General features: G+C 57.1%; 53 protein-coding genes and 1 tRNA gene. 33 read left to right on the forward strand and 21 right to left on the reverse strand.

Annotation, left to right across the window (positions count from 1 at the left end):
- The 3 genes from ACR0B7_RS15575 to ACR0B7_RS15585 all read right to left on the reverse strand — a co-directional run.
- Positions 1–486, reverse strand: a 486-nt coding sequence (locus ACR0B7_RS15575) for an Arm DNA-binding domain-containing protein (protein WP_480681949.1), incomplete at its 3' end; no start/stop codon positions are given.
- A gap of 159 nt (positions 487–645) precedes the next feature.
- Positions 646–1,503, reverse strand: a complete 858-nt coding sequence (locus ACR0B7_RS15580) for a methyltransferase domain-containing protein (RefSeq protein ID WP_170485309.1) — start codon at positions 1,501–1,503, stop codon at positions 646–648.
- A 23-nt stretch (positions 1,504–1,526) separates the two neighbouring features.
- Positions 1,527–3,572, reverse strand: coding sequence for an ASKHA domain-containing protein (locus ACR0B7_RS15585; protein ID WP_170485311.1), 2,046 nt, complete (start codon positions 3,570–3,572; stop codon positions 1,527–1,529).
- A 217-nt stretch (positions 3,573–3,789) separates the two neighbouring features.
- Here ACR0B7_RS15585 and guaB point away from each other — a divergent pair, with 217 nt between their 5' ends.
- The 3 genes from guaB to ACR0B7_RS15600 all read left to right on the forward strand — a co-directional run bounded on the left by guaB (position 3,790) and on the right by ACR0B7_RS15600 (position 8,876).
- Positions 3,790–5,238 (forward strand): IMP dehydrogenase, encoded by a 1,449-nt coding sequence (gene guaB, locus ACR0B7_RS15590; protein WP_170389262.1) that lies wholly within the window; start codon positions 3,790–3,792, stop codon positions 5,236–5,238.
- A gap of 85 nt (positions 5,239–5,323) precedes the next feature.
- Positions 5,324–6,481, forward strand: a complete 1,158-nt coding sequence (locus tag ACR0B7_RS15595) for an RsmB/NOP family class I SAM-dependent RNA methyltransferase (RefSeq protein ID WP_170485313.1) — start codon at positions 5,324–5,326, stop codon at positions 6,479–6,481.
- A 103-nt stretch (positions 6,482–6,584) separates the two neighbouring features.
- The gene (locus tag ACR0B7_RS15600) at positions 6,585–8,876 is read left to right on the forward strand and encodes an ATP-binding protein (RefSeq protein WP_170576871.1); all 2,292 of its coding nucleotides are present in this window, start codon (positions 6,585–6,587) and stop codon (positions 8,874–8,876) included.
- Between the two features lie 5 nt (positions 8,877–8,881).
- Here the strand turns inward: ACR0B7_RS15600 and ACR0B7_RS15605 are convergent, their stop codons facing one another.
- On the reverse strand, positions 8,882–9,475 hold the full coding sequence (locus tag ACR0B7_RS15605) for a sulfotransferase family protein (protein ID WP_170485317.1): 594 nt from the start codon (positions 9,473–9,475) through the stop codon (positions 8,882–8,884).
- Positions 9,476–9,667: 192 nt separating this feature from the next.
- Here ACR0B7_RS15605 and recA point away from each other — a divergent pair, with 192 nt between their 5' ends.
- From recA to ACR0B7_RS15625, 4 genes are all read left to right on the forward strand, one after another.
- Positions 9,668–10,735, forward strand: a complete 1,068-nt coding sequence (gene recA / locus ACR0B7_RS15610; protein ID WP_170389266.1) for a recombinase RecA — start codon at positions 9,668–9,670, stop codon at positions 10,733–10,735.
- A gap of 136 nt (positions 10,736–10,871) precedes the next feature.
- Entirely contained in the window at positions 10,872–13,541 is a 2,670-nt protein-coding gene (gene alaS / locus ACR0B7_RS15615) for an alanine--tRNA ligase (RefSeq protein WP_170485319.1), read from the forward strand.
- A gap of 1 nt (position 13,542) precedes the next feature.
- Positions 13,543–13,830 carry a DUF1330 domain-containing protein gene (locus tag ACR0B7_RS15620; protein WP_170413111.1) on the forward strand — a complete coding sequence of 96 codons (288 nt, stop codon included), beginning with the start codon at positions 13,543–13,545 and terminating at the stop codon, positions 13,828–13,830.
- Positions 13,831–14,289: 459 nt separating this feature from the next.
- Positions 14,290–14,817, forward strand: a complete 528-nt coding sequence (locus ACR0B7_RS15625) for a transglutaminase-like cysteine peptidase (protein ID WP_480682033.1) — start codon at positions 14,290–14,292, stop codon at positions 14,815–14,817.
- A 119-nt stretch (positions 14,818–14,936) separates the two neighbouring features.
- Here the strand turns inward: ACR0B7_RS15625 and ACR0B7_RS15630 are convergent, their stop codons facing one another.
- From ACR0B7_RS15630 to ACR0B7_RS15655, 6 genes are all read right to left on the reverse strand, one after another.
- Complete coding sequence (locus ACR0B7_RS15630) at positions 14,937–16,001, reverse strand: hypothetical protein (protein ID WP_480681954.1); 1,065 nt, start codon at positions 15,999–16,001, stop codon at positions 14,937–14,939.
- Between the two features lie 272 nt (positions 16,002–16,273).
- Positions 16,274–18,091, reverse strand: a complete 1,818-nt coding sequence (typA, locus tag ACR0B7_RS15635; RefSeq protein WP_170485324.1) for a translational GTPase TypA — start codon at positions 18,089–18,091, stop codon at positions 16,274–16,276.
- A gap of 74 nt (positions 18,092–18,165) precedes the next feature.
- Positions 18,166–18,501, reverse strand: a complete 336-nt coding sequence (locus ACR0B7_RS15640; protein ID WP_170413098.1) for an SMR family transporter — start codon at positions 18,499–18,501, stop codon at positions 18,166–18,168.
- Between the two features lie 378 nt (positions 18,502–18,879).
- A complete protein-coding gene (locus tag ACR0B7_RS15645) occupies positions 18,880–20,037 on the reverse strand; it encodes an HD domain-containing protein (RefSeq protein ID WP_170485325.1) in 1,158 nt (385 codons plus the stop codon).
- Entirely contained in the window at positions 20,034–20,279 is a 246-nt protein-coding gene (locus ACR0B7_RS15650) for a hypothetical protein (protein ID WP_170389273.1), read from the reverse strand. The genes ACR0B7_RS15645 and ACR0B7_RS15650 overlap by 4 nt, the downstream gene beginning before the upstream one ends.
- Complete coding sequence (locus ACR0B7_RS15655) at positions 20,279–20,932, reverse strand: alpha/beta hydrolase (RefSeq protein ID WP_170389274.1); 654 nt, start codon at positions 20,930–20,932, stop codon at positions 20,279–20,281. Before ACR0B7_RS15655 ends, ACR0B7_RS15650 begins: the two co-directional genes overlap by 1 nt.
- 177 nt (positions 20,933–21,109) lie before the next feature.
- On the opposite strand from ACR0B7_RS15655, the gene iscR reads away from it, so the two are divergent.
- The 9 genes from iscR (at position 21,110) to ACR0B7_RS15700 (ending at position 28,737) form a co-directional block, all read left to right on the forward strand.
- The gene (iscR, locus tag ACR0B7_RS15660; RefSeq protein ID WP_170485326.1) at positions 21,110–21,568 is read left to right on the forward strand and encodes a Fe-S cluster assembly transcriptional regulator IscR; all 459 of its coding nucleotides are present in this window, start codon (positions 21,110–21,112) and stop codon (positions 21,566–21,568) included.
- 60 nt (positions 21,569–21,628) lie between these two features.
- The gene (locus ACR0B7_RS15665; protein ID WP_170485327.1) at positions 21,629–22,672 is read left to right on the forward strand and encodes a cysteine desulfurase family protein; all 1,044 of its coding nucleotides are present in this window, start codon (positions 21,629–21,631) and stop codon (positions 22,670–22,672) included.
- Positions 22,673–22,690: 18 nt separating this feature from the next.
- Complete coding sequence (gene sufB / locus ACR0B7_RS15670; protein WP_170485328.1) at positions 22,691–24,211, forward strand: Fe-S cluster assembly protein SufB; 1,521 nt, start codon at positions 22,691–22,693, stop codon at positions 24,209–24,211.
- Positions 24,212–24,286: 75 nt separating this feature from the next.
- Positions 24,287–25,042 (forward strand): Fe-S cluster assembly ATPase SufC, encoded by a 756-nt coding sequence (gene sufC, locus ACR0B7_RS15675; protein ID WP_170389278.1) that lies wholly within the window; start codon positions 24,287–24,289, stop codon positions 25,040–25,042.
- Entirely contained in the window at positions 25,042–26,322 is a 1,281-nt protein-coding gene (sufD, locus tag ACR0B7_RS15680) for a Fe-S cluster assembly protein SufD (RefSeq protein ID WP_170485329.1), read from the forward strand. Before sufC ends, sufD begins: the two co-directional genes overlap by 1 nt.
- On the forward strand, positions 26,322–26,807 hold the full coding sequence (locus ACR0B7_RS15685; RefSeq protein WP_170485330.1) for a YIP1 family protein: 486 nt from the start codon (positions 26,322–26,324) through the stop codon (positions 26,805–26,807). The genes sufD and ACR0B7_RS15685 overlap by 1 nt, the downstream gene beginning before the upstream one ends.
- A complete protein-coding gene (locus tag ACR0B7_RS15690; protein ID WP_170485331.1) occupies positions 26,804–27,361 on the forward strand; it encodes a YIP1 family protein in 558 nt (185 codons plus the stop codon). The genes ACR0B7_RS15685 and ACR0B7_RS15690 overlap by 4 nt, the downstream gene beginning before the upstream one ends.
- Positions 27,362–27,373: 12 nt before the next feature.
- Complete coding sequence (locus tag ACR0B7_RS15695; protein WP_170389282.1) at positions 27,374–28,594, forward strand: cysteine desulfurase; 1,221 nt, start codon at positions 27,374–27,376, stop codon at positions 28,592–28,594.
- Positions 28,595–28,660: 66 nt separating this feature from the next.
- Positions 28,661–28,737: transfer RNA gene (locus ACR0B7_RS15700), tRNA-Arg, on the forward strand.
- A 143-nt stretch (positions 28,738–28,880) separates the two neighbouring features.
- Here ACR0B7_RS15700 and mepK read toward each other — a convergent pair.
- Positions 28,881–29,450, reverse strand: a complete 570-nt coding sequence (gene mepK, locus ACR0B7_RS15705; RefSeq protein WP_170576873.1) for a peptidoglycan L,D-endopeptidase MepK — start codon at positions 29,448–29,450, stop codon at positions 28,881–28,883.
- Between the two features lie 39 nt (positions 29,451–29,489).
- Positions 29,490–29,768 (reverse strand): hypothetical protein, encoded by a 279-nt coding sequence (locus tag ACR0B7_RS15710; protein ID WP_170485370.1) that lies wholly within the window; start codon positions 29,766–29,768, stop codon positions 29,490–29,492.
- Between the two features lie 37 nt (positions 29,769–29,805).
- Between ACR0B7_RS15710 and ACR0B7_RS15715 the strand changes: the two genes are divergently transcribed.
- From ACR0B7_RS15715 to ACR0B7_RS15730, 4 genes are read left to right on the forward strand one after another with little or no spacing between them, the layout of a single operon-like run.
- Positions 29,806–31,407 carry a L,D-transpeptidase scaffold domain-containing protein gene (locus ACR0B7_RS15715; RefSeq protein ID WP_170485372.1) on the forward strand — a complete coding sequence of 534 codons (1,602 nt, stop codon included), beginning with the start codon at positions 29,806–29,808 and terminating at the stop codon, positions 31,405–31,407.
- Between the two features lie 35 nt (positions 31,408–31,442).
- On the forward strand, positions 31,443–32,534 hold the full coding sequence (gene lpxD, locus ACR0B7_RS15720; RefSeq protein ID WP_170485375.1) for a UDP-3-O-(3-hydroxymyristoyl)glucosamine N-acyltransferase: 1,092 nt from the start codon (positions 31,443–31,445) through the stop codon (positions 32,532–32,534).
- Between the two features lie 32 nt (positions 32,535–32,566).
- Positions 32,567–32,824 (forward strand): acyl carrier protein, encoded by a 258-nt coding sequence (locus tag ACR0B7_RS15725; protein WP_170389287.1) that lies wholly within the window; start codon positions 32,567–32,569, stop codon positions 32,822–32,824.
- A 9-nt stretch (positions 32,825–32,833) separates the two neighbouring features.
- Positions 32,834–34,042: a beta-ketoacyl-[acyl-carrier-protein] synthase family protein gene (locus tag ACR0B7_RS15730; protein WP_170485377.1), complete on the forward strand. Its 1,209-nt coding sequence runs from the start codon at positions 32,834–32,836 to the stop codon at positions 34,040–34,042.
- A 56-nt stretch (positions 34,043–34,098) separates the two neighbouring features.
- Here ACR0B7_RS15730 and ACR0B7_RS15735 read toward each other — a convergent pair whose 3' ends face one another.
- Positions 34,099–34,695, reverse strand: coding sequence for an invasion associated locus B family protein (locus ACR0B7_RS15735; RefSeq protein ID WP_170485379.1), 597 nt, complete (start codon positions 34,693–34,695; stop codon positions 34,099–34,101).
- Positions 34,696–35,128: 433 nt separating this feature from the next.
- Here ACR0B7_RS15735 and ACR0B7_RS15740 point away from each other — a divergent pair, with 433 nt between their 5' ends.
- The gene (locus tag ACR0B7_RS15740; RefSeq protein WP_170485382.1) at positions 35,129–36,670 is read left to right on the forward strand and encodes a helicase HerA-like domain-containing protein; all 1,542 of its coding nucleotides are present in this window, start codon (positions 35,129–35,131) and stop codon (positions 36,668–36,670) included.
- 45 nt (positions 36,671–36,715) lie between these two features.
- Here the strand turns inward: ACR0B7_RS15740 and ACR0B7_RS15745 are convergent, their stop codons facing one another.
- The 6 genes from ACR0B7_RS15745 to ACR0B7_RS15770 all read right to left on the reverse strand — a co-directional run bounded on the left by ACR0B7_RS15745 (position 36,716) and on the right by ACR0B7_RS15770 (position 42,829).
- Positions 36,716–36,988, reverse strand: a complete 273-nt coding sequence (locus ACR0B7_RS15745; protein WP_480681961.1) for a hypothetical protein — start codon at positions 36,986–36,988, stop codon at positions 36,716–36,718.
- 140 nt (positions 36,989–37,128) lie between these two features.
- On the reverse strand, positions 37,129–38,442 hold the full coding sequence (locus ACR0B7_RS15750; protein WP_170485384.1) for a branched-chain amino acid ABC transporter permease: 1,314 nt from the start codon (positions 38,440–38,442) through the stop codon (positions 37,129–37,131).
- Entirely contained in the window at positions 38,439–39,449 is a 1,011-nt protein-coding gene (locus tag ACR0B7_RS15755; RefSeq protein WP_170576874.1) for a branched-chain amino acid ABC transporter permease, read from the reverse strand. Before ACR0B7_RS15755 ends, ACR0B7_RS15750 begins: the two co-directional genes overlap by 4 nt.
- Positions 39,450–39,892: 443 nt before the next feature.
- Positions 39,893–40,723, reverse strand: a complete 831-nt coding sequence (locus tag ACR0B7_RS15760; protein WP_170485536.1) for an ABC transporter ATP-binding protein — start codon at positions 40,721–40,723, stop codon at positions 39,893–39,895.
- Positions 40,724–40,731: 8 nt separating this feature from the next.
- Positions 40,732–41,520 (reverse strand): ABC transporter ATP-binding protein, encoded by a 789-nt coding sequence (locus ACR0B7_RS15765; protein ID WP_170389294.1) that lies wholly within the window; start codon positions 41,518–41,520, stop codon positions 40,732–40,734.
- 127 nt (positions 41,521–41,647) lie between these two features.
- Positions 41,648–42,829, reverse strand: coding sequence for an ABC transporter substrate-binding protein (locus tag ACR0B7_RS15770; protein WP_170389295.1), 1,182 nt, complete (start codon positions 42,827–42,829; stop codon positions 41,648–41,650).
- 153 nt (positions 42,830–42,982) lie between these two features.
- On the opposite strand from ACR0B7_RS15770, the gene ACR0B7_RS15775 reads away from it, so the two are divergent.
- Positions 42,983–44,080 (forward strand): PQQ-dependent sugar dehydrogenase, encoded by a 1,098-nt coding sequence (locus ACR0B7_RS15775; protein WP_170485537.1) that lies wholly within the window; start codon positions 42,983–42,985, stop codon positions 44,078–44,080.
- Here ACR0B7_RS15775 and ACR0B7_RS15780 read toward each other — a convergent pair.
- The gene (locus tag ACR0B7_RS15780; RefSeq protein ID WP_170389296.1) at positions 44,077–45,081 is read right to left on the reverse strand and encodes a GlxA family transcriptional regulator; all 1,005 of its coding nucleotides are present in this window, start codon (positions 45,079–45,081) and stop codon (positions 44,077–44,079) included. The two genes, ACR0B7_RS15775 and ACR0B7_RS15780, sit on opposite strands and share 4 nt — an antisense overlap.
- Before the next feature lie 168 nt (positions 45,082–45,249).
- On the opposite strand from ACR0B7_RS15780, the gene ACR0B7_RS15785 reads away from it, so the two are divergent.
- On the forward strand, positions 45,250–46,620 hold the full coding sequence (locus tag ACR0B7_RS15785) for a class II 3-deoxy-7-phosphoheptulonate synthase (RefSeq protein ID WP_170389297.1): 1,371 nt from the start codon (positions 45,250–45,252) through the stop codon (positions 46,618–46,620).
- Positions 46,621–46,670: 50 nt separating this feature from the next.
- Here the strand turns inward: ACR0B7_RS15785 and ACR0B7_RS15790 are convergent, their stop codons facing one another.
- Positions 46,671–47,345, reverse strand: a complete 675-nt coding sequence (locus ACR0B7_RS15790; protein WP_170485393.1) for a PAS domain-containing protein — start codon at positions 47,343–47,345, stop codon at positions 46,671–46,673.
- Between the two features lie 243 nt (positions 47,346–47,588).
- Between ACR0B7_RS15790 and ACR0B7_RS15795 the strand changes: the two genes are divergently transcribed.
- The 10 genes from ACR0B7_RS15795 (at position 47,589) to phoB (ending at position 57,103) form a co-directional block, all read left to right on the forward strand.
- The gene (locus tag ACR0B7_RS15795; RefSeq protein ID WP_170485396.1) at positions 47,589–48,479 is read left to right on the forward strand and encodes a YicC/YloC family endoribonuclease; all 891 of its coding nucleotides are present in this window, start codon (positions 47,589–47,591) and stop codon (positions 48,477–48,479) included.
- A gap of 15 nt (positions 48,480–48,494) precedes the next feature.
- Positions 48,495–49,136 carry a guanylate kinase gene (gene gmk / locus ACR0B7_RS15800; protein WP_170485398.1) on the forward strand — a complete coding sequence of 214 codons (642 nt, stop codon included), beginning with the start codon at positions 48,495–48,497 and terminating at the stop codon, positions 49,134–49,136.
- Positions 49,133–49,654 (forward strand): gamma carbonic anhydrase family protein, encoded by a 522-nt coding sequence (locus ACR0B7_RS15805; RefSeq protein WP_170485401.1) that lies wholly within the window; start codon positions 49,133–49,135, stop codon positions 49,652–49,654. The genes gmk and ACR0B7_RS15805 overlap by 4 nt, the downstream gene beginning before the upstream one ends.
- A 22-nt stretch (positions 49,655–49,676) precedes the next feature.
- Positions 49,677–50,723, forward strand: coding sequence for an ATP-binding protein (locus ACR0B7_RS15810; RefSeq protein ID WP_170571042.1), 1,047 nt, complete (start codon positions 49,677–49,679; stop codon positions 50,721–50,723).
- Positions 50,724–50,919: 196 nt separating this feature from the next.
- On the forward strand, positions 50,920–51,960 hold the full coding sequence (locus ACR0B7_RS15815) for a substrate-binding domain-containing protein (RefSeq protein WP_170389303.1): 1,041 nt from the start codon (positions 50,920–50,922) through the stop codon (positions 51,958–51,960).
- An 84-nt stretch (positions 51,961–52,044) separates the two neighbouring features.
- Complete coding sequence (gene pstC, locus ACR0B7_RS15820; protein WP_170485405.1) at positions 52,045–53,517, forward strand: phosphate ABC transporter permease subunit PstC; 1,473 nt, start codon at positions 52,045–52,047, stop codon at positions 53,515–53,517.
- Positions 53,514–54,875 carry a phosphate ABC transporter permease PstA gene (pstA, locus tag ACR0B7_RS15825; protein ID WP_170485407.1) on the forward strand — a complete coding sequence of 454 codons (1,362 nt, stop codon included), beginning with the start codon at positions 53,514–53,516 and terminating at the stop codon, positions 54,873–54,875. The genes pstC and pstA overlap by 4 nt, the downstream gene beginning before the upstream one ends.
- A gap of 10 nt (positions 54,876–54,885) precedes the next feature.
- On the forward strand, positions 54,886–55,683 hold the full coding sequence (pstB, locus tag ACR0B7_RS15830; RefSeq protein WP_170389306.1) for a phosphate ABC transporter ATP-binding protein PstB: 798 nt from the start codon (positions 54,886–54,888) through the stop codon (positions 55,681–55,683).
- Between the two features lie 16 nt (positions 55,684–55,699).
- Positions 55,700–56,401, forward strand: a complete 702-nt coding sequence (gene phoU, locus ACR0B7_RS15835) for a phosphate signaling complex protein PhoU (RefSeq protein ID WP_170389307.1) — start codon at positions 55,700–55,702, stop codon at positions 56,399–56,401.
- Positions 56,402–56,413: 12 nt separating this feature from the next.
- A complete protein-coding gene (gene phoB, locus ACR0B7_RS15840) occupies positions 56,414–57,103 on the forward strand; it encodes a phosphate regulon transcriptional regulator PhoB (protein WP_170389308.1) in 690 nt (229 codons plus the stop codon).
- The last annotated feature ends 59 nt before the right edge of the window (positions 57,104–57,162 follow it).

Genomic DNA, 57,162 nt, shown 5'->3' on the forward strand with positions numbered 1-57,162 from the left:
ACCATTGAATGCATGGGCAATTTTTGAGAAGCAAAATGTGACATTCGAAGGCGAAGAACCGGGTTTGTACGCCTCCTCAAAGCTTTCTGAGTTCTTGAGGGGTGAATACCACATGCCGCGCTTTCCATCGCCGCGCAGACGCTCCTTGCGCCCTTCAAATACCATTTCGGCCATTTCCTCGAACGTCGGGTCGTTCTGGCTGTTCTCTTCCTCTAGGCGCTGGCGCTCACGTTCCACAATCGGATCTTCGCCGCGCTCCGCGAAGGCGGCCCACTTGGATCGTTCTTTGCGCGCATCTGATAGGGACATGTCAGGGTAGGAACCCAAACCCATATCTCGCCGCTTTCCATTGATCTGGAATCTGAATGTCCAACGGCCACCGGTTTCGGATCGTTTAAGTGACAGGCCGCCTCCGTCCTGCACGACGCTTCCGGGCGCGGCGTTCTTTACTTGAGTTGCGGAAAGACGGTTATTGCCTCTTGCCATATCTGCCCCGCATTCTGCCCCACACTTGCGGTGGGGTTATTTGCAACAAGTTTACAAAATCGGATACAGGTCGAATTTGCAAAATGCAATAAGTGTTGGGGTGGTGGGTCATTTTGCAACATGTTGCAACAGTAACATGATGCGCGCTACCCGCTCCAATCACTCGGGCCGACGTGCCTGAAACAGGTTGATGAGCGCAGGTACTTTGACCATATCTCCTTCCTGATAGGGCTGGAATTCACCTGCTACTGCGTCCCGAATGGCAGCGACATCTTCGGGGCTGCCGTCGAAATGGGCGATCACCCGTGCCGCTGGGCCTACGCGGGTGCAGAGTGCTGCGCAGTCCTCTAGCGTGCCATGTACCGGCAAGGTCAAGTTTACTGCGTCGACGTTGATGTCAGTCAGCCCGGCGTCTTTCAGCAAACCCGTGACGCGATCCTGATCGTGAAAGGCCAAAGGGCCAGGCGCGTTACGATCCACCTTTGGTGGAGTACCGAGGCGTGCGGTGGCTGCGGTATGCGGGATATAGAACCAGGGGTTGCCAGAAAGCGGGCCCCAAGCGGCAAAGGTCATTTGTCCGCCGGGCTTCAGGGCGCGGGCCATGTTTGCAAAGGCAGCAACCGTATCATCGAAGAACATCACGCCAAAGCGCGAGATCATGGCATCCCGATCGCCTTCGTCGAAAGGGTGGGTCTGCGCGTCTGCGTATTGAAAACCGACATTAGAATGCCCTGCAGCCCGGGCGCGTTCAGCTGCCCGATCCAGAAACGGCTGTGAAAAGTCGGCGGCCAGAACGTGCCCGTTTGGGCCAACGACCTGAGCGACCTGTACCGTGCTTGCCCCTGTGCCGCAGCCGATGTCCAACACGCGATGACCCGGTTGAAGTGCGGCGCGATCCAGTACCAAATCCAAAACCGGGGCCAACAGCGTGTCCATCTGGCTCTCATAGGTTAGCCATTTCGCGCCCGATGGAGAATTCGCCCAAAACTCCGCCTGTTCTTCGTTTGCTGTTGCCATGTCGCCTCCGATCTATGCGGGGACTATGACCTGCGGCGACGGCGACGGCCAGATTTTTCCTCATCCCCGCCGCCCGTGTTGAATGAAGGCGAGGGCAGGGTAACGACCTGCGCAAGTTCTGGGAACGGGTCGGTTTTATGCGGGATTGCGTTGGCGGCGACGAAATGGTCCTGAAACTTGGGCTCGATGGCAGTTTCAACCTTGGTGATCTCGCGCACGACGCGTTCGATTTCCTTGCGCGCGCCGATGTTGCACAGGGCGATCCGCGCGCCGGTTCCGGCGGCGTTGCCCGCGCTTGAAACCTTGTCCAGCGGCGCATCCGGGATCATGCCCAGAACCATCGCGTGTTTGGTCGAGATATGCGCTCCAAACGCCCCGGCCAGAACCACGCGATCAACGGTGTCGACCTCCATCTCGTCCATCAGAAGGCGCGCGCCAGCGTATAGCGCCGATTTCGCCAGTTGGATGGCGCGGATGTCGCCTTGGGTTACGGTGATACGCGGGCCGCCCTCGGCGCTGGCGTCGTGGATCAGATAGGCATGAGTGCGGCCTTCGGGCACGCTGCGGACGGTGCCGGTTTGCGCGGCCGATCCGATCAGGCCGCTTTCGTCCAGCAGCCCGGCGATGCGCATTTCTGCCACGGCTTCGATAATGCCCGAGCCGCAGATGCCGGTGATCCCGGTGGTGGCAATGTCCTGATCGAACCCATCCTCATCGGACCATTTGTCCGACCCGATGACGCGGAAGCGGGGTTCTTTGGTGATGGGATCGATCTCGATCCGTTCAATCGCGCCGGGGGCCGCGCGTTGGCCGGAACTGATCTGTGCGCCCTCAAACGCGGGGCCGGTGGGCGACGAGCAGGCCAGAACGCGGCTGGTGTTGCCCAGCAGGATTTCCGCATTGGTGCCAACATCGACGATCAGCACGAGGTCTTCCGATTTGCCCGGCTCCTCGGATAGTGCAACGGCGGCACAGTCGGCCCCTACATGGCCTGCGATGCAGGGCAGGATATAGACCTGCGCGCGCGGGTTCATTTTGGTCAGGTCCATCTCACGCGCGGGCAGGGACATGCTTTCCGACGTCGCCAACGCGAACGGAGCCTGCCCAAGCTCAACTGGGTCCAGTCCCAGCAGCAGGTGGTGCATGACCGGGTTGCAGACAAAAACTGTCTCGATGATCAGCGCGGCGTCGATCCCGGCCTCATCTGCGATCGAGGTGGTCAGGTCGTTGATCGCCTCGCGCACGGCGCGGGTCATTTCCTGATCGCCGCCGGGGTTCATCATGGCGTAGGAGACACGGCTCATCAGGTCTTCGCCAAAACGGATCTGCGGGTTCATCAGGCCCGAGGACGCCTTGACCTCGCCTGTTTCCAGATCGGTCAGATGGGCGGCGATAGTGGTCGACCCAAGGTCGATGGCCAGACCGTACAGGCCACTTTCATGCAGGCCGGGCCAGATTTCCACGATCCGCGCGACCGAGTCGTTGTGGCCTTTGTGGACGGCTACGGTGACCTCCCACTTACCTTTGCGTAGAACTGGTTGCAGCTTTGCCATCAGCGACAGATCGGCGGTGACGGCGTCGATCTTCCACTGCTCGCGCAAAGCGCGTTCCAGCCGCTCCAGATCGCCGGTGGGCGAATGCATGTCGGGTTCCTCGACCACGACGAAATACAGCCTTGTGGCCGGGTCCATGGTGATGGCGCGCGCGGCAGCGGCCTTGCGCACGACCTGACGGTGGACCTGAGATTCCGGCGGCACGTCAATCACCACGTCGCCCTGAACGGTTGCCTGACACCCCAGACGGCGACCGGGCTTCAACCCGCGCTTGTCTTCATAGCGTTGTTCCACCGCGTTCCATTCGCTCAGCGCGTCCTCGGACACGGTGACGCCATGCTTGGGAAACTCGCCATAGCTGGGCGTGATCTGGCATTTCGAGCATATCCCGCGCCCGCCGCAGACCGAGTCCAGATCGACGCCCAACTGCCGGGCCGCTGTCAGTACCGGAGTACCAACTGGGAAATGCCCGCGTTTGCCCGAGGGGGTAAAGACGACAAGGGGGTCGGTGGTCATATCTGGCCTGCCTTTTGTATTCGCGCGTGTTCCGCGCAAGATATGGTTTTAAGCGCAAAGGGAAAGGCCATTCAGCGGCACGTTTTGCACGTCTAGCGTCGTTTTTTGCCGCGGCAATGCCCCGCAGGGCCAAACTAGTTCAGGTCAGGGGCTTTTCCTTGCCTTAAATCCATGTAATAGGGTCACCGCCAAACGGGGTTTTGCATGGGGTTAATAGATGCAGATTCGTGAGGCACTTACCTTTGACGATGTTCTTTTGGTTCCGGCGGCGTCGTCGGTCCTTCCTGCGACGGCAGATACAGCAACGCGTGTGACGCGCGAAATCACCATGAACATCCCGCTGCTGAGCTCGGCGATGGACACTGTGACCGAGGCGCGCATGGCCATCGCGATGGCGCAGGCCGGTGGGATCGGGGTTATCCACAAGAACTTGACGACTGAAGAACAGGCGCGTGAAGTGCGCAGGGTCAAGCGGTTTGAATCCGGTATCGTCTATAACCCCGTCACGCTGCGCGCAGAACAGACTCTGGCAGATGCCAAGGCTCTGGTCGAGCGTTACAACTTCACCGGCTTCCCTGTGGTGGATGAGGCAGGTCGCGTGGTCGGTATTGTGACCAACCGGGACATGCGCTTTGCAACATCGGACGACCAGCCAATCAAGGCCATGATGACCACGGACAATCTGGCGATGCTGCAGGAGCCAGCCGATCTGGAAGAAGCCAAAAGCCTGATGAAGGCACGCCGGATCGAGAAGTTGCTGGTTGTTGACGGTGCGGGCAAGCTGACCGGTTTGCTGACTTTGAAAGACACCGAGCAAGCGGTGCTGAACCCCACCGCGTGCAAGGACCGTCTGGGCCGCCTGCGTGTTGCGGCAGCGACCTCGGTCGGGGACGCGGGGTTTGAGCGGTCCGAGCAACTGGTGGATTCAGGCGTGGACATTATCGTTGTGGATACCGCGCATGGTCACTCGCAAGGCGTGTTGGACGCAGTGAAGCGGGTTAAAACCCTCTCGAACGAGGTTCAGATCATCGCCGGTAACGTCGCCACCGGTGACGCGACCAAAGCGCTGATCGACGCAGGCGCGGATGCGATCAAGGTCGGTATCGGGCCGGGTTCGATCTGTACTACGCGGATGGTGGCAGGAGTTGGCGTGCCGCAACTTACAGCGATCATGGATTGCGCTGCAGCGGCTGGGGATGTGCCGGTGATTGCCGATGGCGGCATCAAGTTCTCGGGCGATTTCGCCAAGGCGATTGCAGCAGGGGCGTCTTGCGCGATGGTCGGCTCGATGATTGCGGGCACCGATGAAAGCCCGGGTGAGGTGATCTTGTACCAAGGCCGTTCGTTCAAATCTTATCGTGGGATGGGCAGCTTGGGCGCGATGGCGCGTGGCTCGGCCGATCGCTATTTCCAGAAGGACGCGGCGAATGACAAGCTGGTGCCCGAAGGGATTGAGGGGCAGGTGCCCTACAAGGGTTCAGCCAGCGCGGTTGTGCATCAGCTGGTCGGCGGTCTGCGCGCCGCGATGGGCTATACGGGCTGTGCATCCGTCGACGAAATGCGACGCAACTGCAACTTTGTCAAAATCACCGGTGCCGGGTTGAAGGAAAGTCATGTGCATGACGTTCAGATCACACGTGAAAGCCCGAATTACCGCGTAATGTAACCCGCATCGTTTGGCATTGCGGCGCCCGGACAAGGGCGCCGTATTGCGTTCAGCGTGGTTAAGTTCAGCAATCTGGGAAAGCCCCATGACACCTGCCGCACGTATTCAGGCTTCGATCGAAATTCTCGATGACATACTCGCTGGTGTGCCCGTTGAAAAAGCCCTGACGGGCTGGGCCCGTCGCAGCCGCTTTGCCGGGTCCAAGGACCGTGCTGCGGTGCGCGATCATGCATTTGGCGCGCTACGTTGCAAACGATCTTTTGCAGCCTTGGGTGGTGCAGAGACCGGTCGCGGTCTTATGATCGGCGCGATGCGTGCGTCAGGTGCTGACCTCACCGAGACCTTCACCGGCGCTCGACACGCTCCATCTCAGGTATCTAATGAGGAGGCCGCGCGCGACTTTGTGTCGGACGCCGAGCGGTACGACATTCCGGATTGGCTGTGGCCCGGGTTCAATGCGTCGCTGGGTGATCAGGCGGTTCCGGTCGCGATGGCCCTGCAAAAGCGTGCTCCGGTCCATCTGCGCGTCAACTTGTTAAAATCCGATCGTTCCGCAGCAGTTGCCTCTTTGGCGGCCGAGGGCATCGAAGCCCAACCTCATCCCGCCTGTGAAACCGCATTAGAGGTCGTCGAGGGCGCTCGCAAGATCGCTCAGAGCCGCGCTTATGCGGATGGGCTGGTCGAGCTACAGGATGCTGCGAGCCAGGCAGTTGTATCAGCGTTGGATTTGCGGCCGGGTATGCGTGTTCTGGACTATTGCGCTGGTGGAGGTGGGAAATCTCTGGCCTTGGCCGCATACCCCGGTATCGAGGTTTTTGCACATGATGTGAATACGGGCCGGATGCGTGATTTGCCGGCCAGAGCAAAGCGAGCGGGTGCGCGTATCCGGGTTTTGTCCACCGACGAGGCGCTCCAGAACGGTCCGTTCGACGTTGTGTTGGTTGATGCGCCGTGCTCAGGCAGCGGCGCGTGGCGGCGTGCGCCTGCAGGGAAATGGGCTTTGTCATTGCAACGACTGGCCGATTTGTCTTCGTTACAGGGCGAGATACTGGAAAAAACGTCCTCTCTGGTCGCTGAGAAAGGCGTGCTGGCTTATGCGACATGTTCGATGCTGCAAGAAGAAAACGGAGCGGTGGTGGACCATTTCAGGAAAGCCCACTTGGAATGGGATGAGATTTTCCGCAAAACGTGGCTTGCAGCACACGGCACTGATGGGTTCTTTTCAGCACACTTGAAGCGATAATATCTGCGCGAATAACAACCAAAAGGAGAGTGTTCGCGAGAATTAAGCGGGCGTTAACCTTATTTGGGCTGATTGTATAAAAGCCCATTGATCTGAGTTGTTTATGCCCGAAACAGCAGAATTATTTTTTCGTCCACCCCTCAAGAAAATGCCCGCTGGCGCGCGATTGGCTTCGTTAATAGCGTTTGGAGCGGCGCTCAGCTTGGCGCCGCTTGCCGTTGGGCTACCGGTTACTTTGGGGGCCGGTATGTCGGTAGCTGGGGCTACACTTTTAGTTGTTGCCTTCGTGGTTGTCGTCAGGGGGTGGATTGCGGATCAATCTACGCGGCAGTCCGTCGAAGTGATGGCCTTGTTTGCAGAACAAGACATGTTCCCGTGCTTGATTGCGGATGCAGAAGGCAACGTGTTGTCGGCCAACTCTATGGCCAGAGCACGGTTTCACGCTTTTCCGGGCGTCACGCTTGAGAAATGCTTGGCGTCGGTGTTTGCAAATCCATCGGCGATCCTTCTCCGCCTGCAATCTCTTACTGAAATACACGGCCGTGCACGCGAGGATGTGGTCACCGTCGGTTCAACAGTTCCGGTGTCGGTATTTGGCGTCGGACATGCCCTGTATTGTTGGCGATTTCATCTGGGTGAGCAGGGCCAGTGGGACGACGCCAACGTACCGGTTTTGACACATGGGCGAAATGGCACCTTATTGCGTGTAAACGGCGCGGCCGAACATTTGTTGGGGTACAAGCCGGAGAATGTGCAGCAAGTTTTTTCGACCGAGGTTCCTGAATCCGGCGATGTCATACGGGCGGAAACGTCAGATGGCCCACTGCCAGTGACGGTCTGCGACGTTTCTCGATCGGGGTCCGTTCGCGATACGCTAGTTCTTCCCGTGAACGTGGCGATCAGCCAGATTCCCGAAGCTCCGTTTGCTGACTTGCCTGTGCCGATTATGTGCCTTTCTCTTGATGGCCTGATCTTGGATGCGAACCGTCTTGCGGTGCATTTGGTTGGAGACATACGGCCCGGGGAAACGAATGTGGCCCAGATCATGCAGGGGTTGGGCTATCCAATTCACGATTGGCTGTCGCAGTCGGCAGCGGAAGACGCAGTGCCACGGTCTGAGTTTTTGCGCCTTTCACGGCGCGACAAGGAAGTTTTCGTTCAGGTTACGCTAAGCAAGGTAACAACGAACGGAGATGTCTGTCTGGTCGCCGTGCTGAATGATGCCACCGAGTTGAAGACGCTTGAGGCCCAATTTGTTCAGGGGCAGAAGATGCAGGCCGTCGGGCAATTGGCTGGTGGTGTTGCCCATGATTTCAATAACTTGCTGACCGCGATTTCCGGCCATTGCGACCTGTTGCTGTTGCGCCATGACCAGAACGATCCCAACTACGGCGATTTGGTTCAGATTAACCAGAACGCGAACAGAGCAGCAGCTTTGGTTAGTCAATTGTTGGCGTTTTCGCGCAAACAAACTCTGCAACCCGAAGTTTTGGATTTGCGAGACACGATTTCAGATTTGATCCATCTTTTGAACAGGTTGTTGGGTGAGAAGGTCAGGCTGAGTCTAAGTCACGACCCTGTTCTAAAGCCTGTTCGCGCGGACAAAAGACAGCTTGAACAGGTTTTTATGAATCTGGTCGTCAATGCACGGGATGCGATGCCTGAAGGTGGGGAAGTGCGGATCGAGACAGAAGTCGTCGCACTGTCCGAACCCTATCGGCGGGACCGCGCAACCGTTCAACCCGGCGAGTATGTTACCGTGAAGGTCATAGACAGCGGTGTCGGGATTCCGGCGGACAAAATGCAAAAGGTGTTCGAGCCGTTTTATACGACCAAACGGACTGGCGAGGGTACAGGTCTGGGTTTGTCGACCGTCTACGGCATCGTCAAGCAAACCGGAGGGTTTATCTTTGTCGACAGCCTGGTCGGGCGCGGAACTGAGTTTACAGTGTTCCTTCCGGTGGCTGGCGATGCTCAAAAAATCACCCCTGATGAGGTCGTTGTGCCAGACTCAGGAAGTGCGCGGCAGGGTGAAGGCGTCGTTCTTCTGGTCGAGGATGAGGCTCCGGTCAGGGCGTTCGCGACACGCGCGCTACGTCTGAAGGGATACACAGTGCTCGAGGCGGCCTCAGCAGAAGAAGCCCTGAAGTTGCTGGAGGATGGCTCATTGAATGTGGACGTTTTTGTTACAGATGTTGTGATGCCCGGAATGGATGGCCCGACTTGGGTGCGTCGGGCGATAGAGGATCGGCCCGATGTCAGAGTGATTTTCATGTCGGGGTATACCGAAGGTGCATTTGGAGAGTCCGAACCCGAGATTGCGAACTCGACGTTCCTGCCAAAACCGTTCTCTTTGAATCAACTGACCGAGGCCGTGTTCCAACAGATCAACTGACCGCTTCAGAGCGCGGCATCATGACACGCGAATTCTGAGGCGTAGTTTTGGCGAAACGTCTTTTCCGTTTCAGCCGCCAAATTCAACTCGCGCGGCGGAGAGACGTTTTCCCGTTTCAACGAGATTTCCATGTCCAGCCGGTTCTGTAGGAAGTCCAGTATCCCGGTCTGGTTTTCATATTTGAAGATGTGACTTGCCCCGAATCCGTTGCTGCGCGTGCGGAAAAACTGGCTCTGGCTGCCAACATCAGCAAACTCGGGCCGGGGGGATTGCATATATGCTTGTACAAATTCATCAAAGCTCATGCCCTGTGTCGAATGGGGGTGGCCCACACGTTCCTCTCGACCGCGAAACTTGTACCAACTGCCAAGCCAATCAAGCGGTTCACGGACAACGGCCATGACTTCCATCTCGGTGTCGTACATTTTCCGAAATATGTTCTGAAAAAACCGGTCGTACCGCCGAACTGGGGCGTGTTTGAGGTCAGGCGGCCCCGTCACAACTATGTCAGCGCGATCTCGCAGTGCCGAGTGATACGCTGTGCTGCCGGTCTTGGGGACGGCTAGAAACGCGAGGCGTTCTTTATAGAAAACAAGCAATTATCCGGTCCTTGGCCTCGTTTCTCACGAGGGCAGAGTGTCGTAAACGACTCTTTAACACAATTGCTGAACAGTAATTTATGTAAGTTTTTATTGAAATGTTCTCTTTTTGGTCTCATAAGGAACAAGAGGCGAACAAAGCAGCGATTGCCGCCCGTTCAAGGGTGTGACAAAAGAGAAGGCGACAGGACAATGGCGGATCTTCTAACCATGAGCGACAAGAAAAACGCAGACAAGCAAAAGGCGCTCGACAGCGCGCTGGCACAGATCGAACGTCAGTTCGGTAAGGGCTCGATCATGAAGCTGGGCGAAGATGCCAAGCAGGATATCGACGCCAGCTCGACCGGTTCTCTGGGGCTGGATATCGCGCTGGGAATCGGTGGTCTGCCGATGGGTCGGATTGTCGAAATTTACGGACCTGAAAGCTCGGGCAAAACCACACTGACGCTGCATTGCATCGCAGAGCAGCAGAAACGCGGCGGTGTCTGTGCGTTCGTTGATGCGGAACACGCGCTTGATCCGCAATATGCCCGCAAGCTGGGTGTTGATCTGGATGAGCTGCTGATCTCGCAGCCCGACACCGGTGAACAGGCGCTTGAGATCACCGATACGCTGGTACGGTCCGGCGCGGTGAATATGGTCGTGGTCGACTCGGTTGCTGCGCTGACCCCGAAGTCGGAACTGGAAGGCGATATGGGCGACAGCAATGTCGGCGTGCAGGCCCGTTTGATGAGCCAGGCGATGCGCAAGCTGACCGGTTCGATCAGCCGCTCGAACTGCATGGTGATCTTCATTAACCAGATTCGGATGAAGATCGGCGTTATGTTCGGCAGCCCGGAGACGACGACCGGTGGTAACGCTCTGAAGTTCTACAGCTCGGTCCGTCTGGATATCCGCCGTATTGGTGCGATCAAGGACCGCGACGAGGTTGTCGGCAACCAGACCCGTGTGAAAGTCGTCAAGAACAAGGTGGCGCCACCGTTCAAGCAGGTGGAATTCGACATCATGTATGGCGAAGGCATCAGCAAGATGGGCGAACTGTTGGATCTGGGTGTCAAGGCCGGTGTGGTTGAGAAATCCGGCTCGTGGTTCAGCTATGGTGATGAGCGGATCGGGCAGGGGCGTGAGAACGCCAAGCAGTACCTGCGAGACAACAGCCGGATTGCGTTTGATATCGAGGATAAAATCCGGGCCGCGCACGGGCTGGATTTCGACATGCCGCCAGGCGCGGCCGAGGATGACGATATTCTCGAGGCCTGATCTCACCCATAGTTCTAACAGACGGGCGGTCCTTTGGGGCCGCCTTGTTTCGTTTGGGCCTCCAATCCTGTGGACTATCCCAAGGGACGGGGATAAACCCATCTGGAACAAGATGATTGCGCGCTGAGAGAGCCTTATGCCCACGCTGAACGATATCCGATCGACCTTTCTGAACTACTTTGCCAAACAAGGGCACGAAGTGGTGGCGTCCAGCCCTCTGGTGCCCCGCAATGACCCGACGCTGATGTTCGTGAACTCGGGCATGGTGCAGTTCAAAAACCTCTTTACAGGCGTCGAAACCCGCAACTATCAGCGCGCGACGACTGCGCAGAAATGCGTGCGTGCAGGTGGCAAGCATAACGATCTGGACAATGTGGGTTACACTGCGCGGCACCACACATTCTTTGAAATGTTGGGGAACTTCTCGTTCGGGGACTACTTCAAACATGACGCGATCCCCTTCGCGTGGGAGCTGATCACCAAGGAATTCGGTATCGACAAGAACCGCCTGCTGACAACGGTTTACCACACCGATGACGAGGCGTTCGAGATTTGGAAGAAGGTCGGCGTTCCCGAAGACCGGATCATCCGCATCGCCACCAGTGACAACTTCTGGCAGATGGGGCCGACCGGGCCATGTGGTCCGTGCACTGAGATTTTCTATGACCACGGCGATCACATCTGGGGCGGCCCTCCGGGTTCGGCCGAGGAAGATGGCGACCGGTTCATCGAAATCTGGAACATCGTTTTTATGCAGAACGAGCAGTTCGAGGACGGCTCGATGGTGGAACTGGACATGCAGTCCATCGACACCGGCATGGGGCTGGAACGGATCGGCGCATTGCTGCAGGGCAGCCATGACAACTATGACACCGACCTGTTCAAAACGTTGATTGAGGCGTCGGCTGAAGCGACCGGAGTTGATCCCTATGGCGATCAGAACGTACATCACCGCGTGATTGCGGATCACTTACGTTCGACCTCGTTCCTGATTGCCGACGGCGTGATGCCCAGCAATGACGGGCGCGGCTACGTCCTGCGCCGCATTATGCGCCGCGCGATGCGCCACGCGCACCTGCTGGGTGCGAAAGATCCGGTGATGCACCGCCTTGTGCCCTCGCTGGTGCAGTTGATGGGCGCGCAGTATACGGAACTGGGACAGGCGCAAGCTCTGATCGAGGAGACCTTGTTGCTGGAAGAAACCCGGTTCAAACAGACCCTCGATCGCGGTTTGAAACTTCTGGATGACGAAGTCGCGGGATTGCCCGAAGGGGCTGCTTTGCCCGGTGATGCGGCGTTTAAACTCTATGACACTTATGGCTTCCCGCTGGACCTGACACAGGACGCATTGCGTGAAAAAGGCCGGACGGTGGATACTGATGGGTTCGACGAAGCCATGGCCGAACAAAAGGCCAAAGCGCGCGCTGCGTGGGCTGGGTCCGGTGAGGCGGCGGATCAGGCGGTTTGGTTTGACGTTCTGGACAGCGCTGGGGCGACTGACTTTCTGGGCTATGACACTGAAAAGGCCGAAGGGCAGGTTGCTGCTCTGGTCGTGGATGGCGCGTTGGTTGACACCATCGAGCAGGGCGGCACTGGTTGGGTCATCGTGAACCAAACCCCATTCTATGGCGAAGCCGGTGGTCAGGTCGGTGATACCGGCGAAATCCGACGGCTTGAGAATATGCAGGATGTGGCGCAGGTTGAAGACACGCGCAAATTTGCCGAAGGCAAGGTCTATGCGCATAAGGTGACGGTCAGCCAGGGCAGCCTGTCCAAAGGCGACGGCGTCGAGCTTGCGGTCGACCACACTCGCCGCAGCGCGATCCGGGCCAATCACTCGGCCACGCACCTGCTGCACGAGGCGCTGCGCGAAACGCTGGGTGATCACGTGGCGCAGCGTGGATCGCTGAATGCATCCGACCGGTTGCGGTTCGATTTCAGCCATTCCAAGGCGCTGAGCACCGAGGAATTGCAAAAAGTCGAACGTGAGGTGAATGCCTTTATCCGTCAGAACTCGACCGTTGAAACCAGGATCATGACGCCAGACGATGCGCGCGAACTGGGCGCGCAGGCTCTGTTTGGTGAGAAATACGGCGATGAGGTGCGCGTCGTTTCGATGGGAAAGGCACCGACCGGCAAAGGGCAGGATGGTGAGACTTGGTCGATCGAACTCTGTGGGGGCACCCATGTCCGTCAGACCGGAGATATTGGAACCTTTGTCGTTCTAGGCGACAGCGCCAGCAGCGCCGGTGTGCGTCGGATCGAGGCGTTGACTGGGGATGAGGCGTTCAAGCACCTGACAGCTCAAGATCAGCGTCTTGGGCAGATCGCTTTGGAGCTCAAGGCGCAACCGGATGATGTTGTCAGCCGCGTCAAGGCTTTGCTGGACGAACGTAAAGCACTTCAAAACGAAGTCGCACAGCTACGCCGCGATTTGGCGATGGCCGGCGGCAGCGGGCAGGGCGGAGCCGAGGCCAAAGACGTGAACGGGGTCCAGTTCCTTGCGCAGGCACTGACCGGAGTTTCAGGTAAGGATTTGCCTGCTCTTATCGACGAGCACAAAAGTCGATTGGGCTCAGGCGCTGTGTTGCTGATTGCGGATACGGGCGGCAAAGCGGCCGTCGCCGCCGGAGTAACGCAGGATCTGACGGAGAAAGTGTCAGCCGTCGATCTGGTGCGCGCCGCAGTCGCCGAGCTGGGCGGCAAGGGCGGCGGTGGTCGTCCGGACATGGCGCAAGGCGGTGGCAAGGACGCCTCGAATTCCGATGCGGCAATTAAGGCCGCCGAAAATATACTAGGAGGATAAGATGACCGCTCTTTGGATTGCGCATGTCACTGTGACGGACGCCGAGGCTTACGGGAAATACGCTGAGTTAGCTGGCCCCGCGATTGCCAAGCATGGTGGCGAGTTCATCGCGCGCGCGGCGCGATACGTGCAGCTTGAAGGGAAAGAGCGGCCGCGGAACGTGGTTGCCCGCTTTCCTTCAGTTGAGGCCGCGGTCGAGTGCTATAACTCGCCCGAGTATCAAGAGGCCCTGGATCACGCGCGGGGTGCAAGCGAGCGTGAACTGGTGGTTGTCGAGCTCACCGAGTAGAATCAATTTGGTTGCCGGGTTGCGATTTACCCGGCAGCCGATCTCATGCGCGGAATTCAGCCAACGTCCAAAAAAGTAATTGTGGCCGTTTCTGCGTTTGGACTTTCCTCCCGCGAATTTAGTTTTTTCAAAGACTTGGCTAAGAACGCGCCCGCTGCCGCTGAATTCCCGCGCCTTAATTGTGGCCGAGTTCGCGCATTTCTTGCCTGAAATGGTCATATTGAGTAACGAAATTCCGCCTCTTTTCCCTCGCACCTTCGCGTCTGATTGCACAGGAGTGCCCGTTTACCGATAGTTTCGGAAATCGGAATACGGTCCCCTCTGTCGGCAATCGCTCGGAGAGACAATGATCGAGGGACAGGCATGAAATCGATTGGCATCGTACACAGGGCTTTAGCGGGGAAAACTGCCTTGGCGATTGGACGGTTCTTTGGGGTTTCCGCATTGGCCTGCGCGTCAATGTTTAGTGCGTCCAGCGTCACCGCGAGTGAAGGAAGCTTTATTCGGGCTGTGGTCGCATCACCTCCACCGGCGGGGGCGCGGCAATTGTGCAGACAATATGCGTGGGCGTGCTCTAATAAATCGTCGATTTCTTTGACGAACCAGCAAGAGATGCAGATCGTCAAACGTGTCAATCGACAAGTCAATGCGACAACGCGAGAGGTCGCGGACCAGACGCAATACAGAACGGTTGAACGGTGGGCTTTGCCGACCTCGCGAGGTGGAGATTGCGAAGATTTTGCCCTGTTGAAGAAAAGGGACCTGATCCGAGCTGGCATCGACCCCAGCAAGCTTTTGATTGCGACAGTTTTGGATAGGCAAAGACAAGCCCATGCTGTGTTGGTTTATCGCTCGGCGGGTGGAGATCTGGTGTTGGACAATTTGACCAACCGCATAAAACCGTGGTCGGCGACACGCTATCTGTTTCTGAGAATGCAGGATCCGCGAAAACCCAGTAGCTGGGTCGGTGTTTACGGTCGAAGCTGATCAGGTGATTCAACACGCACCTTGATGTCTTGGTCTAAAGAAAAAAGGGCGACCTGGAGGTCGCCCTTTGGTGTTTTCAGGAGTGTAGCAGCAACCTCTGCGGCTGCGTGAACCTTGGATCAGTCGAACACGCCGCCTAAGCCCGCACCGCGCGAGTTGCCTCCGCCGCCGTTGCCGTTGCTACCGCCCTGGCCATTCCCGCCGAAAATATCAACGTTGTTATTCCCGCCGTTGCCATTGCCGTTTCCATTGTTTCCGTTGTTATTCCCGCCGTTCCCGTTTCCGCCAGTGCCGCCACCGCCGGGGTTATCTGTGCCGGAGGGGTTGTTGGTTTGGCCGCCAGGATTGGTTCCGTCGTCGTGACCGGAACGGTTATTGCCGTTTCCACCGCCGTTGCCGTTTCCGTTGTCGTCGCCGTCGCCATTGTCGCCGCCGTTACCATCGCCGTTGTCGTCGCCGTCGCCGTTGTCGCCGCCGTTACCATCGCCGTTGTCGTCGCCGTCGCCATTGTCGCCGCCGTTACCATCGCCGTTGTCGTCGCCGTCGCCATTGTCGCCGCCGTTACCATCGCCGTTGTCGTCGCCGTCACCGTTGTCGCCGCCGTTACCATTGCCGTTGTCGTCGCCGTCACCGTTGTCGTCGCCGTCACCGTTACCGTTACCGTTACCGTTACCGTCGTCGCCATTGTCGTCGCCGTTACCGTCGTCGCCATTGTCGTCGCCGTTACCGTCGTCGCCTTCGTCGTCGCTGTCACCGCCCCCTCCAGGAGCGCCGCCACCTGGGGTGCCGCTGGTTGGAGTGACGCCTCCGCCTCCGGTAGATCCGCCGCCATTGCCACCGCCAGAGGAATTGGATCCGACCTGTGGACCTTCGTCATTAGCCGATCCGTCACCGGACCGCTGTGACACACCGATCGACGCTGTTGGAATGTCAGTCAATACTGCAGCAAAGGCAGGACAGCTTTCCAATGTACGTGCAAGGATGTCCTCAAAGTCTGGGCGGCGCTGGATATAGCGCAGCATACGCGCGTCCACGACTTGGCAATTACAAAGAGTTTCCGTCGACACGGATTGCCGTGCGGTACTGACCGTACACATTTCAGATGCTTGGGCTGCGCCTACTGTCGCAAATGGAAATGTCGCAGAAACGAATACAATAGATAACAAACGGGATTTTACGCGCATAGCGCCACTCCTCCGAACTCTTTAACACGTCACAACTTGACACATTAGTGCCACACTTTGGTCATAAATACATCCATCCCTTGCCACATTTTCAAGATGTGTGGGCGAAAGAAAACAAAAATTAATTCACGCCTAGGTAGAAAGTTTATTAAAAACAAATAAAAAGCCCACCTCACTGGTGGGCTTTGTTAATGCGATTATCCCATTTCTGGGCGCAAAAGTGTCACGGGCGCATTATTGTTTCCCGTGAGTGAACTGCGTCGCTTTTCTCTTTAGGCAGACTTCGCCATGCGCTTACGCTCGTGCGGATCGAGGTAGCGTTTGCGCAGCCGAATGGCGTTTGGAGTAACTTCGACCAGCTCATCATCATCGATATAGGCAATCGCTTCTTCCAGCGAGAACTGAACATGCGGCGTCAGTCGTACCGCATCGTCCGAGCCACTGGCGCGCACGTTGGTCAGCTTTTTGCCCTTCAGCGGGTTTACTTCCAGATCGTTGTCGCGGGAATGCTCTCCGATCACCATGCCCTGATAGACATCGGTCTGAGGGGCCACGAACATGCGCCCACGCTCCTCAAGATTCCACAGAGCATAGGCCACGGCCTGTCCGTTCTCCATCGAGATCAGAACACCTGCGCGACGACCCGGAATTGGCCCTTTATGCGCGGCCCAACCGTGGAAAACGCGGTTCAGAACGCCGGTGCCGCGTGTATCGGTCAGAAATTCGCCGTGATAGCCAATCAGACCCCGTGACGGTACATGCGCGATGATGCGGGTCTTCCCGGCACCTGCGGGGCGCATTTCAACCAACTCACCCTTGCGCGTGCCGGTGACCTTCTCGATCACCGCGCCCGAGAACTCGTCGTCTACGTCAATGGTGACTTCTTCGATGGGCTCCATACGCTGGCCGTCTTCCTCGCGGAACAGGACCTGCGGGCGCGAGATGCTGAGCTCGAACCCTTCGCGGCGCATGTTTTCGATCAGAACGCCCATCTGCAATTCGCCACGGCCTGCGACCTCGAACGCTTCGCCGCCGGGGGTGTCGGTGATGCGGATGGCGACGTTTGATTCGGCCTCTTTCATCAGGCGGTCGCGGATGACGCGGGATTGGACCTTTTTGCCGTCCCGACCGGCCAGAGGCGAGTCGTTGATACCGAAGGTCACGGTGATGGTCGGCGGGTCGATCGGTTGCGCAGGCAGCGCTTCTTCCACCTGCGGGGAAACCAGCGAATCCGCAACGGTCGCCTTGCTCATCCCTGCGATGGTTACGATGTCGCCGGCTTCGGCCACGTCGATGGGCTGCTGGGCCAGGCCGCGGAACGCGAGGATTTTCGAGGCGCGGAAGTTTTCGATCAGCGTACCGTCGCGCGACAACGCCTTAAGGCTGTCCCCGGCTTTCAGCGTGCCGCTTTCAACTCGGCCGGTTAGGATGCGGCCGATGAACGGGTCGCTGCCCAGTGTGGTTGCGAGCATACGGAACGGCTCGTCTTTCTTGTCTGCCTGCTTGGGGGCAGGGACGTGGTCGACGATCAGGTCGAACAGGGCGGTCAGGTCCTTGCGGGGGCCATCCAGCTCCATATCCGCCCAACCGGACCGGCCTGAGGCGTACATGGCAGGGAAATCCAACTGGTCGTCGTCGGCACCGAGGTTGGCGAACAGGTCAAAACACTCGTCCAGCGCGCGATCAGGTTCAGCGTCAGGTTTGTCGACCTTGTTCAGAACGACGATCGGGCGCAGGCCCAGTGCCAGCGCCTTGGAGGTCACAAACTTCGTTTGCGGCATCGGGCCCTCGGCGGCATCGACCAGCAGAACCACTCCGTCCACCATGCTGAGGATCCGCTCGACCTCACCACCGAAATCGGCGTGGCCGGGGGTGTCGACGATATTGATCCGCGTGCCCTTCCACTCGACGCTGGTGGCCTTGGCGAGGATGGTGATCCCGCGCTCGCGCTCAAGATCGTTGCTGTCCATGGCGCGTTCCGCCACGGCCTGATTTTCCCGGAACGCGCCGGATTGTTTAAGCAGCTCATCCACCAGGGTCGTCTTGCCGTGGTCCACGTGAGCGATGATTGCGATATTGCGCAGGTCCATGAGGTCAGCCTTTGAACGGGAAGTTGCCGCGCGCATAACGCGGATTGACCAAATAGACCAGCCCTAACCGGCGGTCAGTGGCCTGCGGTCTTTGAAAACAGGTGAATGACAAGGATTCCAGTCAGGATCATGGTCAGGCCAAGAACGGCGGGCCAGTCCAACCTTTGCCCAAAAACGATGAACCCGATGATCGCGATCAGAAAGATGCCAAGGCCGGACCAGATCGCATAGACGATTCCAACGGGCATGTATTTCAGCGTCAGACCCAGTAGATAGAAGGCGATGCCGTAAGACACAACGACAAGCACTGATGGCCAGAATCGGCTGAATTGCTGGCTGGCTTGCAAGGAAGTCGTGCCAACGGTCTCGGCAATAACTGCCAGAAGTAGAATCAAATACGCTTTGGGCACGGCAGGTCTCGCGTTGAGTGTAAGTCACTTTGTTGAGCACGGAACTTTGCGCCACTGCAAGAGGTTTTTGCAAGACCGGTAATCTTGCCTCCGTCGGCGGAATGTGACGCGGTGAGGGTCTGGTTTACCTTACTGTTTAATAAGGAAAATATGTGGCATCAGACCCATGTTTGTTAGTTTTATTTTGCGAGTATTTTTATGACGAAGTTTGCAATTTCCGTCATCGCTGTATCGGCTTTGATTGTGGCGCTGGGGTGGCTAGCTGACGGGGGGTCCGTCAAGAATAGTGTGGCCAGGAATGTTGAATGGTTGAGTGGTACTGAAACCTAGCGTCTGCCGTTTGCGGGAAAAAAGGGGCGTTGCAGCCCCTTTTTTTCGTCAGTGGCTCAGGTTTTCCGAGAAATACTGGTCCAACTGCGGCCGCAGCCATGACCACAGCCGGGGGGCACCCCGTGAGATAGGTTTGCCAACACGCGTTTCGATTTGGGCAAAGGTCACGTTATAGTCCACCCATGAGCCGCCACCGGTTTCTAGGTTTCCGATCGGTGTCTGAAACCGGTCAATCGCTTTGGCAAAACGCGCATCAGGCGTTTCAGCGGCCTCGAACTCCTGCCAAAGCGAGTAAAACATTTGATCCTGGTCCGACGGGAGCAGTCCGAACAATCGGGTCGCCGCAGCCTGTTCCTCGGCTTCTTGTGCGGCATGGTCAACATGGCCGTGAATCGGGTGATCTCCGGCATCTATTTCGACGATGTCATGCAGCAAAAGCATTTTGAGGACGCGGTGGATTGAAACATTCGGGTCGGCATACTCGGATAATACCCACGCAAACAGCATGATATGCCATGAGTGCTCGGCAGAGTTCTCGAACCGCGTGCCTGACAAAAGCCGTGATGCCCGTGAAACGGATTTGAGCTGGTCGGATTCGGCCAGAAAAGGAAGACGCCTAGCGAACGGCGTGTCTTGGCTAGCCGTTTTTTCAAGCATCGCACGGGCAAGCCGGAACGCGTCGGGGAAGTCAGTTTCCAGATAAGCTGCACGTCCGCCGCTCAGGTTGTCGCGGACAACATCCAAGTGATCAGAACGCGGGTCAGGCGCACACAGCACCTGGAACATGGGCTGGCACCGGTCGAGGATTTTGGCGAACCGGGCGTCGGCAGATGAGTCCGCCTCAAACTCTTGCCATAGCGACAGGAAATCCTGCGATTGGTCGTCAGGTAGCAATCCGAATAACTCTGCCGCCGCCGCGCGTTCCGCGCGTTCGACGGCCTGCCAATCCGTCGCAAGGTGGATCGGGTGATCTCCTACAATGATCTCGACCAGATCATGCAGCAAAAGCATACGGATGACACGGTCGATATTGACGTCATCACCAGCCAAGGGTTCCATGACCAAGGCCCAAAGAGCCAGTTGCCAGCTATGCTCTGCCGCATTTTCCGGGCGGGACTGATCCAACAAGGCGTTGGCGCGATCAACCGATTTCAGTTTGTCCGCGCATTTAAGGAATTGGACTTGCGCGGACAGTCTCTCAGTCATTGTTTTTCAATCGCCTTTATTTTCTTGCGATGTTCCGACAGACGTTGAATCACAAACTGACGTGCCTTGCGTTCCGCCAGCCGCACCCGAATCTCGGTCAGAAACGCCTCCTCCAGCGTTTGAGAGGATGCGCCAAGCAATTCACCAACCTCGACAAAAAAGCGGTCTTCACCGGTTTCGTCCATGACTTTCAACGTATCCTCGGCCAGTTTTGCCGCGAGGGTGTTGAGGGAATCGGACATCAGCGCGTGGTCTCGGTCAGTCGGCGTTTCACATAGTCACTGACATCGGTGATCAGAGTGTCCATGTGGCGATCCTGGAAGAAGTGGTCAGCGCCCTCAACCTCGTTATGGGTAATGGTGATGCCCTTTTGTTCGTGCAGCTTGTTGACCAGCGCTGTCGTGTCCGCAGGTGGTGCGACTCGGTCTGCCGAGCCATTGATGATCAGGCCGGACGACGGGCAGGGGGCCAGGAACGAGAAGTCGTACATATTGGCCGGGGGCGAAACGCTGATAAAGCCGGTGATTTCGGGGCGGCGCATCAGCAGTTGCATGCCAATCCACGCACCGAACGAGAAACCGGCAACCCAACAATGTTTCGAATTGTTGTTCATCGACTGCAGGTAGTCCAGCGCCGAGGCAGCATCGCTTAGCTCACCAACGCCCTGATCATATTCGCCTTGGCTACGGCCTACGCCACGGAAGTTGAACCGCAGAACGGTGAAGCCCATGTTGTAGAACGCATAGTGAAGATTATAGACCACCTTGTTGTTCATGGTCCCGCCGAATTGAGGATGAGGGTGCAGCACGATGGCGATCGGTGCGTCTTTTTCCTTTTGCGGGTGGTAACGGCCTTCCAAGCGGCCTTCTGGTCCGGGAAAAATCACCTCGGGCATGTGTGCGTCGGTCCTGTCTTTTTCTTCTGGGGGCCCGGATATACTTGACGGTTATCGTCGGGCACCTTAGAACGGTTCTAATTGTGATATGCGCTTGCGGGCGCTGTCAGTCGGAGATACGCACTGGCAGCGGCGGCGTCAATGTTTTCGCGTGTAACCTGCCAAGAGGGAAAGACAATGAAGCTGTCGACCAAGGGTCGTTACGCGATGGTAGCGTTGGCCGATATCGCACTTCAGCCGTCCAACGGGTTAGTAACGCTTGGTGAAATCTCGGAAAGACAAGATATTTCTTTGCCGTATCTGGAACAACTGTTCGTCAAGTTGCGCCGAGCCGATCTTGTCTCGTCGGTTCGTGGTCCTGGCGGAGGTTACCGGCTTTCCCGACCCGCGGCAGAGATACGCGTTGTCGAAATTCTGGCCGCAGTTGATGAAACGGTTGATGCAATGCAAAAGGGGGCCGGAGCGTCTGGCGCCTCATCCGGCAGCCGTGCGCAATCCCTGACCAATCGTTTGTGGGAAGGTCTGAGCGCTCATGTCTACGTCTTTTTACACCAGACCCGGCTTTCAGATGTCATAAAGAACGATCTTGCCCCGTGCCCCGCGGTTCCGAGCCTTTTCGCGGTTGTGGACGAATAAGATGGCGGTTCCTGTAATTGCGGTGAATGGACGATTTGCTGGCTCGGCAAAGGTGTATCCATGAGTCGCGTTTATCTTGACCACAACGCGACCTCTCCGCTGCGGCCCGAAGCGCGCGAAGCAATGATCGCCGCGATGGAGGTTTGCGGGAACCCATCGTCGGTGCACGCGGAAGGTCGCGCAGCCAAGGCTCTTGTCGAACGGGCGAGGGCACAGATCGCGTCTGCGTTTGGCGCGGACGGTTCGGATATTGTTTTCACTTCGGGTTCAACAGAGGGCGCAGCGCTGGCGCTGGAGGGTCGCGGTCTGAGCGGAGCCAGCATCGAACATGATGCCGTCCGAGCGTGGATAGAGGAAGATCTGGCTGTATCAAAAAGCGGTCTGGTCGAAGTCCCGGCCCCTCAGAAATCAACACTTCAACTTGCGAACTCGGAAACGGGGATCATTCAGTCGTTACCAGCGGGACTGGCGGTCACGGATGCGACTCAGGCTTTTGGCAAGTTGCCTGTCGCTTTCAACTGGTTGGACACGCAAATGGCGCTGATTTCGGCGCACAAGCTGGGTGGGCCAAAGGGCATCGGCGCGGTCGTGATGAAGCGGGGTACTGATTTGCCTGCGCGGATAAAGGGCGGCGGACAGGAAATGGGGCGTCGCTCGGGAACTGAAAACGTCATTGGAATTGCCGGGTTTGGCGCTGCGGCCGAGGCCGCCGCGCGCGATTTGGCCAATGGTGTTTGGGAGCGGGTCAAAGAATTTAGAAATATTCTAGAAAAGACCCTTGAGGCTGGTTCTAAATCTACTATTTTTGTCGGAAAAGGTCAGGAGCGCCTGCCCAATACCCTTTGTTTCGCGACTCCTGGTTGGAGAGGCGAAACTCAGGTCATGCAGATGGATTTGGCAGGATTTGCGGTTAGCGCGGGCTCGGCCTGTTCCAGCGGCAAAGTTCGGGCAAGCGCGGTTTTGACTGCAATGGGATTTGATGAGGCAACGGCGGCCAGCGCAATTCGCGTATCGCTTGGCCCTCATACGAGTGAAGAAGATGTGCTGCGTTTCGCGGAAACGTGGCTGGAAAAAGAGAAAAAGCATCGCGCGCGTGCCGCGTGATCTGACGGAGGGTGTCTTATGGCCGCTTTGGACCAGACCCAGGTAAAAGAAGGTGTCGATCAGGAAACCGTGGATGCGGTGCGTGAGGTCGGAACCTATAAATACGGTTGGGATACCGATATCGAGATGGAATATGCGCCCAAGGGCGTGAACCCGGATATCGTCCGTCTGATCTCGGAAAAGAACGAAGAGCCCGAGTGGATGACCGAATGGCGTCTGGCCGCGTTCGAGCGCTGGACCCAGATTGAAGAGCCGAACTGGGCAATGGTCAACTATCCCAAGATCGACTTTCAGGACCAGTATTATTATGCCCGTCCCAAGTCGATGGAGGAAAAGCCCAAGTCCTTGGATGAGGTCGACCCGAAACTGCTGGCCACTTATGAAAAGCTGGGCATTCCGCTGAAAGAGCAGATGATTCTGGCAGGCGTCGAGGGGGCCGAAGATGCGCCCGCCGAAGGCCGCAAGGTCGCTGTGGATGCCGTGTTTGACTCGGTCTCTGTCGGCACCACGTTTCAGGCTGAATTGAAGAAGGCCGGTGTGATCTTCTGCTCGATTTCCGAGGCGATCCGTGAACATCCTGAATTGGTCAAGAAATACCTTGGCTCGGTGGTTCCGGTCTCGGACAACTTCTATGCCACGCTGAACTCGGCCGTGTTCTCGGATGGATCGTTCGTTTACATCCCGCCGGGTGTGCGCTGCCCGATGGAGCTGAGCACCTATTTCCGCATCAACGCGGAAAACACCGGTCAGTTTGAGCGCACGCTGATCGTCGCCGACAAGGGTTCGTATGTGTCTTACCTTGAGGGCTGCACAGCTCCCCAGCGTGATACTGCGCAACTGCATGCCGCTGTGGTCGAGATCATCATCGAAGAAGACGCCGAGGTGAAATACTCGACCGTTCAGAACTGGTTCCCCGGAGATGAGAATGGCAAGGGCGGTATCTACAACTTTGTGACCAAACGCGCCGATTGCCGGGGGGATCGCTCCAAGGTGATGTGGACGCAGGTCGAAACCGGCTCGGCCGTGACATGGAAATACCCGTCCTGCATCCTGCGCGGTGAGGAAAGCCAGGGTGAGTTCTATTCGATCGCGATCACGAACAACTACCAGCAGGCCGATACCGGCACTAAGATGGTTCACCTTGGCAAGAACACCAAGTCGCGGATCGTGTCCAAGGGCATCAGCGCGGGTAAGGCGCAGAATACCTACCGTGGGCTGGTCTCGATGCATCCCAAGGCCAAGAACAGCCGGAACTACACCCAGTGTGACAGCCTGCTGATTGGCGACAAATGTGGGGCACATACCGTGCCGTATATCGAGGTCAAGAACAACTCGAGCCGAGTTGAGCATGAGGCGACGACATCGAAGGTGGATGACGATCAGCTATTCTATTGCCGTCAGCGCGGCATGGATGAGGAAGAAGCCGTGGCGCTGGTCGTCAACGGATTCTGCAAGGACGTGCTGCAGGCATTGCCGATGGAGTTTGCAATGGAAGCGCAGCAGCTTGTTGCGATCAGCCTCGAAGGGTCTGTCGGGTAATCCCGAACTCTCTCTCTTGAATTCAGAACATATAGGGGCCGGGTGGTCCCTTGCGATACGCTAAAGGGTCAAAAAATGCTGGAAATCAAAAACCTGCACGTGAAACTCGAGGAAGAAGAAAAGCAAATCCTCAAAGGCGTCGACCTGACCGTCGAGGCAGGAAAAGTGCACGCGATCATGGGGCCAAACGGCTCGGGTAAATCGACGCTCAGCTATGTGCTGTCGGGCCGCGACGGGTACGAAGTCACCGATGGCTCGGCCACTCTGGATGGTGAGGATCTGCTGGAGATGGAGCCTGAGGAACGCGCCGCTGCCGGTGTCTTCTTGGCCTTCCAATATCCGGTTGAGATTCCGGGTGTAGGCAACATGACCTTCCTGCGCACCGCTGTGAACGCGCAACGCAAGGCGCGCGGTGAGGATGAACTGTCGGCGGCTGACTTCCTGAAAGAGGTTCGTGCCAAAGCGAAATCCCTGAAGATCGACGCGGACATGCTGAAGCGCCCCGTTAATGTCGGCTTCTCGGGCGGTGAGAAAAAGCGTAACGAGATCCTTCAGATGGCGATGCTAGAACCCAAGATGTGCATCCTGGATGAAACGGATTCGGGTCTGGATGTCGACGCGATGAAACTGGTCGCAGAAGGCGTGAACGCCCTGCGGAATGAGGGGCGCGGCTTCCTCGTGATTACTCACTACCAGCGCCTGCTGGACCATATCAAACCGGATGTCGTTCACATTATGGCAGATGGCAAGATCGTCAAAACCGGCGGTCCTGATCTGGCGCTTGAAGTGGAAAACAACGGTTACGCTGACATTCTGGCCGAGGTGAACTGATGGCGCTGCCCGAAGTGAAACAAACCGCAACCGAGGCGCGGTTGGCCAATCTGGTTATGCCCGACGCAGGTTGCACGCGCGCCGCGCGCGAAGACGCGTTGGCGCGGGTATTGGAAATGGGTCTGCCCGGTCGCCGCGATGAGTATTGGAAATACACGCGCCCCGATACACTCACATCACCGGATGCACCCCGTGCGGCGTTGTTCCACACGGATGAGGCGATGCTGTTTGACGAGCTGGATCGCCTGAAAATCGTGTTCGTCGACGGTGTGTTCAGCCCAGAGGAATCCGACGATCTGAGCCTTGAAGGTGTCACGATCGACAGGATCGAAGATATCTGCTGCAAGGATATTCATTGGGCTAAAGAACTGTACGGAGTGCTTGAGTCGCGCGGTCAGGTTCCGGTGCAGCGCCCACTGGCTGCGCTGAACACCGCGTTTGCTGCTGATGGCATTGCTATTCACGTGACTGGAAAGCCGTCCAAACCGATCAGTTTTGTCTATCGCCATGCGTCCGAAACCTCGGACGCGATGCTGCATCATGTCATTCGCGTTGAAAGCGGGGCAGAGGTGACGATCCTTGAAAACGGTCCAGCAGCCTCGCGTTTCAACAAATGCATGGAAATCGACATCGCTGATGGTGGCACATTGCACCATGTTCGCGCGCAGGGTCGTGACCATGAGCGCCGGGCGGCCACCCATATGTTTACCCGTTTGGGCAAGGAGTCGGTCTACAAGTCCTTTACTCTGACCGTGAACGGCGTGCTGACGCGCAACGAACAAGTGGTCGAGCTGACTGGGGACGACGCCGTGGCGCATGTGGCGGGTGCTTGTGTGGGTGATGGAGATTTCCACCACGACGACACTGTTTTTGTCACCCATGATGCAGTGAATTGCGAAAGCCGTCAGGTGTTCAAGAAGGTGCTGCGCAATGGCGCAACTGGCGTTTTCCAGGGCAAAATCCTTGTAAAAGAGGGCGCGCAGAAGACCGATGGGTATCAGATCAGTCAATCGTTGCTGTTGGACGATGACAGTCAGTTTCTCGCTAAACCCGAGCTTGAAATCTACGCCGACGACGTCGCGTGTTCGCATGGCTCGACTTCGGGCGCGATCGACGAGACGGCCCTTTTCTACCTGCGCTCGCGTGGAGTTCCGGTCAAGGACGCAACCAACATGTTGACGTTGGCGTTTCTGGCCGAGGCCGTGGATGAGATAGAGAACGAGGCTCTGGCCCAGGCAATCGTGGACCGGCTGGAAGGCTGGTTATCGCGGCATAGCTGATGCCAGTAACGTCCGATATTGTGGCCACGTATCGGGGGCCGGGGCGTGTCGTGCGCCGGCTTCTCGATTTGGGGCAACGTGAGGATCGTGCGTTGGTCTTTGTCATGGCGTTCTGTGTCGTGGCCTTCATTGCGCAATTGCCCAGTTTGTCCCGGCGCGCGCATCTGGAAGGGCTCGAGCTGAATATGCTCATGGGCGGTGCGCTTTTGGGCACGGTGATTATCCTGCCTCTCTTTTTCTACCTGCTTGCATTTATATCCTACGGCGCGGCGCGTTTGGTTGGTGGGAAAGGTTCGGCTTATGGGGCGCGGGTCGCGTTGTTTTGGGCGCTCTTGTCGTCAACACCGTTGGTATTGCTGAATGGTCTGGTCGCGGGCTTCATAGGGCCGGGGCCGACACTTTCGGTCGTCGGTCTAATTTGGGTTGCAGTCTTCCTGTGGTTCTGGTTGTCCGGTTTAAGGCAAGCGCAGAGGTATCCTGAATGAAGGGCTTGTCGCTCAGCGAATTGGCGGTGCTGACGTTAACCAACCCGGCAGAAGCGGCCCGCAACCTGTTGGCCCTGCGTCCGGGGCGCGAGGTGTTGTGGCTGGGATTTTTTCTGGCCGTTGTTCTGAATGGTCTTGTCCAACTTGGTATCGACCACTTTGTGCCGGTTCCCGAAGGCGAACCGGTTTTGCCACCCGAGCCTGTGCTTATGAACCTTGTCAGATCTGCAGGCGCAATGCTGTTGAGCATCGCTGCATTTCTGTTCATCGGGCGGCTAATGGGGGGCGTTGCTTCGTTTGACGACGTCATGATCCTGACGGTCTGGTTGCAGTACCTCCAAATCGCCGCTTTGCTGGTTACGCTTGTGGTGTCGCTGGTGCTACCATTCCTGATGGTCATGTTTCTGTTGGCGACTGCGATAATCAGCCTTTACGTCACACTGCATTTCCTGAACGAAGCGCATAAGTTCGGGTCAATCTTGAAATCCTTTGGGGTAGTTGTGCTGTCTGCTTTGGTGGCCGTGCCCTTTGTCCTCGTGTTGAGCCCCGTATAGGGAAGAAGAACTATGTATGACGTGCAGAAAATCCGCGCTGACTTTCCCATCCTGTCCCGAGAGGTAAATGGAAAGCCGCTGACTTATCTGGATAACGGCGCCTCGGCACAGAAACCTCAGGTGGTAATCGACGCGGTAACGCGCGCCTACGCCGAGGAATACTCGAATGTCCACAGAGGTCTGCATTTCCTGTCGAATCTGGCCACTGAAAAATACGAGTCAGTCCGAGGCACCATAGCCCGCTTTCTGGGCGCGGCTGACGAGGATGAAATCGTCCTCAATTCGGGCACGACCGAGGGGATCAACCTCGTTGCTTATGGCTGGGCGATGCCACGTCTCGAGGCCGGGGATGAAATCGTCCTGAGCGTCATGGAGCATCACGCCAACATCGTTCCCTGGCATTTCCTGCGCGAGCGGCAGGGCGTTGTCCTTAAATGGGTCGACATTGACCCGGACGGAGGGCTGGACCCGCAGGCGGTGATTGATGCAATCGGACCAAAGACCAAGCTGGTTGCTGTAACGCAGTGTTCAAATGTTCTTGGAACTGTCGTTGATGTAAAGGCGATCACCCAAGGTGCTCATGCTAAGGGGGTTCCGGTTCTGGTGGATGGAAGCCAGGGCGCCGTGCACATGCCGGTGAACGTGCAGGACATCGGATGCGATTTCTATGCGATCACCGGGCATAAACTGTATGGCCCATCCGGGTCAGGTGCGATCTACATCAAATCTGAACGCATGGCCGAGATGCGCCCCTTTATCGGAGGTGGCGACATGATCAAAGAGGTCAGCAAAGATCAGGTGATCTACAACGATCCGCCCATGAAGTTCGAGGCCGGTACTCCGGGCATCGTTCAGACCATCGGGCTGGGGGTTGCACTGGACTACATGATGGATTTGGGGATGGAGAACATTGCCGCGCATGAGGCCGGACTTCGCGACTATGCGTTCGAGAAACTGGCCGGCCTGAATTGGCTTCAGGTTCAGGGCACCCGACCAGACAAGGCTGCGATCTTCAGTTTCACGCTGGATGGGGCAGGTCATGCGCATGACGTTTCGACTATTCTCGACAAAAAAGGCGTCGCGGTTCGTGCAGGACATCATTGTGCCGGGCCGCTGATGGATTTCTTCGGCGTTACGGCAACTTGCCGCGCGAGCTTTGGTCTGTACAACACAACCGATGAAGTCGACACGCTGGTCGAGGCGCTAGAACTGGCGCATGATTTGTTCGCGTAAATGCGGGTCTTTCGGGGACGATTTGCAGTTGCACCCGGATCAGATCAAGGTTAGCTAACGACCAAGGCACCTGTAGCTCAGCTGGATAGAGCGCTGCCCTCCGAAGGCAGAGGCCAGAGGTTCGAATCCTCTCAGGTGCGCCATAATCACGACAGTCTCGGGGTCAAAACCGTTTTCGGGGAATTGGCTCGTGTGGTGCTCGATGTGGATTGTGCGTCTGATTGCGCCCCTCCAAAAAACAAAGAGCGCCCAAGGGCGCTCGTCGTTTTGAAGTGATGCCGGGCTGTTATCCGCCCCAGCTACGGATCTCACCGCAATCCATGTGAACGAAGTTTGAACGGGAATATTTGCCCACGCCACCGGCGCGGCAGGATATTGCGGCCTTGGCCATTTGCGAGACCGAACGTGACGACAAGCGAAGGTCAGCGGCTTGACCTTTCATATGCAACGAGTTCTTCGCAACACGACGCGAGCGGGACCGCAACATCGCGTTTGTCTGCGGCGAGCGATAACCAGACAGCAGCATATAGGGTTCGTCAACATCCAGCAGGTTGTGAGAGGCAGCCATGATGTCGATGGTACGCAGGTCCATGGATTTGACCTGGTCCGTACGCCAGTCACGCATGAAGTGGTTCACTTCCTTGACGGCGTCTTTGATGTATTTGCCGTCGACCCAATAGATCATGTCGATCCGTTCGCCGGTGCGACCCGAATACATGCGAATACGCCGGATATCGCCACCGGCGCGGAGAAACCCTGCTGCATTGGAATAAGTAGGTGCCGCGACAACTGCCGTAGCTGCAAATGCGCCCAATAGGGCACGCCGGGTCATGCCCGAAGCACTGCTCGTAGTCATTATTGTTTCGTCCCGTACTGTTCCTGCCTGCGCACGATGTTACGCGCGCGTTCTTAATTTTTTCCCATCCCAGATGCGGGATTTATGACACAGACGCGAAAGCCCGCCAAGAAGTCTTTCATATTCATCTTTTATAGGGGGAATTTTCGGCAGTTTTTTGCGCAGGTGATGTTTTTCGGTATATTCTTTAAGCAGATGGGTTATGCCGGACTCTTGCCGATGCAAACGGGCATCACGCAATGGAAGAAGATTTAAGGTGATGTATTTGTGAATGGACAAGGGGTCATGCCCAAAACCATATTTGTTCGACGTGAACACTGAAACGTCCAAGTTATTGAATAATCAGGGTCATCTCATGCGAGCCTTATTTCGTGCGTCATCCAGCCTTGTACTTGCGGCTTGTTTTGCTGCCTCCTCGGCTTTGGCGAGTGCCGAAAACAAACCTGCGACCGCGTTTCAAATGGCTGTGGCCGAGTATTTGCCCTCGGGTTCAGGTATCGCTGAATTTTACCGCTCCACCGGGTTTTCACCGGTTTGGGTCGGGGACACGCCTGCTCATGAAGATCGAAGGGCGGGGTTGATCCGGGCTTTGTCCGGGGCTGATATGCACGGATTGCCCAACGGGGCTTACGATGTTCAGCGATTGCTTACTCAGATGCAGGACGCCCGATCAATGCGGGATTTGGGGGCGGTCGAGATTTCGCTAACGAAAGCATTCCTTGCTTATTCAAACGACCTTTATTCGGGTGCGCTGAAGCCTGCGGAAATTGACAATGGGCTTGTGCGTAAGGTCGACCGTCGATCTGCCGAGGACCATCTTCAAGGCTTGCTTGCCCACGATGCGGCTTATTTTGAACGGCTTGCACCACAGACGGCGCAGTATAGGGCGCTGATGAAGCAGAAACTCGCCTTGCAGAAAACGATCGAGCAGGGCGGTTGGGGCGGGAGCGTTCCAGAAGGAAAGCTCGAATATGGTGACACCGGACCTGCCGTAATCAAGATGCGTAACCGGTTGATCGCAATGGGGTATTTGAAACCCACAGCGGCCCCCAGTTTCGATGATGCGCTGCTTGCCGCCGTTAAGAAATTTCAGCCCGATCACGGTCTTGCGCCGGACGGGGTCGCAGGGCCGGGCACGATTTCCGAATTGAACCGCAGTGCATCCGACCGACTAAAGGCGGTCTACGTCGCGTTGGAGCGTGAACGCTGGTTGCCAAAAGAACGGGGCGACCGGCACATTCTTGTGAACCAGGCGGACTTTTCTGCGAAAATTATCGATGACGGGCTGGTCACGTTCGAGACGCGCACGGTGATTGGAAAAAACACGCATGACCGGCGCAGTCCCGAGTTCTCGGATGAAATGGAGCATATGGTCATCAATCCAAGTTGGTATGTTCCACGCTCGATCATCACAAAGGAATACTTGCCCAAGCTGCAATCCAATCCAAATGCCGTTGGTCATATCCAGATTACGGACCGCAGTGGTCGGCAGGTGAACAGAGGGGCTGTGGACTTTACGCAGTTCAATGCCCGGAACTTCCCTTTTGCCATGCGACAGCCGCCGAGCCAGAGCAATGCTTTGGGGCTGGTGAAGTTCATGTTCCCAAACCAGTACAACATTTATCTGCATGATACGCCGCAAAAAAGCCTGTTCGCTCGTGAAGTGCGGGCTTTCTCGCACGGGTGTATTCGACTGGCGCAACCGTTCGAGTTTGCTTACGCGCTGCTGGCAAAACAGGAAGAAGACCCAAAGGCGTTTTTCCATCGCATTCTTGCGACTGGAAGGGAAACCACTGTGCCCTTGGAAACGCATGTGCCAGTACACCTAATCTATCGTACGGCCTATATCGGCCCGAAAGGAGAGGTTCAGTATCGGCGCGATGTCTATGACCGTGACCGGAAGATCTGGGAGGCTCTGCAGAAAGCAGGGGTAGCCCTGCCGGACGTTCAGGGGTAATCACCGGGTCAGGACCTAAACCCGGGAAGCCCGACATGCAGTATACAATTCAACAGATCGCCGAAGCTCTGGGTGCAGAAAGCCAGGGTGATGATAGCCTGACTATCGTAAGGGCCGCAGAGCCTGGCGATGCCGGACCGTTGGATCTGGCGATGGCAATGTCGCCGAAATATGCCGAGGCGCTCAAACCGGGATCGGCAAGGGCCGCAATTCTGTGGGAAGGCGCGGACTGGCAAAGTCTTGGGCTTGAAGCGGCCATATTTGTGTCTCGCCCACGTATGGCAATGGCCGGGGTCACCTCGATGCTTGACCGGGGGCAGGGTGTCGAGCCCGGTATTCACCCGTCAGCGGTTGTCGACCCCACGGCCGAGCTGGGCGACAATGTTTCGATCGGTCCTTTGACGGTCATTGGTGCCAGAGCAAAGGTTGGCAAAGGTTCGGTGATTGGGGCCCATTGTGTTGTCGGGATGGATGTCGTTCTGGGTGAAAACGCGTTCCTGCGCGAGATGGTCAGTATTGGCGCCCGCGCCCGGATCGGGGATCGGTTTATCGCACAGCCTGGCACCCGGATCGGGAGTGATGGGTTCAGCTTTGTGACCCCCGAAGTTTCCGGTGTTGAAAACGTGCGCAAGACCATGGGTGATCAAGGGGATACGCGGGCACAAAGCTGGTTGCGTATCCACTCGTTGGGTGCGGTTGAGATTGGCAATGATGTCGAGATTGGCGCAAACACCACGATCGACAACGGCACGATCCGCAACACGTATATCGGTGATGGCACGAAACTGGATAACCTTGTGCATGTTGGGCATAACACGCGTATCGGCAAGGATTGCCTGTTGTGCGGACAATCCGGCATTTCCGGCTCGGTCGAGATTGGCAATAACGTGGTACTGGGCGGACAATCCGGCGTTTCAGACAACATTTTCGTTGCGGACGGTGTGATCGCTGCTGGGGGCACGAAGATTCTGTCCAATGTGCCCGCCGGTCGTGTGATCATGGGGTATCCGGCGGTAAAGATGGAAACTCATACCGACATCTACAAGGCGCAGCGACGTCTGCCGCGTATGGCCCGTGACGTAGAGGCGCTCAAAAAGGCTGTTTTCAAACAGGCTCCGAGCGATTAAATCATCCTCAACGTGAAAATCAGAGGTTCGACATGAGCATCACCGACCGCGTCATCGCCATCATCGCCGAGCAGGCAGTGTTGGAACCTTCGGATGTGACGCCCGAAAGTACGCTCGAGGATCTTGGGATCGACAGCTTGGGTTTGGTTGAGAGTATTTTCGCCATCGAAGAAGAATTCGACATTACCGTTCCGTTCAACGCCAATGAGCCAACGGCCGGTGATTTCGACATCTCGAACGTTGCTGCGATCATTGCGGGCATCGAGAAACTTGTGTCGGAAAAGGTCTGACACAATCTCATGAAACGCGTAGTTATTACCGGGGCCGGGACGATCAATTCGCTGGGCCATTCTGTGCCAGCCACTCTGGAAGCGATGCGCGAAGGTCGCTGTGGCATTTCCGAGCTTGAGTTCCGCGACGTTGAACGGTTGGCGATCAAAATCGGCGGTCAGGTTCGGGGGTTTGAGGCTGAAGGCCGGTTTAACCGTCAGCAAATGACTTTATATGACCGTTTCACGCAATTTACGCTGACCGCTGCGAAAGAAGCGATCGAACAGTCGGGTATCGAGTTTCACGGTGATCTGGCGGCGCGATCCGGTGTTGTGTTGGGCACGGCTGGGGGCGGTGTTTCAACGTGGGATGACAATTACCGGTCTGTCTACGAGGATGGAAAGAACCGGGTCCACCCGTTTGTCGTGCCAAAGCTGATGAACAACGCGGCTGCCAGCCATGTGTCGATGGAGCATAACCTCAAGGGGCCGAGCTTTACTGTTTCGACCGCCTGTGCCTCGTCAAACCACGCGATGGCGCTTGCGTTTCAGATGGTGCGCAGTGGTGCCGCGCCGACGATGTTGACCGGTGGTTCAGAATCCATGCTGTGCTTTGGTGGCGTCAAGGCTTGGGAAGGGTTGCGCGTCATGTCCAAGGACGCCTGCCGCCCGTTCAGCGCGAACCGGAACGGAATGGTTCAGGGCGAAGGCGCTGGAGTTTTCGTGTTCGAGGAATACGAACATGCCCGCGCACGCGGAGCGGATATTTTGTGCGAAGTCGTCGGGTTCGCGATGTCATCGGATGCCTCCGATATCGTAATGCCCAGCAAACAAGGGGCCGCGCGTGCTATGTCTGGCGCGTTGACGGATGCTGGACTGAACGCGGATCAGGTCGGTTATATCAATGCGCACGGCACAGGCACCGCGGCCAACGACAAAACCGAATGTGCTGCCGTGGCCGATGTGTTCGGGCCACATGCAGACGAACTGATGATGTCCTCCACCAAGTCGATGCACGGGCACCTGATTGGCGGAACCGGAGCGGTGGAACTGCTGGCCTGTATCATGGCTTTGCGAGACGGAGTGATCGCTCCGACTATTGGCTACGAAGAACCTGACCCCGAATGCGCATTGGATGTGGTGCCAAATGAAGCGCGCGACGCCAAGGTTGATGTCGCCTTGAGCAATGCGTTTGCGTTCGGTGGCCTGAACGCGGTCTTGGCGCTGAAAAAGGTTTGAGAGGTACTCAGTCCGGCAGAAAAGGCGGCCGCTGATTCAGCCGCCTTTAGATATTTTTATTGGCTTTGCTCTGCGCTCAGGCCATCAAACCCTGCGGTAAACCCGGCCAGAGACATGTCCATTGCAAGAACCTGATCCGGAAAGCGCGCCGGAACCAGTGACAGAACCGCTTTGGTGCCAGCTTTCATAGCGTCGATATCGGCTTGGCTCAAGCCCAGTTGGGCAACACAGCCAACAGGAACGCAGTGGTGATAATTGTAGAGTTTGCGCGGCGCGCCATCGATCGACAGGGCAAGTTGCGCCTGAAGCAGGGTTTCAAGCGGAACGATCACGCTGGCCCATGCAACAGCCGCGCCGCCAGCAGGCAGTTTGCCGATGGTTACTTCGGCAATGGGTTCCCCTTGCTGGCCGTTCAGAATTTGGACCAAAGCACAGGGATCGTCACCCTCTTCGGCCTTGATGCACGAAACCTCCCAATCGCCCGACGTTTCCTTGACGAATTGTTCGCCAACACGCGGTCCCGACTGTCCCAGATCAAGGCCACTGTCGGCTTGCGATGGTTGAGAATCGTTTGACTGGGTTTCCTGAGCTGCAACTGCACCAGACAAAAGCACAGCGCCAACAATGTTGAGTGAGAGAAGTTTCTTGAGCATGAATGCCTCGGCAGATTGGTTTAGCTTTTTGCCCGGTCTAGCATCCTTGCAACTAGGTGTCAGGCATTAAGCTACTTAAATAAGTGGAAGTGATCGGATTCTTGCCGGTTAAACGTAGAAAAGACCGCCTTTCACAACGAAAAAGGGAGCCGGTGGAGCGGCTCCCTTCACTTGAATTTTCTCCCCGTCGGACTGGCCGACTTAGTTATGCGCAGACGTTACGAAAGGGGAACGCGTCGGTCAACTGCAAACCTGAAAATTTAATGACATAGGCGGAAAACTTAAAAAAGCCGCGCTCGAAAGCGCGGCCAGTCGACAGGGAGGAATATGTTGCCTCGCACCTCTCACCGCAGAGGCAACGATTAGACTATCGCAGTTAAATGTTAACTTTGTATGCTTGGGTCAGACCGGTGGAATTGGGGACGTTAATTTAATGACAAAGGGCATTTTTTTAGGCGGCGCGGGTGAAGCCTATGACCAGCCGCAAAGTTTGACGCTAAAATACGCCAATCGGCATGGATTGATTGCTGGTGCGACCGGGACAGGCAAAACGGTGACGCTGCAAATTCTGGCCGAAGGATTTTCCCAGGCGGGTGTTCCGGTGTTTTTGTCGGACGTAAAGGGTGATCTGTCGGGCTTGGCCAGGGCAGGCAGTGAAACGCATAAATTACACGAACCTTTTCATGAACGCGCCAAGAAAATTGGTTTCGCAGATTATTCTTATGCAGCGTGCCCGGTTGCGTTCTGGGACCTGTTCGGAAAACAAGGGCACCCTGTCCGCACTACGGTAACCGAGATGGGCCCGTTGCTTCTGTCTCGTCTGATGGACTTGAGTGAGGCGCAGGAAGGTATTTTGAATATCGCCTTTCGAGTGGCGGACGAAGAAGGGATGCCTCTGCTGGACCTCAAGGACCTGCAATCGCTGCTGGTTTGGATCGGCGAGAACCGCGCACAACTCTCATTACGTTTTGGCAATGTGTCGACGGCTTCGATTGGCGCTATTCAGCGGCGGTTGCTGGTCTTGGAGAACCAAGGTGGTACCAACCTGTTCGGTGAGCCTGCTCTGGAACTTGCGGATCTGATGCGCGTTGACGAAAACGGGCAGGGCGTCGTGAACATCCTTGCCTCTGACAAGCTGATGGGGGCCCCGCGTCTCTATGCGACGTTCCTTTTGTGGCTGCTCAGCGAGTTGTTTGAAGAACTGCCCGAAGTCGGCGACCCGGATAAGCCAAAGCTGGTGTTTTTCTTTGATGAGGCCCACCTGCTGTTTGAGGATGCCCCAAAGGTTCTTGTGGACAAGGTCGAACAGGTCGCGCGTCTGATCCGCTCGAAGGGGGTGGGCGTCTATTTCATATCGCAGAACCCGGCGGATATACCAGAAGACATCCTGGGCCAGTTAGGAAACCGGATTCAACACGCACTCCGCGCTTTTACGGCGCGGGACCGGAAGAACCTGCGCCTTGCGGCCGAGACATATCGTGAGAACCCGGCGTTTAATACCGAAGCCGCAATACGTGAAGTCGGCGTGGGCGAGGCTGTAACCTCGATGCTTCAGAAAAAGGGCGTGCCGGGGATTGTCGAGCGGACATTGATCAGGCCACCCGGTTCACAGCTAGGCCCGGTTACAGTGGCCGAGCGTCAGGCTGTGATAGACGCGTCTCCGATGAAAGCGAAATATGACGTTTTGAAGGATCGAGAGTCCGCCTTTGAGATTTTGAAATCCCGTGCCGAGGCCGCCGCAAACGCCGCAGCCGAAGCCGAAGAACAGTCGGAATCGCAATCCGTGGCCGAACGGGAGTTTGCGACCGCGCGGCGCTATTCCGGCAGCAGGGTCGGGCGGTCTTCGTCCCGTGTCACACGCAAAAAGGACACGTTTGCAACCGCCATGAGTGAGGCTGTCATCAAAGAACTGAAAGGCACCACCGGACGCAGGATCGTTCGCGGTATCCTCGGCGGTCTATTCAAAAACAACTAGGGGCAGCGCGCCGGGTAAAATAGGCCCGGCGCGATCCCATTTCTGCTATTTCAAGCGACGCTGGCCTTCCTGCTTACAATAGGCGTCCGCCTCTGGCACCGACATCTTGTCAGCCGGGAAATCAATGGCGCGATCCCAGACAACACGATCAGGGCGGTAGAGCTGGCAGGTGACTACGCCCTGAGAGGTCTGGACCTTGACTGGAGTACTTTCCAGGTCTTCGGGGGACGGAATACATCCGGCCAAACCAGCAACAAGCGGAAGAAAAAGAACTTTTTTGGCTATCGAGGGGGTCATGTGAACTCTTTTCATACTCATCAGGATGTCCGCATCATTCAGACCGGGCGGAGCGGTTGCCCGAACCAAAGCGGCTCTTTTTCGTCTAAACAACCCAAGAGGTGAAATCAACAAACCGCGCCAAACAGTTGGCGCGGTTTACAAATAGATTTCAGACGATCCTATTTTTCGGGGATCAGTCCTCGTGGGCTGAACCTAAGCACGATGAGAAGGATCAGACCCATGGTAAACAGGCGCATATGCGCGGCACTTTCGATCAGGTGGGCCTTGAGCGCACTGCCATCAGGCATTCCGGCCGTAATCAGTTTCATCATCCACAAGCCGATCGGTTCGACCTGAACCCACAAGAACCAGATCAGGAAGGCGCCCAGAACCGCTCCGAAATTGTTGCCCGATCCGCCGACGATAACCATGACCCAGACAAGGAATGTAAACCGCAACGGTTGATACGCGCTTGGGGTCAACTGACCGTCCAGAGTGGTCATCATCGCGCCCGCGATTCCACAGATTGCAGAGCCAAGCACAAATATCTGAAGATGGCGGCGGGTGACATCCTTTCCCATCGCCTCGGCTGCGACCTCATTGTCACGAATGGCACGCATCATACGTCCCCACGGACTCTTGAGCGCCATCTGCGCCATCCACAACAGTGCCACCAAGACGATCAGGAACAGCAGCGAATACCCCAGCTTGACCGAGAGTGTCGACGCCGTGACGGGATCCAGACCAAGCCACTCGGCCCGCGCAAGGAAGCTCGGATCAGCTTGCAGGTCCACCTCATAGCCAACCACCGGAGCAGGGCGCGGGATGCCGTAGACGTTCTTGACGCCACGGGCCAGCCAATCCTCATTCTTCATCACTGCAATGATGATCTCGGCGATCCCAAGGGTAGCGATCGCCAGATAGTCCGACCGCAGACCCAAAGCTGTCTTACCGATAAGCCAAGCCGCACCTGCCGCAAGCAAGCCGCCCGCGGGCCATGCCAACAATACGGGCAGGTTCAGGCCGCCAATATTGCCGGCGACTGCGGGTTCAATCGCCTCGACCGCGGCGATGCTGGGATCGAATACCGCGCGGTATATGAAAAATCCGGCAATGAGAATGCCGATGATAGACAGGGTCTGCGCCCGCCCCTTTGGCATTCGCGTAGCGACCATCACAGCAGCGACCACCGTTGCAGCCCCCAATAGCAGGGCCAACAGGATGCCGTATCCTCCGGCTGACCACGCGCCCGGAGTGGGCGGGGTCGAGATCAGCACTACCGCCAATCCGCCCAGCGCGACAAAACCCATGACGCCCACGTTGAACAGCCCGGCAAAGCCCCATTGCAGGTTCACCCCGATAGCCATGATCGCCGAGATCAGCCCCATGTTCAGGATCAGGATCGCGGCGTTCCAGCTTTGCGTGAAGCCGGTCAGCAGGATCAGAGAGCCAACGGCAATGAAAAGCAGCGTGTTTTTGACGGACTCGCTCATACCGCTTTCCCCTTGAACAGGCCCGTGGGCTTAAACAGAAGCACGATCAGCAGGATCACGAAGCTGACGGCGAATTTGTAGTCGGTGGACAGGAATTGAACGAGGCCCGACGGCTCCAAACCTTCGGGTGCCAGATAGGTCAGCACCTTTTTCCACGCATAGGTGATGGTGACTTCGGAAAACGCGATGATGAACCCGCCCGCAATGGCACCAATCGGATTGCCGAGGCCGCCCACGATGGCCGAGGCAAAGATCGGCAGCAAAAGCTGGAAATAGACAAAGGGCTTAAAGCTCTTGTCGAGGCCATAGAGCACGCCCGCCGTGGTCGCCAGCGCTGCGACAATGATCCATGTGATCATCACCACACGCTCGGGGTTGATGCCGGACAGCAGCGCCAAATCCTCGTTATCGGAATAGGCGCGCATCGACTTGCCGGTGCGCGTTTTGTTCAGGAACCAGAACAACAACACCACGGCGATAACGGCCACGATCACGGTAATACCCTGAGAGGTCTTGATCGCCAACCCCTCACGCAGGCCGGTCATCGCCTTGAAATCCCGCGCTGAGACGATGAACCGCGCCCCGTCCGAAAAGCGTTGATCGTCCGGCCCAATGATAAACCGCACAAGCCCGTTCATGATGAACATCACGCCCATGGACACGATCACCAGAATGACCGGTTTGGCCTTTTGGTCCCTGTAGAACCTGTAAACCAGCCGGTCGGTGATCAGCACCAGAACGATACAGCCCAGAATGGCAAAGGGCAGGGCCAGCAGAGCGGTCGGCAGCGGCCCGAAACTGACCCCGGCGGCGTGCAGGCCCCATGTGACCAGAACGGCGATCATCGCGCCAAAGGCCATCGTGTCGCCATGGGCAAAATTCGAGAACCGCAGGATGCCATAGATCAGCGTCACCCCCAAAGCGCCCAGCGCCAACTGGCTGCCATAAGCGATTGCGGGAACAAGAACGAAGTTGGAGAGCGCCACAAGGGCGTTGAGGAAGTCCATTCGTCAGTATCCCGCCACACTGTTGCAAATTATCATTGTTGAGCTCTTCGCTATTTGGTTTTCACCGGACCGGTTCATAACAGAATGGATACTAAAGCCATGTGCGTCGGCGACATCGCTACGAGATATCGCCACCGCTCCGAACGGAATCGCCTTATCAATGTTTCCAATGGTTTCTTGCGCAGTTTCAAGATCGGCGAAGTAAAGCGCTTTCGTCTTGCGGCCGCGCATCCCTTCAAAAACAAATGATCGACCCCCAAAGCCGTTAACTTCGAACGCGAAGAATTCCGTTGGAATGCCCCCGATCCGAGTGCAGGTTCTAGTTTCACCACAAACCGCGTGTGCATAGCAGGAGTATGGTGGTGGTCCGGGAGGTGTCGCGGAATGCGCGCATATGGGGGTGAGGACGGACAAAAGGCTAAGTTTGGTGACTAAACGCATCCTCACCCCCCCAAGAAACTCTTACGCACTTCAGGATCGGCCAGCAGCTCTTTGCCCGTGCCGGTATAGGCATTCCGCCCCTGAACCAGCACATATCCCTTGTCCGCGATCTCCAACGCTTGACGGGCATTCTGTTCGACCATCAGGATCGGCAACCCGGTGCGGGACACTTCGATAATCCGGTCGAACAGCTCATCCATCACGATGGGCGAGACGCCAGCGGTTGGTTCGTCCAGCATCAGCACCTTGGGTTGAGTCATCAACGCGCGGCCCACGGCGACCTGTTGGCGTTGGCCGCCCGACAGCTCTCCGGCGGCTTGGTTGCGTTTGTCGCGGAGGATGGGGAAAAGGTCATAGACCTGCTCCATCGTCTCAGAAATATCGTCGCGGCGGATGAAAGCGCCCATTTCAAGGTTCTCTTCCACCGTCATTGAGGTGAAGATGTTCGAGGTCTGCGGCACAAAGCCCATTCCCTTGATCACCCGGTCCTGCGGCGACAGGTTGGTGATATCCTCGCCGTCCAGCCGCACTGCGCCCGCGCGGACGTCCAGCATCCCGAACACGGCCTTCATCGCAGTGGATTTGCCCGCACCATTGGGGCCGACGATCACCGCGATCTCGCCCTTGTCGACCGCGATGGTGCAGTCGTGCAGGATATCCGGCCCTTTGCCGTACCCTCCGGTCATGGTGTCACCAATCAGGAACGGGCCGCCCTCGACCTTATGCGTCTTACCGCTTTTGCGATGGGCGGGGGTCATGGTGCCGACGCCGTGCGTGTTGGTGATCGAGGCGTCTTTGTTGCCCTTGTCGTCGTGATAGGGATTGTCGCTCACGCCAGCGGTCATGTTTGGGCCTCCAGCTTGTCTTTGTTTTTCAGGCCGGTGCCCAGATAGGCTTCGATCACGTGCTCGTTCGCTTTGATCTCGTCCAGAGTACCCTCGGCCAGAACCTTCCCCTCGGCCATACAGATGACCGGGTCGCAGATTTTGCCGATGAAATCCATGTCATGCTCGATGACCACAAAGGTATAGCCGCGTTCCTTGTTCAGACGCAGGATCGTGTCGGCGATGGTCATCAAAAGGGTGCGGTTCACGCCCGCGCCGACCTCGTCCAGAAAGACGATCTTGGCGTCGACCATCATGGTGCGGCCAAGCTCGAGCAGTTTCTTTTGACCGCCCGAGACCTGACCTGCCTTGTGATCGGCCAGATGTTCAATGGTCAGGAACTCCAGCACCTCATCGGCCTTGGCGCGCAGCGCGCGTTCCTCATCGGCGATACGCTTGCGGCCGAACCATGTGTTCCACAGCGATTCACCCGATTGCGCGCCCGGCACCATCATCAGGTTTTCACGGCACGTCATCGAGGAAAACTCATGCGCGATCTGGAAGGTGCGTAGCAGACCTTTGTGGAACAGCTCATGCGGGGGAAGGCCGGTGATGTCCTCACCATCCATATGAACCTTGCCGCTGGTCGGCGGCAGAACGCCCGCGATCACATTGAACAGAGTGGTTTTTCCGGCCCCGTTCGGTCCGATCAGACCGGTGATCGAGCCCTTCTGGATTTCCAGCGATGCCCCGTCCACCGCGTGAAACCCGCCGAAATGCTTGTGCACGTCTTCGACGACGATCATTTTTTCCCCTAGCCGCCATTTTCGGCGCTCTTATCGCATCCCCGTTGGCCGGGGTGCGGCCTTTTTTCATTGAAACAGCCCGGACACAAGGCCCGGGCTGCTTGTTCTTATGACCTAATAAGTCTGATCAACGGAAGTTGACGGTCTTGTTTTCGCCGTCGGTCACTTCGATCTCACGATACGAACCGGCGCTTTCACCGGGGCCGATTAGTTCAACACCCGACGCGCCGACATAGTCGACGTCCTGACCAGCGGCCAGCAGTTCCAAGCCCTTGGCCAGCTCACCGGGATAGATTTTCTCACCCGGAGCGTTGGCGACGTCCATGATCTTGGCGCCATAGTCCGCAGGGTTGGTAGACCCGGCGGCCTGCATTGCCAGCATGAACAGCGCTGCGGCGTCATAGCTTTCAGGAGAATAGGGAGACGAGCCGTCGAAACCGGCGGCTTCGGCCATGGCAAAGTACTTTTCGGCACCTTCACCACCCGAACCGGCGATCTGACCGAACGAGCCGTTCAGGTCGGGGCCGACATTGGCTGGCAGCGAGTCACCAATCATGCCACCGGGCAGACCGAACGTATCAAACGCACCGCTATCCAGTGCCGACTGGATGATGCCCAGACCGCCCTGATCCAGATAACCAGCAACGACCAGAATGTCGCCACCGGCCGAGGCCAGCGCGCCAACTTCGGCCGAGTAGTCGGCCTTGCCGTCTTCGTGCGCGGCGACGATGGTGACTTCGCCACCCGATGCCTCGAACGAGGACTGGATCGCGTCCGCCAGACCTTTACCGTAGTCGTTGTTGGTGTAGGTCAGAGCGATCGAGCTGATGCCACGGTCGTTCAGGATATCGGCCATCACTTGACCTTCGCGCGCATCCGACGGCGCGGTGCGGAAGAACAGGCCGTTGTCTTCCATGGTCGACAGGCCGGGCGAGGTTGCCGACGGCGAGATCATGACCATGCCGTTCGGGATAGCGACGTTTTGCAGGATCGCACCGGTCACGCCCGAGCAGTCGCCGCCGATGATGCCAGCAACACCGTCTGCGATCATGCGTTCGCCGTTCGATGTCGCCAGACCGTTGTCGATGCAGCCAGTGTCAGCACGGGATGCCGACACGGACGATCCGTCCAGCAGTTTTCCGGATTCGGTGACTTCGGCCATTGCCAGTTCTGCGCCCGATCCCATTGCGGGGGCCAGCGATTCAATCGGTCCGGTAAAGCCAAACAGGACGCCCAGCGTCACGTCTTCGGCCATTGCGGTGCCGGACAGCAGAGCGGTTGCTGCAGTTGCTGTAAGCAGCTTTTTCATATGGTTACTCCCTATTGTGAACGTATTCGTTCTGGGCATGACCCTAGGCAAGCTGTTCCGAAAAGAAAAGTCCTAACGCAAACGTGTTTTTGCGACCCATAATCCTATTTGTTTTTCTATGGTTGTAGCGGCGTCCCAAAGGTGGAGTTCATGATGTTTCGGTCAATTGCGATTCTGGTTTTGTCGTTGAGTGCGACGACGGTCAGTGCTGACATACTCAAGACTTCGGTTGGTTCTGTGCGGGTGTCGCCCCTGGTTGAAGGGTTGGACACGCCTTGGGCGGTCGGAGTGTTGCCGGATGGTTCATTCCTTGTCACCGAGCGGGACGGAGAGCTTTTGCATGTCGCTGACGGCAGGGCCGGGCGCGTACGCGGAGTGCCGGACGTGGTCGCCAAAGGGCAGGGCGGCTTGCTGGATGTGACCGTCGCTCGCGACTTTGCCCAGACTCGCGAGGTGTTTCTGACGTTTTCCAAGCGTCAAAAAGGTGGCCCGGGCACCGCCGTGGCGGTCGCGCGCCTGTCAGAGAATGGAAAGCGCCTCACGAACCTGCGGGTCATCTTTGAAGCTGTTCCCGGAGGCTCAGGCGGTCGGCATTTTGGTTCTCGGGTCGTGGAAGCGAATGACGGAACCTTGTTTGTCACGATTGGCGATCGTGGTGACCGGCCACAGGCTCAGGACAGGTCGAACCACATCGGCTCGGTCGTCCGAATAAATCGAGATGGCTCGGTGCCCTCTGACAATCCGTTTGTAGGTCAGCCCGATATCAGGCCAGAGATTTGGTCTTTCGGGCACCGAAACCCACAAGGCGCGGGTCTCGATGCGCAAGGGCGTCTGTGGACGTCAGAACATGGTGCGCAGGGCGGAGATGAAGTGAATCTGGTTCTGCCGGGCCGCAACTTTGGCTGGCCTGTGATTTCATACGGAAAGCACTACTCAGGCAAACCAATCGGCGAAGGCACCGCAAAGCCAGGGATGGAGCAGCCAGAGCTTTACTGGGACCCTTCCATCGCACCGTCAGGATTGATGGTCTATTCCGGCAAACTCTGGCCTGAGTGGAAAGGTGACATCTTCGTAGGTTCGCTCAAGTTCAACTATATAGCTCGGCTTGAAGGATCGCCCCTAAGGGAAGTCGAGCAGATTAAAGGAGCCGAGACCGAACGCGTCCGGGACATTGTCGAAGCCCCCGACGGCTCTATCTGGTTTATTTCCGTGGGGCAGGGTGCAGTTTATCGAATGTCGCCAGACGGTTAGACCGACAAGCGACCACCTTGGGCACCACGCTCTCTGTATGGTGTGGTATTGTAATGCGCGCGGTAGCATTTCGAGAAATGCGAGGGACTGGCAAAACCACAGGCCAGCGCCACGTTGATCACGCTCATATCCGTCTGCATCAGCAGGTTACGCGCTTTGTGCAGGCGTAGTTCCATATAATACCGTTTCGGTGACCGGCTGAGATAGCGCCGGAACAGGCGTTCCAACTGCCGGGTCGACATGCCCACATCCTTGGCGAGGATCGAGGGAGAGATCGGTTCCTCGATGTTCTTTTCCATCATCAGGATGACCTGGCTCAGCTTGGGATGGCGCACGCCGATGCGGGTGGGCGTCGACAGGCGCTGCGTGTCCTGATCGGTGCGGATCGAGGAATAGATCATCTGGTCGGCCACCGCATTGGCAAGGTCTTCGCCGTAATCGTCCGCGATGATTTTCAGCATCAGGTCAATGGATGAAGTCCCGCCCGCCGTGGTCATACGATTGCCGTCAATCTGGAACACGGACTTGGTTAGTTCGACCTCGTCAAACTCCTCAATGAAGCTGTCCGAGTTTTCCCAATGGATCGTGGCGCGTTTTCCATCCAGCAGTCCGGCCTTGGCCAGAGTATAGGCGGCCGTGCACAATCCGCCGATACGCAAGCCGCGACGGGCTTCTCGGCGCACCCAGTTCAGAACCTTTTTGGTCGTCGCGGCCTGAACGTCGACACCGCCGCAAATCAATATGACATCATCGCGTTGCAACTCGACCAAGTCGCTGTCCAGTTTGAATTCTGTCCCAGCCGAGCAGTTTACGGTGTCTCCGCCTTCACCCATGAACGTCCATGAGTAAAGCTGCTTGTCCGCCATTCGGTTTGCAATACGCAGACTGTCCAGCGCCGAAGCGAAGGACAGCAGGGAAAACTTGTCCAGCAGGACAAACACGAAGTTCCGAGGGTTAGCCGCAGTGTCTTCCACCGTGACAACTTGGCGTTGCTCTTGCATGGCGAGGTGTCCTTGATTCGGCGCCTTATGACGTTACGTCGGCGACAGATTTGACAGCCACCATGATCAAAGCTTGTTTCCCACGTCAAGAGGCGCAAATCGGATATGGTCACTCTTCCTTGCTTTTTGTATAGAGACGACCTGAGTACTTCAGCGGAGATCAAAGCTATGACCGAGTGGCAAAAAACGAACTGGCGCAACAAGCCCCGAGTTCAGATGCCAGATTATACCGACGCGGCCGCGCTGGCCAAGGTCGAGGCCCAGCTTTCGCAGTATCCCCCGCTGGTTTTTGCGGGCGAAGCACGGCGCTTGAAACAGCATCTGGGCGCTGCTGGACGCGGTGAGGCGTTCTTGCTGCAAGGCGGCGATTGTGCTGAAAGCTTTGAACAATTCAGCGCGGACGCAATTCGCGACACGTTCAAGGTGATGCTGCAGATGGCGATGGTGCTGACATATGGCGCCAAAGTGCCCGTGGTCAAAGTTGGCCGGATGGCAGGGCAGTTTGCCAAGCCGCGCAGCGCCCCGACCGAGGTTGTCGATGGTGTGGAGCTGCCAAGCTACCGTGGCGACATCATCAACGAGCTGGCGTTTACGCCCGAGGCGCGTATCCCGAATCCGGGCAAGATGCTGCAGGCCTATACGCAGGCGGCCGCGACACTAAACCTTTTGCGCGCCTTCTCGACCGGTGGTTTCGCCGATATGAGCATGGTGCATTCGTGGACTTTGGGCTTCACGGATGAACAGGACGTTCAGAAATACTCTGAGATCGCGGACCGGATTCAGGACACGATCGACTTTATGAACGCCGCAGGTATCACAGCCGACACCACGCATGAGTTCTCAACCGTGGAGTTCTACACCAGCCACGAAAGCCTGCTGCTGGAATATGAAGAGGCGCTGACGCGTCTGGATTCGACCTCTGGTAACTGGCTGGCCGGGTCTGGCCACATGATCTGGATCGGCGACCGCACCCGTCAACCCGACGGCGCGCATGTCGAATTCTGCCGGGGTGTATTGAACCCGATTGGTCTGAAATGCGGTCCGACCACGACAGCGGAAGACCTGAAGGTTCTGATGTCCAAGCTGAACCCCGAAAACGAAGAGGGTCGCCTGACCCTGATCGCGCGTTTCGGAGCAGGTAAGGCCGGTGAGCATCTGCCGCGTCTGGTTAAAGCCGTGAAAGAAGAAGGTGCCAAGGTGACATGGGTCTGCGACCCGATGCACGGCAACACCATCAAATCGGCAACGGGCTATAAGACACGCCCGTTCGATTCAGTCCTGCGCGAAGTTCGCGACTTCTTTGGCGTGCACCAGGCCGAGGGCACGATCCCCGGCGGTGTGCATTTTGAGATGACAGGTCTGGACGTAACCGAATGTACAGGTGGTGTTCGTGCCGTGACCGAAGAGGATCTGTCGGATCGTTATCACACTGCTTGCGACCCCCGTTTGAACGCGTCGCAATCGTTGGAACTGGCCTTCCTTGTGGCTGAGGAACTGACGAACCTGCGGCGCGACCGCGGTAAACGAGCCGTGAGCTAACCCTGAAAAAAGCGAGCTACGGCTCGCTTTTTTTGTTTCAGGCGGCGGTGTCAGTCCTCGCGTGATACAACCAGTCGCAAATGTGGCTTCTGCTGTTTGAACTCTATCGGTTTTTCAGCAAATCCAGCCGCGACTGGTTCACGGGTCTGCGTCGGCATGTGAGGTGTTGTTGCCGATCGAACCTTTTGCCCGGACACTTCAAATCGTCTTGGTGTCGCCCCTATTGCTCCGTCGCTGACCAATACCCCCAAAGCACGGCTTACATCGCCGAGATCGCTTTTGAGTGGCAAGAGGATCATGCGGGCTTGCAGACGCGTGCGTCCCGGTTTTCCACCGGACTCCAGCGTGAGTTCGGCAATAGCGGGTCCGGCAAAAACCTGCTCCAGAGTGTCTGTGACCTGCGATCGTGCCGAGGGTTCAAAGAAGGTTGTCAGGGGCATGCCGCGAACCTCCATGCCCGCTAGATTGTTCAAATGGCTGCCTGCCAGCCTGTACCGGGCCAGACCGGGCGCTATACGTTCAAGGATGAAGGTGTATTCCAGAATGTTCTCAAGCCCGCGCGGATCAATCTGGGATCGCATGGGCACACCGCGACCTGTCAACAGTGCGGTCCAATATGCTTCGGCTTGGCGGATGGGCGAAACGCTGCGCCCACTATCAAAGCGATCCATCGAGACGATCTTTCCAAAACTTGACCCGGAACCGTTTCCGAAAAAGGTTTTCATTTCATAACCCTAGCGCCAATTGACCCTGATTTGTCTAAAATGCCAGATAGCGGGGACATATTTGAATAACCAGCCCTGACACGGGCGAGATTGACATGGGTTTCGCCAATCTTGGAGGAATTCTTTAATGAATGGTTAACCTGCCATCGGCAGCGACCAAATCAGCAAACTCTTGCCCTGCGTGCTGTGATGGCATTAGGTGCGAACAAGCAATTAGAGACGAGCAGCGACGAAAGGGCGGGCATGATCAGATCCATGACTGGGTTTGCCTCGGGCAAAGGGACATTTGGGCCGCATAGCTGGACGTGGGAGTTGCGCAGCGTCAATGGCAAGGGGCTGGACATGCGCGTGCGTGCTCCTGAATGGTTGACCGGCCTTGAGGTTGCTCTGCGTGCGCAAATGTCCAAGGCTCTGAGCCGGGGAAATGTGACGCTGTCCCTGCGATTGAACCGAGATGAAAGTGCTCCGGACCTTGTCTTGAACGAAGTTGCGATGGCTGCGGCTCTGGATGCTGTGGCCAAGACGCAGCAAATGGCGGCTGCTCGGGACTTGAGCCTTGCTATGCCAAGCCCCGCCGAGCTGATCGCCCTGAAGGGCATGTTGGACGCAGGCAGTGACGTGGATGATCCAGCGCCGTTGGTTAGCCATCTGACCACCGAGTTTTCGGGGCTTTTGGCCGAGTTTATTGCAATGCGCGAGGCAGAAGGTCAGGCGCTTTCAAAGATTCTGAACGGTCAGCTAGACCAAGTGGCAGAGTTGACGATTCAGGCCGCAGATTTGGCCGAGCAGCGCAAGGAAAAGGTTGCGGACTCATTGCGTGAGAACCTAGCGCGCGTCATGGATAACGCGCAGGGTGCCGACCCGGACCGTGTGGCACAGGAATTGGCCCTGATCGCGGTCAAGGCTGATATAACGGAAGAAATCGATCGCCTGAAGGCACATGTCTTAGCGGCGCGGGATTTGCTGGAACAGGACGTTGCGGTCGGTCGAAAGCTCGACTTTCTGATGCAGGAGTTCAACCGAGAGGCAAATACCCTGTGTTCCAAGGCGCAAAGTGCTGATTTGACTTCGGTAGGTCTTGAGTTGAAGGCCGTAATAGATCAGATGCGCGAGCAAGTTCAGAACGTAGAATAACGACAGGAGCGCCAAATGGCGGATCGACGCGGCCTACTCATCATTTTGTCCTCGCCATCTGGTGCAGGGAAATCCACCTTGGCCAAGCGGCTGATGCAGTGGGATACCGATCTGGAGTTTTCGGTCTCGGCCACGACTCGCGCTCCTCGTCCCGGCGAAGAACATGGTCGCGAGTATTTCTTTCTGACTGAGGATGCGTTCAAACAGCAGGTCGCCGAAGGCCAGATGCTGGAACACGCGCATGTTTTCGGAAACTTCTACGGCTCACCCGCCGGGCCGGTCCGCGAGTCGATCAACAGCGGCAAAGACGTTTTGTTCGACGTGGATTGGCAGGGTGAAGTTCAGATCCGTAACTCGGACCTTGGCAAACACGCGCTTTCGATCTTTATCCTGCCGCCATCGATCCCCGAACTGCGCCGTCGGCTGGAAACCCGTGGGCAGGACAGTGCGGACGTGATCGCTAAGCGGATGCTGAAAAGCTGGGACGAGATCAGCCACTGGGGATACTACGATTACGTTCTGGTCAATGACGATCTGGCGTCGACGGAAGAAAAGCTAAAGACCATCGTCAGCGCCGAACGAATGCGGCGCATCCAACAACCGAGCCTGCAAAACCACGTTCGCGCGCTACAAAATGAATTCGAGGGCCTGTCATGACCGTTTACGCACTTGGTGAGCATACGCCGCAAATTCACGATGACACATGGGCGGCGCCGGATGCCAACCTTATAGGCAAAGTGGTGATGGAGCAGGGCGCCTCGGTCTGGTTCGGCTGTACCCTTCGCGCCGACCACGAAGAAATTCGCGTCGGCGAAGGCAGCAACGTACAAGAAAACTGCGTCATGCATGTTGATCCGGGTTTTCCGCTGACGATCGGCAAGAATTGCACCATCGGTCATAAGGTCATGTTGCATGGCTGCACGATTGGCGAGAACTCTTTGATCGGAATGGGGGCAATCGTCCTGAATGGGGCGAAGATCGGCAAGAACTGCCTGATCGGGGCAGGGGCTTTGATTACGGAAGGGAAAGAGATCCCCGACAACTCACTTGTTATGGGATCGCCGGGTAAAGTCGTCCGTCAGTTGGATGATGCGGCCGCGCAGAGACTGACCCTAAGCGCCCTGCATTATCAGAGCAACATGCGCAAATTCCGGGACACCATGAAAGCGGTCTGATCGCCGCCAAGGGATTGTTTCCATGTCCAATGACCAACTAATCGAATTTGTCGCGGCCATTCCAATGCCGGCTTTGATGGTTGATCAGACAGAGCGCATTATCGCTGCCAATACAGACGCCAAGACGTTGCTTGGCCCAGGTATAGAGGGCAGGCATTTCGCCACCATTCTAAGGCAGCCTCAGGTCATCGAAGCCATGGAGCAGAGCCTGCGAACAAGAGGCCCGGCAAAAACGCGTCATCTGGCAAACGACGGTGCTCAGGACACGACTTTTGAGGTTCAGTGCCGGTATATGAAGGGTGTCGGCGCTGTTTCCGGCGGCGCGGTGCTGTCGATCTTTCAGGACGTCACCCATCTGGAACAGGCCGGACAAATGCGTCGCGATTTCGTTGCCAATGTCAGCCACGAGCTGCGCACCCCGCTGACCGCCTTGATGGGGTTCATTGAAACGCTGCGGGGGCCTGCCCGCGACGATGCCGTCGCGCGTGAGCGGTTTTTGCAGATCATGACCGATGAAGCCAACCGCATGAACAGGCTGGTCGGTGACTTGCTTTCGCTGAACCGGGTTGAAAGCGAGGAGCGCATTCGCCCGAAAGAACAGCTAGAGTTGACCGGGTTGTTGCAGTCGATCCTGAACTCTTTGCGTCCGCTTGCCGAAGATGCCGGGGTCGAATTGACACTCGCCGCGTCTCAGGGTCCAGTTTCGTTGCCGGGGGACAGCGATCAACTGCGTCAGGTGTTTACCAACCTGATCGAAAACGGCATCAAATACGGCGGCAGCGGTGGCGTGGTCGAAGTGCGCATTACGTCCTCAGAGCGAGATACCGCGATACGTGGCCCTGCTGTGCGGGTACAGGTCATCGACAAAGGGCCGGGAATCGATGCGACGCATCTGCCGCGCCTGACTGAGCGATTCTATCGCGCCGATAGTCACAGATCGCGCGAACTGGGTGGAACCGGTCTGGGTCTTGCGATTGTGAAACATATCGTAAATCGCCACCGTGGACGGCTGCGCGTTGAAAGTGAACTTGGAAAAGGTTCCGTGTTTACAGTGATTTTGCCGCGTTAATCCAATCCGTTTGCTAAATCCTGACCGCAAAATTTGGTTCTGAAGCCTGCGTTATTTTCCGCTACGTCACTTCCGAACCAAGCAAGGTGTCATAAAAGCGTTACATACCTGTCACAAAAGGCTTACGCGACGCACTTAGGGAAGCGCGCAGGATCATCATGGGGTGATCAAAATCTATCTTTTCAGGGAGACTGAAATGTCCTTTGTAAAACTGTCGGCTTCTGCGCTGGCTATTGCTGCTGTCTCGGCTACAACTGCTGCTGCTCGTGATCAGGTTCAGGTTGCTGGTTCGTCAACTGTCCTGCCTTATGCCTCGATCGTTGCTGAAGCCTTCGGTGAGAACTTTGACTTCCCGACACCGGTTGTTGAATCGGGCGGCTCGTCAGCTGGCCTCAAGCGTTTCTGCGAAGGTGTTGGCGAAAACACCATCGACGTTGCAAACGCATCGCGCGCCATCCGTGAAAAAGAAATCGCGGCCTGTGCCGAAAACGGTGTAACCGACATCATCGAAGTTCAGATCGGTTATGACGGCATCGTTTTCGCATCTGACATCAACGGCAACTCGTTCGAGTTCACGCCGGAAGACTGGTACAAGGCTCTGTCCGCGCAGATCGTTGTTGATGGCCAACTGGTCGACAACCCGAACAAAACCTGGGCCGACGTGAACCCCGCGTTTCCTGCGCAGCCGATCGCAGCCTTCATCCCCGGCACCAAGCACGGCACTCGTGAAGTGTTTGAAGACAAGGTGATCCTCGCCGGTTGTGAGCACCTGGGCGATTTCGACGTCTACAAAGCCGCAAATGGCGATGACAAGAAAGCCGCTGAAAAAGCCTGTATCGCACTGCGCACCGATGGTGTTTCGGTCGACATCGACGGCGACTATACCGAAACTCTGGCCCGCATCGACAGCAACAAGGACGGCATCGGCGTCTTTGGTCTGGCGTTCTACGAGAACAACACCGACAAGCTGCAGGTCGCGACCATGTCCGGCATCGTTCCCTCGACTGAATCGATTGCTTCGGGCGAGTATCCGGTTTCGCGCCCGCTGTTCTTCTACGTAAAGAAAGCGCACATCGGCGTGATCCCCGGCCTGAAGGAATATGCTGAGTTCTTCGTCGCAGACGAGGTCGCTGGACCCGACGGCCCGCTGGCCGAGTACGGTCTGGTCTCGGATCCTGAGCTGGCGAAAGTGCAAGATACTGTCGCGAACGAAACCGTTCTGGGCGGCGGTTCCTAATCTATCTTACGAACGGAACCGGGGCGTATTATTCGCGCCCCGGTTCTTTTTGACTCCACACCTTGCGATACCATCGGAGTTTTCATGGCGTTATCCTGGCTGTTACTTATCCTGCTTGCGCTGGCAGTGATTGGATATTTCACGGGTCGTTCCCGTGCATTGGCAAGTGCGGGCGGAGACGCTCGCGAACTTCATTCACTGCCCTCTTACTACGGCTACAATGTCGCTCTGACGGCTTTGGTCCCCGCTTTGGGTGTCCTGATTATCTGGCTTCTGGCTCAGCCGATGATCGTGAACAGCACGGTTTCTGGTCTCATCCCCGAACAGGCAATCCCAGAGGGTTCAGATCGCGGCCTCATCATGAGCGAGGTGCGGCGCGTCGCTGACGGGCTGGAAGGCGCCGTTGCGACCGGTGCAATGACCGAGGCACAAGCGCAGGACGCGAACACGGATATTGAGGAACTAACCTCTACCCTGAAGTACGCCGGGCAGGTTTTGACGCAAGATATCTCTCAGCCGATCCTGATCGCTGCGCAGAAGTACCGCAGTATGACAACCGCCGGTTCTGTCGCCATGCAGATCATCGTTCTTGCTGTTGCGCTGTTGGGTGCGGCCTTCGCCTATATTCGGACGCACAAGGAATTCCGCGCCCGCAACGTGGTGGAGCAGGGTGTTCTGGCGCTGCTGTTGCTGGCTGCGTCCATCGCCATTCTGACGACTGTGGGCATCGTTCTGTCGATGTTCTTTGAGACGCTGAATTTCTTCCAACTGCATTCGTGGAAGGACTTCTTCTTTGGCAGCACATGGGCGCCGAACTTCCGTGGCGGGTCCGAGCTGTCGATCCTGCCGCTGTTGTGGGGAACGCTGTATATCTCGGTGATCGCGCTGCTTGTGGCGGTACCGATTGGCCTGTTTGCCGCGATCTACCTGTCGGAATACGCCTCGGGCGCGACGCGTGCGGTGGCGAAACCGCTGCTTGAGATCCTCGCCGGTATCCCGACCATCGTTTACGGTCTGTTTGCCCTGTTGACGGTCGGCCCCGCGCTGGTGTCGATGTTCGGCGAAGGGGGCGCGCTGGGTGTTGGCTGGATGGCCAGCTCGAACGCGGTGCTGACGGCGGGTTTGGTGATGGGCATCATGCTGATCCCGTTCGTCTCGTCCCTGTCCGACGACATCATCAACGCGGTGCCGCAGTCGATGCGCGATGGCTCGCTTGGGCTGGGTGCCACCAAATCCGAAACCGTGCGTCAGGTGGTTCTGCCTGCCGCGCTGCCCGGGATCGTCGGTGCGATCCTGCTGGCCGCCAGCCGCGCCATTGGCGAAACGATGATCGTGGTGATGGCCGCCGGCGCAATCGCCAAATTCTCGGGTAACCCGTTCGAGGCGATGACGACCATCACAACGCGGATCGTCAGCCAGTTGACCGGCGATACCGATTTTGCCAGCCCTGAAACGCTGGTGGCCTTTGCGCTGGGTCTGACCCTGTTCATCATTACGCTGGGGCTGAACATTTTCGCCCTTTATATCGTGCGCAAATACCGGGAGCAGTACGAATGACCGATATTTCCCAAACCCCAGGCGCTGCTCCTGCTGCGAAGCCCAAGGGCGGCTCGCTGTTTGAGAAAGACGCGCGCACCAAACGCCGCAATGCGGCTGAGGGACGGTTCAAGCTGTACGGGATTGCCGCCATCGGGATCGGTGTGCTGATGCTGATCGTTTTAGTTACTAACATCGTGACCGCCGGTACGGGCGCGTTCCAGCAGACCTTCCTTGAGCTGAATGTCGAACTGAAAGAAGACAAGCTGGACAAGAAGGGCAACCGCAATATCGAAGACATCAAAAAGGTCTCGACCTTTGGATACGCCCCTCTGATCGCCTCGGCGATTGAGGCCGAAGTGCAAGAGCTGGGTATCCAGACAGACCTAAAGCCCAAAGAGATGGGCAAGATTCTGTCCAAGTCGGCGCAGGCCCAATTGCGGAGCTATGTCCTCGCCAATCCCGACGAGATTGGAAAAACAATCAGCTTCCGCTTTCTGGTTAACAGCCGCGTGGATGGCTACATGAAGGGCCGTGTGACCCGCGAGTCCATCGCCAATGACAAAAGCATCACCACCGCGCAACTGGATTTCGTCGATCAACTGCGGGACGCGGGCGTGCTGTACAAAGCGTTTAACCCGGATTTTATCTTCGGTGCGGACGCCTCGGACCAACGGCCCGAAGCTGCGGGGATCGGTGTGTCGATGCTAGGCTCTCTATTCATGATGTTCGTGGTGCTGGCGCTGGCGTTGCCGATTGGCGTGGCTGCCTCGATCTATCTTGAGGAATTCGCACCGCAGAATCGTCTCACGGATATCATTGAGGTGAACATCTCGAACCTGGCCGCCGTGCCGTCCATCGTGTTCGGTATTCTAGGTCTGGCCGTGTTCATCAACTATATGCATCTTCCGACCTCGGCTCCGCTGGTGGGGGGTCTGGTGCTGACGCTGATGACGCTGCCGACGATCATCATCTCGACGCGCGCGTCGCTCAAGGCGGTGCCGCCGTCGATCCGGGATGCCGCACTTGGGGTAGGGGCCTCGAAAATGCAGGCGGTGTTCCACCATGTGCTGCCGCTGGCTGCGCCGGGTATTCTGACCGGAACCATCATCGGTCTGGCGCAGGCGCTGGGGGAAACCGCGCCGCTGCTGCTGATCGGGATGGTGGGCTTTGTCGCCTCGAACCCACCCGACGGTCTGGTGGCGGGCTTCCTATCGCCGAACTCGGCCATGCCAGCGCAGATATACGAATGGTCCAAACGCGCTGACCCGGCCTTTTATGAACGTGCTTGGGGGGGGATCATCATCCTGTTGATCTTCCTCGTGACAATGAACACCATCGCGGTCATCCTGCGCCGCCGCTTTGAACGCCGCTGGTAAGGGGCTTATTATGAACGATATGACACGAGTGGAGAGAACCGTGGACTCCAAAGCTATCAAGATCGCCGCGAACAAGGTTCAGGTCTATTACGGCGACACTCACGCCATCAAAGACGTGAATGTTGAGATCGAAGAAAAGACCGTGACTGCATTCATCGGCCCGTCGGGTTGCGGCAAGTCCACGTTCCTGCGCTGCCTGAACCGGATGAACGACACAATCGACATCTGCCGGGTCGAAGGCGATATCCTGCTGGATGGCGAGGATATCTATGATAAGCGCGTCGATCCCGTACAACTGCGCGCCAAGGTGGGCATGGTGTTCCAAAAACCGAACCCGTTCCCCAAATCGATCTACGACAACGTAGCCTACGGTCCGCGTATCCACGGCCTTGCCAAGAACAAGGCGGAACTGGATGAGATTGTTGAGAAATCCCTGCGTCGAGGTGCGATTTGGGATGAGGTCAAAGACCGTCTGGATGCCCCCGGCACCGGCCTTTCCGGTGGTCAGCAACAGCGTTTGTGCATCGCCCGCGCCGTGGCGACCGAACCCGAAGTTCTGCTGATGGATGAGCCATGCTCGGCCCTGGACCCGATCGCAACCGCGCAGGTCGAGGAGCTGATTGATGAGCTGCGCTCGCGCTATTCGGTGGTGATCGTGACCCACTCGATGCAGCAGGCCGCGCGGGTCAGCCAGAAAACAGCGTTTTTCCACCTTGGGAACCTCGTCGAGTTTGGCGAGACCGGGCAAATCTTCACTAACCCCGAAGATCCCCGCACCGAAAGCTACATCACCGGCCGGATCGGTTGAGGACAGGTATTAGAGCATGACCGAACAACATATTGCATCCGCTTTCGACCGCGATCTCGAAGCGATTCAGGCCCATATCATGAAAATGGGCGGGCTGGTCGAAGCTGCCATCCTGGGCGCCGCACGGTCGCTGGAATCCCGGGACGAGGAGCTGGCCCAACAGGTGCGTCAGGGCGACAAGGCCATCGACGCTCTGGAAGAACTGATCGACGAAGAGACCGCGCGCCTGATTGCCTTGCGCGCGCCCACGGCCAGCGATCTGCGTTTGGTCCTGTCAGTCCTGAAGGTGTCTGGCAACCTTGAGCGCATCGGTGACTATGCCAAGAACATCGCAAAGCGGACCACTGTCATAGCCAATGCGGGCGAGATCAACGGCAGCGCTGCGGCTTTGCGCCGAATGGCGCGTGAGGTTGAACTGATGCTGCGGGACGCGCTGGATGCCTATATTCAGCGCGACGCTGAACTGGCTACGGACGTCATCAACCGCGACGAAGAAGTGGACCAGATGTATAACGGCCTGTTCCGCGAATTGCTGACCTTTATGGCGGAAGATCCGCGCAACATTTCATCCTGTATGCACCTGCATTTCATTGCCAAGAACATTGAAAGAATGGGCGACCATGTGACCGCAATCGCCGAGCAGGTCGTTTACCTCGTGACCGGCGAACGCCCGGCCGAGGCGCGGCCGAAGGCTGATATCACTTCGCAATCCGTTTAGGAGTTTTGAGACATGTCCGCTGATCAACCAACCGTGCTGGTTGTCGAGGATGAGCTGGCTCAGCGCGAAGTGCTGGCCTACAACCTCGAGGCAGAAGGATTCAAGGTTTCCAAGGCCGCCAGTGGTGACGAGGCCATGCTGTTGGTCGACGAGGATAACCCGGACATCATTGTTCTGGATTGGATGATGCCGAACCTCAGCGGGATAGAGGTATGTCGAAGGCTGAAATCCCGTCCGGACACGCGGTCAATTCCGATCATTATGCTGTCCGCACGCTCGGAAGAGGTCGATAAGGTGCGCGGCCTGGAAACGGGCGCGGATGACTATGTGGTCAAGCCGTATTCGGTTGTCGAGTTGATGGCCAGGGTCAGAACTCAGCTGCGTCGGGTACGCCCCGCGACGGTGGGGTTGCGGCTGGAATACGACGACATCATTCTGGATTCCGAGACCCACAAGGTCAGCCGCGACAACATGCCGTTGAAACTGGGCCCAACAGAATTCCGCCTGTTAAGCACTTTCATGGAAAAACCGGGTCGTGTCTGGAGCCGTGAACAACTGCTGGACCGTGTCTGGGGGCGCGATATCTATGTCGATACCCGTACGGTTGATGTGCATATCGGCCGTTTACGGAAGGCTTTGACGCAACATGGCGGCAAAGATCCCGTTCGCACGGTGCGAGGAGCAGGCTACGCCCTGGGATGACGTCAAGGCAGGGGGTGCACTCATAAACGTATGAGTTGAACTCATAACATATTGCGAAT

It is taken from the genome of Ruegeria sp. BB6 (genome assembly GCF_056539385.1).

Bases quoted from the DNA above. Each gene is read 5' to 3' on its own strand.
- ACR0B7_RS15735 (WP_170485379.1), bottom strand. From the start codon at position 34,695: ATGCTCAAGAAACTTCTCTCACTCAACATTGTTGGCGCTGTGCTTTTG.
- sufC (WP_170389278.1), top strand. From the start codon at position 24,287: ATGCTGGAAATCAAAAACCTGCACGTGAAACTCGAGGAAGAAGAAAAG.
- ACR0B7_RS15665 (WP_170485327.1), top strand. From the start codon at position 21,629: ATGAGTCGCGTTTATCTTGACCACAACGCGACCTCTCCGCTGCGGCCC.
- ACR0B7_RS15715 (WP_170485372.1), top strand. From the start codon at position 29,806: ATGCGAGCCTTATTTCGTGCGTCATCCAGCCTTGTACTTGCGGCTTGT.
- ACR0B7_RS15815 (WP_170389303.1), top strand. From the start codon at position 50,920: ATGTCCTTTGTAAAACTGTCGGCTTCTGCGCTGGCTATTGCTGCTGTC.
- ACR0B7_RS15775 (WP_170485537.1), top strand. From the start codon at position 42,983: ATGTTTCGGTCAATTGCGATTCTGGTTTTGTCGTTGAGTGCGACGACG.
- ACR0B7_RS15585 (WP_170485311.1), bottom strand. From the start codon at position 3,572: ATGACCACCGACCCCCTTGTCGTCTTTACCCCCTCGGGCAAACGCGGG.
- ACR0B7_RS15790 (WP_170485393.1), bottom strand. From the start codon at position 47,345: ATGAAAACCTTTTTCGGAAACGGTTCCGGGTCAAGTTTTGGAAAGATC.
- ACR0B7_RS15650 (WP_170389273.1), bottom strand. From the start codon at position 20,279: ATGTCCGATTCCCTCAACACCCTCGCGGCAAAACTGGCCGAGGATACG.
- phoB (WP_170389308.1), top strand. From the start codon at position 56,414: ATGTCCGCTGATCAACCAACCGTGCTGGTTGTCGAGGATGAGCTGGCT.
- phoU (WP_170389307.1), top strand. From the start codon at position 55,700: ATGACCGAACAACATATTGCATCCGCTTTCGACCGCGATCTCGAAGCG.
- ACR0B7_RS15750 (WP_170485384.1), bottom strand. From the start codon at position 38,442: ATGAGCGAGTCCGTCAAAAACACGCTGCTTTTCATTGCCGTTGGCTCT.
- ACR0B7_RS15740 (WP_170485382.1), top strand. From the start codon at position 35,129: ATGACAAAGGGCATTTTTTTAGGCGGCGCGGGTGAAGCCTATGACCAG.
- pstA (WP_170485407.1), top strand. From the start codon at position 53,514: ATGACCGATATTTCCCAAACCCCAGGCGCTGCTCCTGCTGCGAAGCCC.
- sufD (WP_170485329.1), top strand. From the start codon at position 25,042: ATGGCGCTGCCCGAAGTGAAACAAACCGCAACCGAGGCGCGGTTGGCC.
- ACR0B7_RS15625 (WP_480682033.1), top strand. From the start codon at position 14,290: ATGTTTAGTGCGTCCAGCGTCACCGCGAGTGAAGGAAGCTTTATTCGG.
- ACR0B7_RS15755 (WP_170576874.1), bottom strand. From the start codon at position 39,449: ATGGACTTCCTCAACGCCCTTGTGGCGCTCTCCAACTTCGTTCTTGTT.
- gmk (WP_170485398.1), top strand. From the start codon at position 48,495: ATGGCGGATCGACGCGGCCTACTCATCATTTTGTCCTCGCCATCTGGT.
- ACR0B7_RS15580 (WP_170485309.1), bottom strand. From the start codon at position 1,503: ATGGCAACAGCAAACGAAGAACAGGCGGAGTTTTGGGCGAATTCTCCA.
- sufB (WP_170485328.1), top strand. From the start codon at position 22,691: ATGGCCGCTTTGGACCAGACCCAGGTAAAAGAAGGTGTCGATCAGGAA.
- pstB (WP_170389306.1), top strand. From the start codon at position 54,886: ATGAACGATATGACACGAGTGGAGAGAACCGTGGACTCCAAAGCTATC.
- lpxD (WP_170485375.1), top strand. From the start codon at position 31,443: ATGCAGTATACAATTCAACAGATCGCCGAAGCTCTGGGTGCAGAAAGC.
- pstC (WP_170485405.1), top strand. From the start codon at position 52,045: ATGGCGTTATCCTGGCTGTTACTTATCCTGCTTGCGCTGGCAGTGATT.
- ACR0B7_RS15655 (WP_170389274.1), bottom strand. From the start codon at position 20,932: ATGCCCGAGGTGATTTTTCCCGGACCAGAAGGCCGCTTGGAAGGCCGT.
- ACR0B7_RS15725 (WP_170389287.1), top strand. From the start codon at position 32,567: ATGAGCATCACCGACCGCGTCATCGCCATCATCGCCGAGCAGGCAGTG.
- ACR0B7_RS15795 (WP_170485396.1), top strand. From the start codon at position 47,589: ATGATCAGATCCATGACTGGGTTTGCCTCGGGCAAAGGGACATTTGGG.
- iscR (WP_170485326.1), top strand. From the start codon at position 21,110: ATGAAGCTGTCGACCAAGGGTCGTTACGCGATGGTAGCGTTGGCCGAT.
- ACR0B7_RS15685 (WP_170485330.1), top strand. From the start codon at position 26,322: ATGCCAGTAACGTCCGATATTGTGGCCACGTATCGGGGGCCGGGGCGT.
- ACR0B7_RS15730 (WP_170485377.1), top strand. From the start codon at position 32,834: ATGAAACGCGTAGTTATTACCGGGGCCGGGACGATCAATTCGCTGGGC.
- guaB (WP_170389262.1), top strand. From the start codon at position 3,790: ATGCAGATTCGTGAGGCACTTACCTTTGACGATGTTCTTTTGGTTCCG.
- ACR0B7_RS15600 (WP_170576871.1), top strand. From the start codon at position 6,585: ATGCCCGAAACAGCAGAATTATTTTTTCGTCCACCCCTCAAGAAAATG.
- ACR0B7_RS15695 (WP_170389282.1), top strand. From the start codon at position 27,374: ATGTATGACGTGCAGAAAATCCGCGCTGACTTTCCCATCCTGTCCCGA.
- mepK (WP_170576873.1), bottom strand. From the start codon at position 29,450: ATGACTACGAGCAGTGCTTCGGGCATGACCCGGCGTGCCCTATTGGGC.
- ACR0B7_RS15745 (WP_480681961.1), bottom strand. From the start codon at position 36,988: ATGAGTATGAAAAGAGTTCACATGACCCCCTCGATAGCCAAAAAAGTT.
- ACR0B7_RS15765 (WP_170389294.1), bottom strand. From the start codon at position 41,520: ATGATCGTCGTCGAAGACGTGCACAAGCATTTCGGCGGGTTTCACGCG.
- ACR0B7_RS15770 (WP_170389295.1), bottom strand. From the start codon at position 42,829: ATGAAAAAGCTGCTTACAGCAACTGCAGCAACCGCTCTGCTGTCCGGC.
- typA (WP_170485324.1), bottom strand. From the start codon at position 18,091: ATGGACCTGCGCAATATCGCAATCATCGCTCACGTGGACCACGGCAAG.
- ACR0B7_RS15595 (WP_170485313.1), top strand. From the start codon at position 5,324: ATGACACCTGCCGCACGTATTCAGGCTTCGATCGAAATTCTCGATGAC.
- alaS (WP_170485319.1), top strand. From the start codon at position 10,872: ATGCCCACGCTGAACGATATCCGATCGACCTTTCTGAACTACTTTGCC.
- ACR0B7_RS15690 (WP_170485331.1), top strand. From the start codon at position 26,804: ATGAAGGGCTTGTCGCTCAGCGAATTGGCGGTGCTGACGTTAACCAAC.
- recA (WP_170389266.1), top strand. From the start codon at position 9,668: ATGGCGGATCTTCTAACCATGAGCGACAAGAAAAACGCAGACAAGCAA.
- ACR0B7_RS15805 (WP_170485401.1), top strand. From the start codon at position 49,133: ATGACCGTTTACGCACTTGGTGAGCATACGCCGCAAATTCACGATGAC.
- ACR0B7_RS15810 (WP_170571042.1), top strand. From the start codon at position 49,677: ATGTCCAATGACCAACTAATCGAATTTGTCGCGGCCATTCCAATGCCG.
- ACR0B7_RS15780 (WP_170389296.1), bottom strand. From the start codon at position 45,081: ATGCAAGAGCAACGCCAAGTTGTCACGGTGGAAGACACTGCGGCTAAC.
- ACR0B7_RS15785 (WP_170389297.1), top strand. From the start codon at position 45,250: ATGACCGAGTGGCAAAAAACGAACTGGCGCAACAAGCCCCGAGTTCAG.
- ACR0B7_RS15630 (WP_480681954.1), bottom strand. From the start codon at position 16,001: ATGCGCGTAAAATCCCGTTTGTTATCTATTGTATTCGTTTCTGCGACA.
- ACR0B7_RS15620 (WP_170413111.1), top strand. From the start codon at position 13,543: ATGACCGCTCTTTGGATTGCGCATGTCACTGTGACGGACGCCGAGGCT.
- ACR0B7_RS15645 (WP_170485325.1), bottom strand. From the start codon at position 20,037: ATGACTGAGAGACTGTCCGCGCAAGTCCAATTCCTTAAATGCGCGGAC.